This window comes from Pseudomonas sp. UBA5568 (genome assembly GCF_002425525.1).
In the GTDB taxonomy this organism is placed as follows: Bacteria; Pseudomonadota; Gammaproteobacteria; order Pseudomonadales; family Pseudomonadaceae; genus Aquipseudomonas; species Aquipseudomonas fulva.
Map to the genome: position 1 here is coordinate 4,120 of NZ_DIMK01000045.1, position 54,716 is coordinate 58,835.

57 protein-coding genes, 1 pseudogene and 1 riboswitch (1 of these 59 running past the window's edge) are annotated in these 54,716 nt (G+C 63.2%); of the genes and pseudogenes, 19 read left to right on the top strand and 39 right to left on the bottom strand.

What is annotated here, in order from left to right; genetic code table 11:
* Positions 1-18 precede the first annotated feature (18 nt).
* The 8 genes from cobT to cobO are packed head-to-tail and all read right to left on the bottom strand — an operon-like array spanning position 19 to position 7,485.
* The gene (gene cobT, locus B2S33_RS13890) at positions 19-1,074 is read right to left on the bottom strand and encodes a nicotinate-nucleotide--dimethylbenzimidazole phosphoribosyltransferase (protein WP_181074142.1); all 1,056 of its coding nucleotides are present in this window, start codon (positions 1,072-1,074) and stop codon (positions 19-21) included.
* On the bottom strand, positions 1,071-1,592 hold the full coding sequence (gene cobU, locus B2S33_RS13895) for a bifunctional adenosylcobinamide kinase/adenosylcobinamide-phosphate guanylyltransferase (protein ID WP_125922436.1): 522 nt from the start codon (positions 1,590-1,592) through the stop codon (positions 1,071-1,073). The genes cobT and cobU overlap by 4 nt, the downstream gene beginning before the upstream one ends.
* Position 1,593: 1 nt before the next feature.
* Positions 1,594-3,048: a cobyric acid synthase gene (locus B2S33_RS13900; protein WP_027913930.1), complete on the bottom strand. Its 1,455-nt coding sequence runs from the start codon at positions 3,046-3,048 to the stop codon at positions 1,594-1,596.
* A complete protein-coding gene (gene cobD / locus B2S33_RS13905; protein ID WP_027913929.1) occupies positions 3,045-4,037 on the bottom strand; it encodes a threonine-phosphate decarboxylase CobD in 993 nt (330 codons plus the stop codon). The genes B2S33_RS13900 and cobD overlap by 4 nt, the downstream gene beginning before the upstream one ends.
* Positions 4,030-4,938, bottom strand: coding sequence for an adenosylcobinamide-phosphate synthase CbiB (cbiB, locus tag B2S33_RS13910; RefSeq protein ID WP_027913928.1), 909 nt, complete (start codon positions 4,936-4,938; stop codon positions 4,030-4,032). Before cbiB ends, cobD begins: the two co-directional genes overlap by 8 nt.
* On the bottom strand, positions 4,935-5,585 hold the full coding sequence (gene bluB / locus B2S33_RS13915; protein ID WP_404698033.1) for a 5,6-dimethylbenzimidazole synthase: 651 nt from the start codon (positions 5,583-5,585) through the stop codon (positions 4,935-4,937). Before bluB ends, cbiB begins: the two co-directional genes overlap by 4 nt.
* Positions 5,582-6,877, bottom strand: coding sequence for a cobyrinate a,c-diamide synthase (locus B2S33_RS13920; protein WP_059183703.1), 1,296 nt, complete (start codon positions 6,875-6,877; stop codon positions 5,582-5,584). The genes bluB and B2S33_RS13920 overlap by 4 nt, the downstream gene beginning before the upstream one ends.
* Positions 6,874-7,485: a cob(I)yrinic acid a,c-diamide adenosyltransferase gene (gene cobO / locus B2S33_RS13925; protein WP_027913925.1), complete on the bottom strand. Its 612-nt coding sequence runs from the start codon at positions 7,483-7,485 to the stop codon at positions 6,874-6,876. The genes B2S33_RS13920 and cobO overlap by 4 nt, the downstream gene beginning before the upstream one ends.
* 120 nt (positions 7,486-7,605) lie before the next feature.
* Positions 7,606-7,826: riboswitch (cobalamin riboswitch) on the bottom strand.
* A gap of 153 nt (positions 7,827-7,979) precedes the next feature.
* Between cobO and B2S33_RS13930 the strand changes: the two genes are divergently transcribed.
* The gene (locus B2S33_RS13930; protein ID WP_088523265.1) at positions 7,980-9,296 is read left to right on the top strand and encodes a PQQ-dependent sugar dehydrogenase; all 1,317 of its coding nucleotides are present in this window, start codon (positions 7,980-7,982) and stop codon (positions 9,294-9,296) included.
* 6 nt (positions 9,297-9,302) lie between these two features.
* Here B2S33_RS13930 and B2S33_RS13935 read toward each other — a convergent pair whose 3' ends face one another.
* The 5 genes and pseudogenes from B2S33_RS13935 to B2S33_RS13955 form a co-directional block, all read right to left on the bottom strand.
* Positions 9,303-9,842: a C40 family peptidase gene (locus B2S33_RS13935; protein WP_027913923.1), complete on the bottom strand. Its 540-nt coding sequence runs from the start codon at positions 9,840-9,842 to the stop codon at positions 9,303-9,305.
* A gap of 141 nt (positions 9,843-9,983) precedes the next feature.
* Positions 9,984-10,622, bottom strand: a complete 639-nt coding sequence (locus B2S33_RS13940; protein ID WP_028686867.1) for a C40 family peptidase — start codon at positions 10,620-10,622, stop codon at positions 9,984-9,986.
* Positions 10,623-10,749: 127 nt separating this feature from the next.
* Entirely contained in the window at positions 10,750-11,457 is a 708-nt protein-coding gene (gene hda, locus B2S33_RS13945; protein ID WP_027913921.1) for a DnaA regulatory inactivator Hda, read from the bottom strand.
* Positions 11,458-11,616: 159 nt separating this feature from the next.
* Positions 11,617-12,720, bottom strand: a complete 1,104-nt coding sequence (locus B2S33_RS13950; RefSeq protein ID WP_288650522.1) for an AI-2E family transporter — start codon at positions 12,718-12,720, stop codon at positions 11,617-11,619.
* A gap of 11 nt (positions 12,721-12,731) precedes the next feature.
* Positions 12,732-13,806 (bottom strand): annotated as a pseudogene (locus B2S33_RS13955) (DUF2066 domain-containing protein).
* A gap of 286 nt (positions 13,807-14,092) precedes the next feature.
* On the opposite strand from B2S33_RS13955, the gene purM reads away from it, so the two are divergent.
* From purM to B2S33_RS13975, 4 genes are all read left to right on the top strand, one after another.
* Positions 14,093-15,151 (top strand): phosphoribosylformylglycinamidine cyclo-ligase, encoded by a 1,059-nt coding sequence (purM, locus tag B2S33_RS13960; RefSeq protein WP_027913919.1) that lies wholly within the window; start codon positions 14,093-14,095, stop codon positions 15,149-15,151.
* Entirely contained in the window at positions 15,151-15,804 is a 654-nt protein-coding gene (purN, locus tag B2S33_RS13965; protein WP_027913918.1) for a phosphoribosylglycinamide formyltransferase, read from the top strand. Before purM ends, purN begins: the two co-directional genes overlap by 1 nt.
* 8 nt (positions 15,805-15,812) lie before the next feature.
* Positions 15,813-16,523, top strand: a complete 711-nt coding sequence (locus B2S33_RS13970; RefSeq protein WP_028686870.1) for a DUF3108 domain-containing protein — start codon at positions 15,813-15,815, stop codon at positions 16,521-16,523.
* 215 nt (positions 16,524-16,738) lie between these two features.
* Complete coding sequence (locus B2S33_RS13975) at positions 16,739-16,921, top strand: hypothetical protein (protein WP_023534042.1); 183 nt, start codon at positions 16,739-16,741, stop codon at positions 16,919-16,921.
* A gap of 122 nt (positions 16,922-17,043) precedes the next feature.
* Here B2S33_RS13975 and B2S33_RS13980 read toward each other — a convergent pair whose 3' ends face one another.
* The 5 genes from B2S33_RS13980 to cysM all read right to left on the bottom strand — a co-directional run bounded on the left by B2S33_RS13980 (position 17,044) and on the right by cysM (position 23,124).
* On the bottom strand, positions 17,044-17,583 hold the full coding sequence (locus tag B2S33_RS13980) for a DUF2058 domain-containing protein (RefSeq protein ID WP_023534063.1): 540 nt from the start codon (positions 17,581-17,583) through the stop codon (positions 17,044-17,046).
* Positions 17,584-17,609: 26 nt separating this feature from the next.
* Positions 17,610-18,443, bottom strand: a complete 834-nt coding sequence (gene mazG / locus B2S33_RS13985) for a nucleoside triphosphate pyrophosphohydrolase (RefSeq protein WP_027913916.1) — start codon at positions 18,441-18,443, stop codon at positions 17,610-17,612.
* Between the two features lie 85 nt (positions 18,444-18,528).
* Complete coding sequence (gene relA, locus B2S33_RS13990) at positions 18,529-20,769, bottom strand: GTP diphosphokinase (protein WP_027913915.1); 2,241 nt, start codon at positions 20,767-20,769, stop codon at positions 18,529-18,531.
* Positions 20,770-20,865: 96 nt separating this feature from the next.
* Complete coding sequence (rlmD, locus tag B2S33_RS13995; RefSeq protein ID WP_145280667.1) at positions 20,866-22,224, bottom strand: 23S rRNA (uracil(1939)-C(5))-methyltransferase RlmD; 1,359 nt, start codon at positions 22,222-22,224, stop codon at positions 20,866-20,868.
* A complete protein-coding gene (gene cysM, locus B2S33_RS14000; protein ID WP_280076607.1) occupies positions 22,225-23,124 on the bottom strand; it encodes a cysteine synthase CysM in 900 nt (299 codons plus the stop codon).
* Between the two features lie 270 nt (positions 23,125-23,394).
* Here cysM and B2S33_RS14005 point away from each other — a divergent pair, with 270 nt between their 5' ends.
* The 4 genes from B2S33_RS14005 to B2S33_RS14020 are packed head-to-tail and all read left to right on the top strand — an operon-like array spanning position 23,395 to position 28,059.
* Entirely contained in the window at positions 23,395-26,151 is a 2,757-nt protein-coding gene (locus tag B2S33_RS14005) for a response regulator (RefSeq protein WP_027913912.1), read from the top strand.
* Between the two features lie 48 nt (positions 26,152-26,199).
* The gene (locus B2S33_RS14010; protein ID WP_288650523.1) at positions 26,200-27,189 is read left to right on the top strand and encodes a 2-hydroxyacid dehydrogenase; all 990 of its coding nucleotides are present in this window, start codon (positions 26,200-26,202) and stop codon (positions 27,187-27,189) included.
* 31 nt (positions 27,190-27,220) lie between these two features.
* Positions 27,221-27,658 (top strand): hypothetical protein, encoded by a 438-nt coding sequence (locus B2S33_RS14015; protein ID WP_027913910.1) that lies wholly within the window; start codon positions 27,221-27,223, stop codon positions 27,656-27,658.
* Positions 27,655-28,059, top strand: a complete 405-nt coding sequence (locus B2S33_RS14020; RefSeq protein WP_027913909.1) for an META domain-containing protein — start codon at positions 27,655-27,657, stop codon at positions 28,057-28,059. The genes B2S33_RS14015 and B2S33_RS14020 overlap by 4 nt, the downstream gene beginning before the upstream one ends.
* A gap of 75 nt (positions 28,060-28,134) precedes the next feature.
* Here the strand turns inward: B2S33_RS14020 and B2S33_RS14025 are convergent, their stop codons facing one another.
* The gene (locus tag B2S33_RS14025) at positions 28,135-28,599 is read right to left on the bottom strand and encodes a TlpA disulfide reductase family protein (RefSeq protein ID WP_027913908.1); all 465 of its coding nucleotides are present in this window, start codon (positions 28,597-28,599) and stop codon (positions 28,135-28,137) included.
* 85 nt (positions 28,600-28,684) lie between these two features.
* Between B2S33_RS14025 and arsC the strand changes: the two genes are divergently transcribed.
* The 3 genes from arsC to B2S33_RS14040 are packed head-to-tail and all read left to right on the top strand — an operon-like array spanning position 28,685 to position 30,046.
* A complete protein-coding gene (gene arsC / locus B2S33_RS14030; protein WP_027913907.1) occupies positions 28,685-29,038 on the top strand; it encodes an arsenate reductase (glutaredoxin) in 354 nt (117 codons plus the stop codon).
* Positions 29,035-29,640 (top strand): NAD(P)H:quinone oxidoreductase, encoded by a 606-nt coding sequence (gene wrbA / locus B2S33_RS14035; RefSeq protein ID WP_059183696.1) that lies wholly within the window; start codon positions 29,035-29,037, stop codon positions 29,638-29,640. The genes arsC and wrbA overlap by 4 nt, the downstream gene beginning before the upstream one ends.
* On the top strand, positions 29,633-30,046 hold the full coding sequence (locus B2S33_RS14040) for a DUF2069 domain-containing protein (protein ID WP_027913905.1): 414 nt from the start codon (positions 29,633-29,635) through the stop codon (positions 30,044-30,046). The genes wrbA and B2S33_RS14040 overlap by 8 nt, the downstream gene beginning before the upstream one ends.
* Before the next feature lie 24 nt (positions 30,047-30,070).
* Here the strand turns inward: B2S33_RS14040 and B2S33_RS14045 are convergent, their stop codons facing one another.
* Together B2S33_RS14045 and ttcA are read right to left on the bottom strand one after the other, a co-directional pair.
* Positions 30,071-30,742 carry a DNA-3-methyladenine glycosylase I gene (locus tag B2S33_RS14045; RefSeq protein WP_288650525.1) on the bottom strand — a complete coding sequence of 224 codons (672 nt, stop codon included), beginning with the start codon at positions 30,740-30,742 and terminating at the stop codon, positions 30,071-30,073.
* A gap of 3 nt (positions 30,743-30,745) precedes the next feature.
* Positions 30,746-31,570 carry a tRNA 2-thiocytidine(32) synthetase TtcA gene (gene ttcA, locus B2S33_RS14050; protein WP_023534071.1) on the bottom strand — a complete coding sequence of 275 codons (825 nt, stop codon included), beginning with the start codon at positions 31,568-31,570 and terminating at the stop codon, positions 30,746-30,748.
* A 168-nt stretch (positions 31,571-31,738) separates the two neighbouring features.
* Between ttcA and B2S33_RS14055 the strand changes: the two genes are divergently transcribed.
* Positions 31,739-32,245: a SprT family zinc-dependent metalloprotease gene (locus B2S33_RS14055; RefSeq protein WP_288650536.1), complete on the top strand. Its 507-nt coding sequence runs from the start codon at positions 31,739-31,741 to the stop codon at positions 32,243-32,245.
* A 79-nt stretch (positions 32,246-32,324) separates the two neighbouring features.
* Here B2S33_RS14055 and fpr read toward each other — a convergent pair whose 3' ends face one another.
* The gene (gene fpr / locus B2S33_RS14060; RefSeq protein WP_023534074.1) at positions 32,325-33,104 is read right to left on the bottom strand and encodes a ferredoxin-NADP reductase; all 780 of its coding nucleotides are present in this window, start codon (positions 33,102-33,104) and stop codon (positions 32,325-32,327) included.
* A 121-nt stretch (positions 33,105-33,225) separates the two neighbouring features.
* Between fpr and B2S33_RS14065 the strand changes: the two genes are divergently transcribed.
* Entirely contained in the window at positions 33,226-34,152 is a 927-nt protein-coding gene (locus B2S33_RS14065; RefSeq protein WP_049695540.1) for a LysR family transcriptional regulator, read from the top strand.
* Between the two features lie 32 nt (positions 34,153-34,184).
* Here the strand turns inward: B2S33_RS14065 and B2S33_RS14070 are convergent, their stop codons facing one another.
* From B2S33_RS14070 to B2S33_RS14080, 3 genes are all read right to left on the bottom strand, one after another.
* On the bottom strand, positions 34,185-34,553 hold the full coding sequence (locus B2S33_RS14070; RefSeq protein WP_027913901.1) for a diacylglycerol kinase: 369 nt from the start codon (positions 34,551-34,553) through the stop codon (positions 34,185-34,187).
* 73 nt (positions 34,554-34,626) lie between these two features.
* The gene (gene erdR / locus B2S33_RS14075) at positions 34,627-35,277 is read right to left on the bottom strand and encodes a response regulator transcription factor ErdR (RefSeq protein ID WP_288650526.1); all 651 of its coding nucleotides are present in this window, start codon (positions 35,275-35,277) and stop codon (positions 34,627-34,629) included.
* A 175-nt stretch (positions 35,278-35,452) separates the two neighbouring features.
* Positions 35,453-36,163, bottom strand: coding sequence for a tRNA-uridine aminocarboxypropyltransferase (locus B2S33_RS14080; RefSeq protein ID WP_059183695.1), 711 nt, complete (start codon positions 36,161-36,163; stop codon positions 35,453-35,455).
* Between the two features lie 210 nt (positions 36,164-36,373).
* Between B2S33_RS14080 and B2S33_RS14085 the strand changes: the two genes are divergently transcribed.
* Together B2S33_RS14085 and B2S33_RS14090 are read left to right on the top strand one after the other, a co-directional pair.
* Positions 36,374-36,793 carry a quorum-sensing-regulated virulence factor family protein gene (locus tag B2S33_RS14085; RefSeq protein ID WP_027913898.1) on the top strand — a complete coding sequence of 140 codons (420 nt, stop codon included), beginning with the start codon at positions 36,374-36,376 and terminating at the stop codon, positions 36,791-36,793.
* 118 nt (positions 36,794-36,911) lie between these two features.
* Positions 36,912-38,021 (top strand): TIGR00730 family Rossman fold protein, encoded by a 1,110-nt coding sequence (locus B2S33_RS14090; protein ID WP_049695539.1) that lies wholly within the window; start codon positions 36,912-36,914, stop codon positions 38,019-38,021.
* A 15-nt stretch (positions 38,022-38,036) separates the two neighbouring features.
* Here the strand turns inward: B2S33_RS14090 and recX are convergent, their stop codons facing one another.
* From recX to B2S33_RS14105, 3 genes are all read right to left on the bottom strand, one after another.
* Positions 38,037-38,504 carry a recombination regulator RecX gene (gene recX, locus B2S33_RS14095; RefSeq protein WP_027913897.1) on the bottom strand — a complete coding sequence of 156 codons (468 nt, stop codon included), beginning with the start codon at positions 38,502-38,504 and terminating at the stop codon, positions 38,037-38,039.
* Between the two features lie 20 nt (positions 38,505-38,524).
* Positions 38,525-39,592 (bottom strand): recombinase RecA, encoded by a 1,068-nt coding sequence (gene recA / locus B2S33_RS14100; RefSeq protein WP_023534161.1) that lies wholly within the window; start codon positions 39,590-39,592, stop codon positions 38,525-38,527.
* A gap of 102 nt (positions 39,593-39,694) precedes the next feature.
* A complete protein-coding gene (locus B2S33_RS14105; RefSeq protein ID WP_027913896.1) occupies positions 39,695-40,177 on the bottom strand; it encodes a CinA family protein in 483 nt (160 codons plus the stop codon).
* Between the two features lie 199 nt (positions 40,178-40,376).
* Here B2S33_RS14105 and mutS point away from each other — a divergent pair, with 199 nt between their 5' ends.
* Together mutS and fdxA are read left to right on the top strand one after the other, a co-directional pair.
* Complete coding sequence (gene mutS / locus B2S33_RS14110; protein ID WP_023534160.1) at positions 40,377-42,950, top strand: DNA mismatch repair protein MutS; 2,574 nt, start codon at positions 40,377-40,379, stop codon at positions 42,948-42,950.
* Positions 42,951-43,089: 139 nt separating this feature from the next.
* The gene (gene fdxA / locus B2S33_RS14115; protein ID WP_023534129.1) at positions 43,090-43,413 is read left to right on the top strand and encodes a ferredoxin FdxA; all 324 of its coding nucleotides are present in this window, start codon (positions 43,090-43,092) and stop codon (positions 43,411-43,413) included.
* 653 nt (positions 43,414-44,066) lie between these two features.
* Here the strand turns inward: fdxA and rpoS are convergent.
* The 8 genes from rpoS to B2S33_RS14155 form a co-directional block, all read right to left on the bottom strand.
* Positions 44,067-45,074 (bottom strand): RNA polymerase sigma factor RpoS, encoded by a 1,008-nt coding sequence (rpoS, locus tag B2S33_RS14120; protein WP_023534146.1) that lies wholly within the window; start codon positions 45,072-45,074, stop codon positions 44,067-44,069.
* Positions 45,075-45,182: 108 nt separating this feature from the next.
* Entirely contained in the window at positions 45,183-46,040 is an 858-nt protein-coding gene (locus B2S33_RS14125; RefSeq protein WP_027913895.1) for a peptidoglycan DD-metalloendopeptidase family protein, read from the bottom strand.
* A 192-nt stretch (positions 46,041-46,232) separates the two neighbouring features.
* A complete protein-coding gene (locus B2S33_RS14130; protein WP_161780410.1) occupies positions 46,233-46,871 on the bottom strand; it encodes a protein-L-isoaspartate(D-aspartate) O-methyltransferase in 639 nt (212 codons plus the stop codon).
* Between the two features lie 35 nt (positions 46,872-46,906).
* A complete protein-coding gene (gene surE, locus B2S33_RS14135; protein ID WP_033694933.1) occupies positions 46,907-47,656 on the bottom strand; it encodes a 5'/3'-nucleotidase SurE in 750 nt (249 codons plus the stop codon).
* Positions 47,644-48,702, bottom strand: coding sequence for a tRNA pseudouridine(13) synthase TruD (gene truD, locus B2S33_RS14140; protein ID WP_028686878.1), 1,059 nt, complete (start codon positions 48,700-48,702; stop codon positions 47,644-47,646). Before truD ends, surE begins: the two co-directional genes overlap by 13 nt.
* Positions 48,699-49,172: a 2-C-methyl-D-erythritol 2,4-cyclodiphosphate synthase gene (ispF, locus tag B2S33_RS14145; protein WP_027913891.1), complete on the bottom strand. Its 474-nt coding sequence runs from the start codon at positions 49,170-49,172 to the stop codon at positions 48,699-48,701. The genes truD and ispF overlap by 4 nt, the downstream gene beginning before the upstream one ends.
* Before the next feature lie 96 nt (positions 49,173-49,268).
* Positions 49,269-50,123, bottom strand: coding sequence for an S-formylglutathione hydrolase (gene fghA, locus B2S33_RS14150; RefSeq protein ID WP_028686879.1), 855 nt, complete (start codon positions 50,121-50,123; stop codon positions 49,269-49,271).
* An 8-nt stretch (positions 50,124-50,131) separates the two neighbouring features.
* Positions 50,132-51,244, bottom strand: a complete 1,113-nt coding sequence (locus B2S33_RS14155; protein ID WP_023534027.1) for an S-(hydroxymethyl)glutathione dehydrogenase/class III alcohol dehydrogenase — start codon at positions 51,242-51,244, stop codon at positions 50,132-50,134.
* A 107-nt stretch (positions 51,245-51,351) separates the two neighbouring features.
* Here B2S33_RS14155 and B2S33_RS14160 point away from each other — a divergent pair, with 107 nt between their 5' ends.
* Positions 51,352-52,245, top strand: coding sequence for a LysR substrate-binding domain-containing protein (locus B2S33_RS14160; protein WP_288650529.1), 894 nt, complete (start codon positions 51,352-51,354; stop codon positions 52,243-52,245).
* A gap of 69 nt (positions 52,246-52,314) precedes the next feature.
* Here B2S33_RS14160 and ispD read toward each other — a convergent pair whose 3' ends face one another.
* From ispD to eno, 3 genes are all read right to left on the bottom strand, one after another.
* Positions 52,315-53,022, bottom strand: coding sequence for a 2-C-methyl-D-erythritol 4-phosphate cytidylyltransferase (gene ispD, locus B2S33_RS14165; protein WP_104926478.1), 708 nt, complete (start codon positions 53,020-53,022; stop codon positions 52,315-52,317).
* Positions 53,019-53,300 carry a cell division protein FtsB gene (gene ftsB / locus B2S33_RS14170; RefSeq protein ID WP_023534037.1) on the bottom strand — a complete coding sequence of 94 codons (282 nt, stop codon included), beginning with the start codon at positions 53,298-53,300 and terminating at the stop codon, positions 53,019-53,021. The genes ispD and ftsB overlap by 4 nt, the downstream gene beginning before the upstream one ends.
* A 158-nt stretch (positions 53,301-53,458) precedes the next feature.
* Positions 53,459-54,716, bottom strand: the 3' portion of a protein-coding gene (gene eno, locus B2S33_RS14175; protein ID WP_023534096.1) for a phosphopyruvate hydratase. Its footprint extends 32 nt past the window's final position; only the last 1,258 of its 1,290 coding nucleotides appear in the window; its start codon lies beyond the right edge, outside the window — the gene reads right to left on this strand; the stop codon is at positions 53,459-53,461.

Genomic DNA, 54,716 nt, shown 5'->3' on the forward strand with positions numbered 1-54,716 from the left:
GGCGCAGCAGGTCGAGCCTCATGCCGGGCGGTCCTCCACGGCAGCCTCGGCAAAGGTCGCCATCTGCGCGTGTAGCGCGCAGGCCAGCCGCAGCAAGGGCACGGCCAGCGCGGCACCGCTGCCCTCACCCAGGCGCAGCCCCAGGGCCAACAGAGGCTCGGCCTGCAAGGCGCTCAGCACCGCCTGGTGACCAGGCTCCGCACCTTGGTGGGCGAACAACAGCCAAGCGCGGCACTGCGGGTTGAGGCGCACGGCCACCAAGGCCGCCACGGTGCAGATGAACCCGTCCACCAGCACCGCCACACCCGCCTGGGCGCATGCGAGATAAGCGCCGACCAGCGCCGCCAGCTCGAAGCCCCCCACACAGCCCAGCGCACGCAGCGGCTCATCGGCCGCCAGGCGGTGCAAGGCCAGGGCTCGCTCGATGACGTACGCCTTGTGCTGCACGCCGGCGCTGTCCAACCCGGTGCCTGGCCCGCTCAATGTGGCTGGCGGACAGGCGAGCAGTACGCTGGCCAGCGCCGCCGCTGCGGTGGTGTTACCGATGCCCATTTCGCCGCCTATGAACAGCTGTGCACCGTGGGCCGCCGCCCGCAGCGCGCTGTCACGGCCTGCCTGCAGGGCGGCGTGCAGTTGTGCCTCGCTCAGGGCGGGCTGTTGGGCAAAATTGGCCGTACCGGGGCCAAGGTGCAGGTGGCGAACGCCCGGCAATGCGAGCGTCGGGTCGACAGTGCCGAGGTCGACCACCTCCAGGGTGGCGTGCAGTTGGCGCGCCAGTACGCTGATGGCTGCACCCCCGCCGACGAAATTGCGCAACATCTGGCCCGTCACGGCCTGAGGGTACGCCGAAACGCCCTCCTCGACCACGCCATGGTCGCCCGCGAACAGGCTGATGGCGACGTGCTCCAGCGACGGCCGTTCGCAGCCCTGCAGGCCTGCCAACTGAATGGCGAGCGCTTCGAGCTGGCCGAGCGAACCGGCAGGCTTGGTCAATTGTTGCTGCCGCTCGCGTGCTGCGGCCATGGCCGCCTCGTCAAGGGGCTGGCAGGGCATCTGCCACCAGACAGGGTTCATGATGCAGGTCCTTTGAGCGTGAGTGGGAGGCCGGCGACCGTGAGGATCACCTGCTGGCAGCGTTCGGCCACCGCCTGATGCACGACACCGGCCAAGTCGACGTAACGTCGCGTCAGCTCGCCCATGGGCACCACGCCCAGGCCGGTCTCGTTACTGACCAGGATGATGTGGCCGGGCAGGTGCTCAAGGCAGTCCAACAAGGCATCACGCTCCTCGGCCAGCCGGCGCGGGTCGTCCAGCATGAGCAGGTTGGTCAGCCATAGCGTCAGGCAGTCCACCAGCAGGCAGCGGTCAACGGCCGCTTCGGCCTTCAGTACGGCGGCCAGGGCCAAGGGTTCTTCGATCAACCCCCACTCCACTGGCCGGCGCTGGCGGTGCAGCTGCACCCGCTCATCGAGTTCGCCATCCAGCGGTTGACTGGTGGCGATATAGGTCACGGGCAGGCCGCAGGCGGCTGCCCGCTGCTCGGCCAGGCGGCTCTTGCCAGACCGGGCTCCGCCGATCACGAACGTACGCACGTCAAGGTACTCCACACAATTGGCGCAGGCGCTGGGTGTCCAGGTGCTTGTCCACCAGGTCAGCCAGGCGTTCGATGTCGCGCTCGCGCAACGCCTCGTAGTCGATCAGTTGCACGTCTTCAAGCCCAGCCCAGCGCAGCAGGGCCGCGCAGGAGGCGCTGCCCTCGAACAACCCGTGCAGGTAAGTGGCCAACACCTGGCCGTCCGTGCTGATGGCACCCTCGCAGCGACCGTCGGCCAGGCGTATCGCTGGTTGCGCCAGCGCAGGGCCAGTGGTGACACCGGCATGGATCTCGTAACCGGTCACAGGCGATGCATCCAGGTGCAAGGTCCCGGCGACGTTGCGCAACTGCTTGTCGGCTTCCAGCACCGTGGCGTAGTCCAGCAGGCCGAGCCCGGGGCTGGAGCCTGCAGCGCCTTCCAGGCCCAGCGGATCGTGCACCTCGCGCCCAAGCATCTGCAGGCCGCCGCAGATACCGATCACCTTGCCGCCATAACGCAGATGGCGTTCGATGGCCTTGTCCCAGCCGCGCGCACGCAGTTGCGCCAGGTCGCCACGGACACTCTTGGAGCCTGGCAGGATGATCAGGTCCGCTGGCGGCACCGGTTGACCGGGGCCGATGAACTGCAGGTCGACCTGCGGGTGCAGGCGCAGCGGGTCGAAGTCGGTGTGGTTGCTGATACGTGGCAGCACAGGCACGATCACCTTGAGCACACGCTGCTGCTTTTCGCCCTGGCGCCGGTCGATGCCGTCCTCGGCTTCAAGGTGCAGGTCGGTGACGTACGGCAGCACGCCGAGCACGGGTTTGCCGGTGCGCTGCTCCAGCCAGTCGAGCCCGGGTTGCAACAGGGCGATGTCGCCCCTGAAGCGGTTGATGACGAACCCTTTGACGCGCGCCTGCTCGCTGGGCGACAGCAGTTCGAGGGTACCGACCAGGTGGGCGAACACACCCCCGCGGTTGATGTCGGCGACCAGAATCACCGGGCAGTCCACAGCCTCGGCAAACCCCATGTTGGCAATGTCGCCAGCCCGCAGGTTGATCTCGGCCGGCGACCCTGCGCCCTCCACCATGACCACCGGCCAGCCCTGGCTCAGGCGCTGGTGCGAGGCCAGCACGGCCTGCATGGCGATGGCCTTGTAATCATGGTAGGCAACCGCGTTCATGCTGGTCACCGCACGGCCATGGATGATCACCTGGGCGCCGGTGTCGCTGTTGGGTTTGAGCAGCACCGGGTTCATGTCGGTGTGCGGCGCCAGGCGACAGGCTTGGGCCTGCACCGCCTGGGCCCGGCCGATCTCGCCGCCGTCGGCGGTCACGGCGCTGTTGAGGGCCATGTTCTGCGGCTTGAACGGCACCACGCCGATGCCCTGGCGCAGCAGCCAGCGGCACAGGGCAGTCACCAGGGTGCTCTTGCCGGCGTCGGAGGTGGTGCCTTGCACCATCAGGGTCGTCATGTAAGGTCCTTGCGGTAGGCACTGAGGGCTTGGGCCAATCGTCGTTCGTCCGCCTGGCTGGGCGGTAACCCGAAACGCAGGGCCGCCGGCTGCTCGAACAGGCGCACCAGCACCCCGTGTCGTGCGAGGTGATCGTGCAACCGGGCGGCATGCTCGCACCGCACGTACTGGAAAAGGTCACAGCCGCCGGCGGGCGCCAGCCCTGCATGGGACAGCAAAGCCGCCAGGCGTTCGCTGGCGCCTGCACAGCGCTGGCGCTGCAGCTGCTGCGTGGCCAGGTCGGTCAGGCTGGCCTGGGCCAGCACCCGGCTGGGGCCGTTGATGGTCCACGGGCCGAGCAATTCGGCCAGGCGCTGCAGCACGCTGTGCTCTGCGGCCACGAAGCCCAGGCGCACACCGGCCAGGCCGAAGAACTTGCCGAACGAGCGCAGCACTATCAAACCCGGGCATTCGGCACGTTTGATCACAGTGTTTGCGGGGCTGTTGTCCATGAAGGCTTCATCGACCACCAGCCAGCCGCCGCGTGCTGCCAGGCGCTGATGCCACCCCAGCAGTGTGGGCGCAGGCACGACGCGGCCGGTGGGGTTGTTCGGATTGACCAAGACCAGCACGTCGAGGTTGTCGATCGCGTCGTCGACCTGGTGCTCATCCAGCTCAAGCAACGTGTGCCCAGTCCGCTGCCAGGCATAGGGGTGCTCGGCATAACAGGGTGTCAGCACTCCGACTCGGCTCGGGCTGCGTAACAGGGGCAGGGCCTGGATGGCAGCCTGTGAGCCCGCCACGGGCAGCAGTCGCGTGGCGCCGTAGTAGCTGCACGCCGCCTGCTCAAGGCCATCGTCTGTTTCCGGCAGGCGTGCCCAGGCTTCGATAGGGATCGGCGGTATCGGGAAGGACCAGGGCGCAATGCCACTGGACAGGTCCAGCCACTGCTCGCGGGCGATGCCATATTGCCGAACCGCACGCAGCAGCCGGCCTCCATGTTCAAGCATTCAGGTAAGCTCCCAGACACAACACCAACAGCCACAGCCATACCCCACGCTGCACCAGTGTCCAGCCGCCCTCGATGGCATCGGGGCTGGCCGCAGGGCCGTCGCCCAGGCGCGGGCGGTCGTGCAGTTGGCCGTGGTACACCGCCGGCCCGCCCAACTCGACACCCAGCGCCCCTGCCCCGGCCGCCATGACCGGGCCAGCATTGGGGCTGTCCCATAGCGGCCCCTGGCGGCGCCAGCAGGCCAGCGCCAGGCGGGTTTTGCCCAGCACTGCGTAGGTGAGTGCGACCAGGCGCGCCGGCACATAGTTAAGTACGTCATCGATGCGCGCCGCGCACCAGCCGAAGCGCTCGAAGCGTTCGTTTCGATAGCCCCACATGGCATCGAGGGTGTTGCTCAGTCGATAAAGCACCACCCCTGGCGCCCCGGCCACGGCAAACCAGAACAAGGCGGCGAACACGGCATCGCTGCCGTTTTCCAGCACCGACTCGGTGGCCGCCCGCGCCACCGCCGTCTCGTCCAGCTCACGGGTTTCACGGCTGACCAGATACCCCACTCGCCGCCGTGCTTCTTCCAGATCGCCCTGGCGCAAGGCCGTGGCCACCGGCAGCACATGTTCGCCCAGGCTACGCAGCCCCAGGGCGCAGTACAGCGCCAGCACATCGACCAGCCAGCCGATCACCGGCAGCCAAGAGAGCATGAGGGCCAGCAAGGTCAGCGGCACCACGGCCAGGAACCAGGCGCTCACGCCATGACTGCGCCAACCGCGCCCGCCGGCATTGAAGCGCCGCTCCAGGCTGCTGGCCATGTTGCCGAAAGCGACCAGCGGGTGGCGCCGCCGCGGCTCACCGAGCAACGCATCCAGGGCCACACCGGCCACGCTCAGCAACGCCACGCTCATGCGCCTTCTCCCCACCGGTTTTCAAACAGCATCTCGTGCAACGGTCGTTCTTCGGTCCAGCTCTGCATGACCAGCATGGGCGCAGGATAGAATGCCGCCACCGGCCCCAGGCACAGCACGGCCACGGGTTTGGCGCCGCTGGGCATGCCAAGCAACGCTGCCAGCGCCTGGGGATCGAACAGCGATACCCAGCCCATGCCCAGCCCTTCGGCACGGGCGGCCAGCCACAGGTTCTGGATCGCGCAGGCGAGCGAGGCCAGGTCCATTTCAGGCAGGGTGCGGCGCCCGAAAATGTGAGGCTCACGGTTGTCCATCAAGGCGGCGACCCATAGTTCGGCGCAATCGTTGATGCCCTCTACCTTGAGCTTCATGAATTCGTCCGAGCGCTCGCCCAGCGCTTGTGCAGTCAACGCCCGTTCGGCCTCCACCAGGGCCTGGATGCGCCCACGCAGGGCCCGCTCGGTGATGCGGATGAACCGCCATGGCTGCATCAAGCCCACGCTCGGTGCCTGGTGGGCTGCGCTGAGTAACCGTGTCATGACCTGCGGCGCCACCTCCCCTTGAGCGAAATGGCGCATGTCGCGCCGCTCGCCGATGGCGCGGTAGACCGCGGCACGCTCCTGGTCGCTGAACGCATGCTCGTTCATGGGCAGAGCAGCGCTGCGGCTGCCTCCGGGTTGGAGGGGAAGTAGAAGTGCACGTAGGACGCGGTCAGGCGGCCCAGGCGATAGACCGCTTCGTTGCCGCGCCCACCGTTGGGGCTCAACCCACGTGCCAGCGGCTCGAGCGCGGTGCTGGTCAAGGAGTGGTGGTAGGTATGGCCGCGCAGTATGCCCTCGGGCAGTTCGACCGCCTGCAGAGCCAGGGCCGCCAGGCGCTTTTGCATGGTCGCCTCCCCCGGCAGCAACCCAAGCAACTCGACCCTGTCCCCGGCCACGTCGGTCAGTGCGTCGAGCAGATACAGCATGCCGCCGCATTCGGCGAGCAACGGCTTGCCCTGGGCATGATGGGCGCGGATGGCCTGGCACATCGAGGTGTTGCGCGCCAAGGCATGATGGTGCAGCTCGGGGTAACCGCCGGGCAGGTACAGGCTGTCCACTGGGGGCAATTCGACGTCATGCAGGGGGGAGAAGAACTGCACCTGTGCGCCTAGACGGCGCAACAGGTCCAGGTTAGCGCCATAGAGGAAGGCAAAGGCTTCGTCGCGGGCCACACCGATACGTACGCCCGCCAAGGTGGCCTGGGCGGGTAACGGATCGGCCGGTTCGAAGGTGACCGCCGGTGGCAAGGCGGCATCGCAACTGGCGCCCAATGCCTGGGCGGCAGCGTCCAGGCGTGCGTCCAGGTCGTTCAACTCGCTGGCCTGCACCAACCCCAGGTGACGGCTGGGCAGTTCGATGCCGCGCTCGCGGGACAAGCCGCCATACCAACGCAGGCCCTCGGTGAGGCTGCCTTCGAGCAGTTGCGCATGACGCAGGCTGCCCACCCGGTTGGCCAGCACCCCGGCGAACGGCAGATCCGGCTGATAACGCGCCAGGCCCAGGGCCAGCGCGCCAAAGGTCTGGGCCATGGCCGTACCGTCGATAACCGCCAGCACCGGCACGCCGAAGTGACGTGCCAGGTCGGCGCTCGAAGGGGTGCCGTCGAACAGCCCCATCACCCCTTCGATGAGGATCAGGTCGGCTTCACCTGCCGCCTCCCAGAGCAGCCGGCGGCTTTCCTCGGCACCGATCATCCACAGGTCCAACTGGCAGACGGGGGCACCGCTGGCGCGTTCGAGAATCATGGGGTCGAGAAAGTCAGGCCCGCATTTGAACACCCGCACCTTGCGGCCCAGATTGCGGTGCAGGCGCGCCAGCGCGGCAGTGACCGTGGTCTTGCCTTGGCCAGAAGCCGGCGCGGCAATCAGGACGGCGGGGCAATGGCGGGCCTGGCTCACAGCTCGACGCCCTTCTGGGCACGGATACCGGCCTGGAAGGCGTGCTTGAGCATGCCCATTTCGGTCACGGTGTCGGCCAGCTCGACCATTTCCGGCTTGGCCGCGCGACCGGTGACGATGACGTGCTGCATGGGGGGGCGAGCCTGGATGTCCGATAGCACCTGGTCCAGATCAAGGTAGCCGTGCTTGAGCGCAATGTTGAGCTCGTCGAGCACCACGAACTGCACCGCAGGATCCTGCAGCAGTTGCCTGGAGACGGCCCATGCCGCTTCTGCCGCCGCAATGTCACGCTGGCGGTCCTGAGTTTCCCAGGTGAAACCCTCGCCCATCACGTGATAGCGCACCTGTTCGGGAAAGCGCCTGAAGAACAGCTCTTCGCCGGTACTGTTGCGGCCCTTGATGAACTGCACCACCCCGCACTGCATGCCGTGGCCCAGGGCCCGGGCAAGCATGCCGAAGGCCGAGCTGCTCTTGCCTTTGCCATTGCCGGTGAGCACCAGCAGCAGGCCGCATTCGTTGGGGGAATTGGCAATGCGTTCGTCGATGACCGCTTTCTTGCGCTGCATCCGTGCCAGATGGCGTTCGTCGCGCTCGGTGGCGTCGCTCATGGGAGGTTCTCCGCTAGCTGACACCACGATCGAGCGCCGTGTCAGGGAATGGGCAGGCAAACGGAGCGCGCGCAGGGGCATTGGCCAAGGCCAGTGGTCACCGCGCATCACCCTCCGTGATGCCGTTGGCAGTATCAGGCCGGTCTCCGGGCTCGTGAGCGGGCCGCTGGCCCTGACCTGCGCGCCTTCCCGGGTATGGTCACCCAGTGGCCCTGCGCGGCCGTCACTCACTTACCGTTGCGGGGGCAGCGCCGGAATCGCACCCTGTGGGCACTCACCGACTTCCCAGTTTCACCCTGGCCAGACGTTGCTGGCGGGGCACCTGAAACACGCGCGAAGGTTAGAGGGTTGCACCCGGAGCGTCAATCGACGCGGCGCGCCTGGCGGCGCAGGAGGGATGGCCGAGCCACCCGCGTCAGCTCCGCCGCCTGTGCGACTGAACCCGCCGCGTTCCACAGCCTCTGAATCAATAGAACCTGCCGAGGACGTCGACCATGAACCGCGTGGCACTGCCTGTTGCACTTCTTGTAAGCCTGGGCTTGGGTGGCTGCGGCGAAACGGCGCGCCTGACAGTGGCCGACGGCACCGGCCCTGCGCCGCAGTTGCCCTCCCCCGCCAAGACCCTGCTCCCCACCGTGAACATCGCGCCAGCCGTCGGCTGGCCCGCCGGGCGCATGCCTCAGGCTGCACCCGGGTTACAGGTGTCGCGCTTTGCCGGTGACCTCGACCATCCGCGCTGGCTGTACGTGCTACCCAATGGCGACGTGCTGGTGGCAGAAACCAACGCACCTGCCAAGCCCGAAGACGCCAAGGGTATCCGCGGATGGGCCATGAAGCGGGTCATGGCACGCGCGGGGGCTGCCGTGCCCAGCCCTGATCGCATTACCCTGTTGCGCGACGCCGACCAGGATGGCGTTGCGGAAATCCGCCATACCTTTGCCGACGGGCTGAACTCGCCCTTTGGGATGGCGCTGGTGGGCAATGATTTTTACATAGCCGATACGGACAAGCTGCTGCGTTTTCACTACCAGCCCGGGGCACGCCAGGTAACCGGCCCGGCAGAAGTAGTTACCCTGCTGCCAGCCGGCCCGTTGAATCACCACTGGACCAAGAATGTCATCGCAAGCCCTGATGGGCAGCGCCTCTACGTCACCGTGGGCTCAAACAGCAACGTGGGTGAAAACGGACTCGACCAGGAGCAGGGTCGCGCCGCAATCTGGGAGATCGACCCCAGCACCGGCAAGCACCGCCTGTTCGCCACCGGCCTGCGCAACCCTAACGGGCTCGCCTGGGAGCCTAACAGTGGCGCACTGTGGACGGCGGTCAACGAGCGTGACGAAATCGGCAGCGATCTGGTACCGGACTACATCACCTCGGTACACGCGGGTGGATTCTATGGGTGGCCCTACAGCTACTATGGCCAGCACGTGGATGAGCGCGTGCAGCCCCAGGACCCCGCCAAGGTCGCCCGAGCACGGGTACCCGACTATGCCGTTGGACCGCATACTGCTTCACTGGGATTGGCCTTCGCCGGGCCGGATGTGCTACCTGCTCGTTTTGGAGCAGGCGCATTGATTGGCCAGCATGGGTCCTGGAACCGCAAGCCCCACAGCGGCTACAAGGTGATATTCGTACCCTTCGACGCCTCAGGCAAACCGTCGGGCCGGCCCATGGACGTGCTCGACGGTTTTCTGGATGAAGGCGGCCAAGCCATGGGCCGCCCGGTGGGGGTTGCCCTGGAGGGTCGCGGGGCCGTACTGGTCGCGGACGATGTGGGCAATGCCATCTGGCGCGTCAGCAAAGCTCGGTAACCCGTCTCAGGGGTTCTGTGCCAGGTGCCCCTGAGGGATGACCCGCTTGGCCTGCAGGTAGGCCTTGGCCCAGTAGCTGTTGGACAAATAGTCCAAACGCACCGTACCGCCAGTGCGAGGCGCATGCACGAAGCGCCCGTCCCCTACATAAATGCCGGCATGGCTCACCTGCGAGCCGCCACTGGTCGCGAAAAACACCAGATCACCCGACTGCAAGGATTTCACATCCACGGTAGGCGCACGCATGCCGATCATCTCGCGCGTGGAGCGCGGCAGGCTGATGCCGGCGGCATCGCGGTAGACGTACTTGATCAGACCACTGCAGTCGAAACCTGAATCGGGCGTATTGCCGCCCCAGCGGTAGGGCGTGCCAACCAGACCAATGGCACGAATCAGTACGTCATCGGCAGTGGGCGAGAAGCTGGGTTGGCTGTAGGTAACCTGGGGCTGCACAACCCGCACAGGGGCAGGCGCCTGAGGTTGGCTGGAGCAGGCCGCCAATAAGGCTGCCAGGGAAATGAAAGCGAAGCGCGCCATCGTTGTCATGGCCAAAACATCCTGTATGGGAACGCTGGGCCGCAGCGGGATAGAGTTGAGAAATTAGATTAGACGCTTTCTGTAAATACGCACGGCGTCGAGCTTTTTTGCAAAGCAGCGACGCCGTGGTTAGGACACATCAGATTGCCATTAGTTGCGCGCGATATGCGTCGGCGCCATGGCCAAGGCACGTTTGGCCTCGAGGAAGGTCTTGCTCCAGTAACGGTCACCGAGGCTATCGATGCGTACGCCCCCGCTACGGCGGCTGCTGGAGTGAATGAACTGGTTGTCGCCCAGGTAGATGCCAGCATGACTGACACGACCACGGCCGTTGGTGCTGAAGAACAGCAGATCGCCAGGCTTGAGTTTGTTGCGTGCCACCTTCGGCGCATCGACGTTGATCATCTCGCGGGTAGAGCGCGGCAAGGTCATGCCTGCCTCTTCGCGGAACAGGTAGCCGATGAAGCCGCTGCAATCGAAGCCGGACTGCTCCGAGGTACCACCGAAGCGATAGCGGGTGCCGATCAACGACATGCCGCGCTCCAGAATGCTGTCGGCCAGCACTGGCAGCTGATAGGGCTTGCTGCTGGAGAAGACCTCCAGTTCATCGTCAGTAGCCACTTCCTGGGGTTCGCCAAACACTGGCGAAGACGAGGCCTTGGCCTTGATCGCCGGCTGTACGGCGACCGGGGTGTGATCCTGGGGCTGGGATACCGGGCCTTGGGCCGCGCAGCCAAAAAGCAGGGTCACGAGTGCGAGTGGCACGAGGGGTGCGAAGCGCTTGAGCATGGGCACAACCGTGTCTGTAATCCTTTAGTGGGGTGGAACTATGCCCACTATAAGTTCCATTTGCAAATTTTATCGAAAAAGATGTGACTTTTCCGTGGGATGGCTCTGGCCCCGTGTTTTCAGGGGGTCACCAGCCCAGGGTTTCCTTGAGGAAAGGAATGGTGAGTTTGCGCTGGGCTTGCAGAGATGCCTGATCGAGCCGTTCCAGCAGATCGAACAGCGCACTCATGCTGCGCGCGCCGCGGGTAAGGATGAAGTGACCCACTTCGTCGGTCAGGTGCAGGCCGCGCCTGGATGCCCGCAATTGCAAGGCACGTAGCTTGTCTTCGTCGGACAGCCCGCGCATCTGGAACACCAGGGCAAGGGTGAGGCGGGATTTCAGGTCAGGCAGCTTCACCGGCAATTCCCGCGGGGAAGCGGATGCTGCCAGCAGCAGCCGACGGCCACTGTCGCGCAAGCGATTGAACAGGTGGAACATGGCCTCCTCCCAGTCCGGCTTGCCGGCGATGACGTGCAGGTCATCGATGCACACCAGTTCGTACTGGGCCAGGTAGTCCAGAAGACCGGTACCGCGTTCGAGCAGCTGCGCCAAGGGCAGGTAGACGGCAGGCTCGCCCCGTTGCTGGAAACGATGGGTGGCTGCTTGCAGCAGATGCGTGCGGCCCACGCCTTGTTTGCCCCACAGGTAGATGAGGCTCTCGGTCCAGCCGGCGTCGGCTTCGCAAAGCCGCTCGACATACCCCAACGCAGCGGCATTGGCGCCCGGATAGTAGTTGATGAAGGTGGCGTCGTCGCGCAGGCGCACACCCAGGGGCAACTGGATCGGTGGTTTCATGCTCGCGGGCGGTCGACAGGACCGCAGGGGGCCTTTTGTGGACAATCTGCAAAGTCTATACCTGCCAAGCGGGGTGCACAATGACGCCGCTGCAGAGTCCAAGCAAAATCAATGGGTTGCACTCTCCCAGCGCTAACCCGAGACTCACCTGCCGCCCTGTCACGGCTGATCGGGTGCGGGGGGATCGAGGGGGACTGGGACTTGAGCATCCCCTGCATACATGTCCGACTCCTTGTACAAGCCGTGCACGTGGCGCAGCAGCACCATGATGACCGCCGCCACCGGCAACGCGAGCAGCACGCCCGTGAAACCGAACAGCTCACCGCCGGCCAGGATGGCGAAGATCACCGCCACAGGGTGCAAACCGATCCGGTCGCCTACCAGTAGCGGTGTCAGCACCATGCCCTCGAGTGCCTGACCGACCATGAAGACCGCAACGATGCCGAGCATGGGATACAGATCGCCACCGAACTGAAACAGTCCTGCCACCAGCGCCGCGCCGATGCCAATGATGAAGCCCATGTAGGGGACGATGGCCGCCAGACCGGCCAGCATGCCGATCAACAACCCCAGTTCAAGCCCGACCAGCATCAAGCCTGCCGAGTAGATGATGCCCAACGCGACCATCACCAGCAGTTGCCCACGCACGAACGCACCCAGCACCTCGTGGCACTCGCTGGCCAGCTCGACGACTTTCGGCTCGCTCTGCCGCGGCAACAAGCTGCGCAACTTGGCCATCATCAAGTCCCAGTCACGCAACAGGTAGAACCCCACCACGGGAATCAGCACCATGTTGGCCACCCAGGCCATCAACGCCAGGCTGGAGGCCGTTGCCTGGGACAAGAGCATGCTGACGATATCGGTGGTCTGCCCCATGTGAGCGCCGATGGCCGCCTTGATCTTGTCGAATTTCCAGAACCCGTCGGCAAGGCCCAGGCGCCCCTGCACCCAAGGCAAGGCGACGTGCTCGAGCCAGTCAAGCACTTGCGGCGCCAGCGCATACAGGCGCACCAACTGCTTGGCCAGCATGGGGATGAGCACGAGCAACAGTGCAAGCATCAGCAACGTGAACAGCCCGAACACCATCACTACGCCCCAGGTCCGTGACAACCCCAGGCGCTCCAGGCGATCGACCAGCGGGTCGGCCAGATACGCCAGCAGAATGCCGACCAGAAAAGGTGTGAGAATGTTGTGCAGGCTATAAAGCAGGGCGATGACGATCAATGCCACGCCCAGCCAGATCCAACGACGCATGTCAGTCATGAACGACCCTCTTACCAACCAAAGCGCAAGCCATCGAACGTTTCGGCACCAGCCGCAGGCGACACTGGTGGCTCGTCTGGGGACGTACCCACTGGCCCAGGGGTCACCTGCGGCGCAGGTATCTGCTCGGCCGGGACTTCCCTGAGCTTGGCCAATGCCAGCTGAGCCCGTAGTTGTTCGCGGCTGGCGGTGACCGAATAGGTCAGCACGTCGCCGTCGACCCGCTTCAACTGCGCGCCGTAGGACTCCAGAACCCGGGCCAGCTCAGCGTAGCGCGGCAGGTTCATGCCCTGGACCTGCATCTGCACTTGGCCACCGGCCCCGGGTCGCGTCACGTAACGCGGTGCCAGCCGCGTACTCACCGCAAGCATCACGGCGTCGGCAAGCGCTGCCGGGTCCGCTCCTTCGGCGCTGCCCTGCTCGCGCTCACCGCCCAGCCACAATTGCCATTTACCTTGCCATTTGCCGTCGACCTGCTGGGCGTGCACAGCCAGCAGAGCATCGGCGCCGTAGCGCTGGGAGACTTCACGCAGCGGCCCCGGGTCCTTGGCGTCGATATGCTTGGCATCGGCCACCAATTGCTCTTGCAGATCGGCCAGAGGCAGGCGCAGCGGCAAGCCCCGGTGNNCGGTGACGGGCCGCGCGCCGCAACGGCTGGGCGCTGGGCTGGCCGTCCCCTACCAAGCTGGTGCCGTCAACGCTCTCGACGAGCCACCAACCCAGAATCGACGGGCGATTGCTGCCCCACAGACTAAGGCCCGCCTTGCGCAGGGCACGTTCGGTGCTACCGGGGTCGAACTCGACCCGCACGGTTTCGGGCGGGCCAGCGTCGCTGCCCACCTGGTTGACGATCGGTTGCGGGTCCTTGCGCAGTGCGGCCAGCGCCGGGCTCTGCACGGCCTTGGAGTCGCCGGTCAGGCGCAGCACCAAGGTGTCGAAGGCCTGGCTGGTCGCCGCCGCACGCGCCTCGGCGCCCTGCCCGGCCACTGGCTCGCGTACCTGATAGAGGCCGGAGACGTTTTCGGCCTGGGCCGCGCCTGCGATCAACGCCAGACATCCCATGACCCAAGTAGTGAAGAAGCGCATCGTTGTGTCCTTGTGATCTGGAACGGCGAGTTTCAAGCTTCAGCGCTCACACCTCAAGCGGCACGGTTAAAGGTAGCACCGGCAAGGCCAGGCTTCTGGCGATCTTGCAGGGGCAAGGGCCCTAAATTCACCTGCCCGTCGGCCGGAGGATGGCCGCTGCCCGGCAACCCTGATAAAATCGCGCGCCTTCACAGACCACTGATGTCACGGTTAGCCGCTGCATGGCTGCCGGCCCTTGCCGTCAGGGTCGTTTTTACGAATCCCTCCCTCCTAAAGGCCTGGATCAATGAGCAAGCAACCCTCCCTGAGCTACAAGGACGCCGGTGTAGACATCGACGCCGGCGAAGCACTGGTCGAACGCATCAAGGGCGTGGCAAAACGCACCGCACGCCCTGAAGTCATGGGTGGCCTGGGCGGCTTTGGCGCCCTTTGCGAGATCCCGGCCGGCTACAAGCAGCCGGTGCTGGTCTCCGGCACCGACGGCGTGGGCACCAAGCTGCGCCTGGCGCTGAACCTGAACAAGCACGACAGCATCGGCCAGGACCTGGTCGCCATGTGCGTGAACGACCTGGTAGTTTGCGGCGCCGAACCGCTGTTCTTCCTGGATTACTACGCCACTGGCAAGCTGAACGTGGACGTGGCGGCTACCGTGGTCACCGGTATCGGCGCAGGTTGCGAACTGGCGGGCTGCTCGCTGGTCGGCGGCGAAACCGCCGAGATGCCGGGCATGTACGAAGGTGAGGACTACGACCTGGCGGGCTTCTGCGTAGGTGTAGTGGAAAAGGCCGAGATCATCGACGGCTCGCGCGTGGCCACCGGTGATGCGCTCATCGCTCTGCCATCCTCGGGCCCGCACTCCAACGGTTACTCGTTGATCCGCAAGATCCTCGAAGTCTCGGGCACCGACGTCGAAAGCACCCAGCTCGACGGCCAGCCACTGACCGACCTGCTGATGGCGCCAACGCGCATCTACGTCAAGCCGCTGCTGCAACTGATCAAGAACACTGGCGCAGTCAAGGCCATGGCCCACATCACCGGTGGCGGCCTGCTGGACAACATCCCGCGCGTATTGCCGGCCAATGCCCAGGCGGTCATCGACGTGGCCAGCTGGCAGCGCCCAGCCGTCTTCGATTTCCTGCAGGAAAAGGGCAACGTCGACGAGCATGAAATGCACCGCGTACTCAACTGCGGCGTGGGCATGGTGATCTGCGTAGGCCAGGACCAGGTCGAAACTGCCCTGAGCGAACTGCGCAACGCCGGCGAACAGCCTTGGGTCATCGGCCATATCACCGAGGCCGCAGAGGGCGCTGCTCAGGTCGAGTTGCAGAACCTCAAGGCACACTGATGCCGAGCAAGCCCTGCAATGTCGTGGTACTGCTGTCGGGTTCCGGCAGCAACCTGCAAGCGCTGATCGACAGCAGCGCCATCCCGGACAGCGCCGTGCGCATCGGCGCGGTCATCTCCAACCGCGCCGATGCCTACGGCCTGCAGCGCGCAGCCGCTGCCGGTATCGAAACCGCAGTACTCGACCATACCGAATTCGAAGGCCGCGAAGCCTTCGATGCGGCCCTGGTGGCGTGTATCGATGGGTTCGCCCCGGACCTGGTGGTGCTGGCGGGTTTCATGCGTATCCTCAGTGGCGGCTTCGTGCGCCACTACCAGGGTCGCCTGCTCAACATCCATCCTTCGCTGCTGCCTCGCTACAAAGGGTTGCACACCCATCGACGCGCCCTGGAAGCAGGGGATGCCGAGCATGGGTGCAGTGTCCATTTCGTCACCGAGGAACTCGATGGGGGCCCGTTGGTCGTACAGGCTGTCGTGCCGGTGGCACCCGATGACACGGTCCAAAGCCTGGCTCAGCGGGTTCACGCACAGGAACACGTCATCTACCCAATGGCTGTTCACTGGTTCGCCAACGGCCGCTTGCGTCTTGGCGAACAAGGTGCATTACTGGATGGCCAGCCCCTGTCGGCCAGCGGTCATTTGATTCGATCCTAGGAGATACTATGCGTCGCGCCCTGCTCTTGGCTCTTGCCGTGCTTGCCCTGCCCCTCCAGGCAGCAGACCTGAAGCCGTTCTCGGCCAGCTACACCGCCGACTGGAAGCAACTGCCCATGAGCGGCACCGCCGAACGTAGCCTGGTCAAGAATGCCGATGGTACTTGGGACCTGAACTTCAAGGCGTCAATGATGATCGCCAGCCTGACCGAGCAAAGCTCGTTGCGCTTGGAAAACGATACCTTGCTGCCGCAGCGTTACCACTTCGAGCGCGGCGGTCTTGGCAAGGCCAAGAAGGTCGACTTGAACTTCGATTGGGCTGCCAAGAAAGTGACCGGCAGCGACCGTGGCGATGCCATCACCCTGCCGCTCAACCGTGGGGTGCTCGACAAGTCGTCCTATCAACTGGCGCTGCAGCACGATGTCGCCGCAGGCAAGAAGAGCATGACTTATCAGGTGGTCGATGGTGACGAGATCGATACCTATGACTTCCGCGTGCTGGGCACCGAAAAAGTCACCACCAAGACCGGCCAGGTGGATGCCGTCAAGGTCGAACGTGTGCGTGATCCAAGCCAGAGCAAGCGCATCACCGAGCTATGGTTTGCCAAGAACTGGGACTACCTGCTGGTGCAATTGCGCCAAGTGGAAACCGATGGCAAGGAATACGTGATCGTCCTGCAGGACGGCACGGTCGATGGCAAGTCGGTCAAAGGTAACTAACGTTCGAGGTTGTCGGCGTTTAGCCGTAATCAACGCAAAGCCCCGCCCTGTGCGGGGCTTTTCTTTGGCCGGGCATAAGGCAGTCGCGCCAGGGCATGCCATGGCTACATGAAACTTGTTTCATGACCGTTTTATTTACTTAGGCTGCTAACAAACTCTATAAATAAGGCGTGCGACAGACTGTCGCACCCAACCCGAAAAAGTGGAGTTTAACGATGACAGTTCAAGTGACCGAACGCGACGAATCGAAAATGTCCCACGAAGGCCTGGCCGCAGGCGTGCGGATCTGGGATGTGCACCAGCAGGGCCAGTTGGTCGGGATGTTCCACAACGAGCACGAGGCGCAACAGTACCGTGTCGAACTGGAAGACCTGGAAAAGCAGCGCACGACGCAGTGACAGCGATCTTCAGAAAAACCATGACGTGAATAGTCGTCGTGGTGCCAGGGGCCGCCTCGCGGCCCAGCGCACACAATGCGGCCCTGCCTAACCGATTCACGATCAGACAGGGCCTTGCAGCGTTACCACATCAGATCGTCAGGGATCTTGTACGCCGCATACGGATCGTCGTCATCGGCTTCCTCGACATGGGTATTGAGCAGTAATACCCGGCCCGGGTCGCGTTCCTGAATCTTGACGGCAGCCTCGCGGGGAATGACCTCATAGCCGCCCCCGTAGGACACCACCGCCAGCGCACCATTGCTCAACTTGCTGCGCATCAGGGCGTTGACCGCGATACGTTTGACCTTTTTGTCGTCGACGAAGTTGTAGTAATCCTCGGTCGTGAGCTTGGGCAGGCGGGTCGCTTCGATCAGTTGCTTGATCTGCGCGGCGCGTGCCTTCTTTTCGGCTTTTTCCTGCTGTTCACGGTTGAGCGCCTGATCACGCTTGGCCTTTTCAGCCATGGCTTCCTTGGCCAGCCGCTGCTGGGTATCGTCCACGTCGACCTGGCCTTTGTGCTCCAGGCGCTTCTGTTTCTTTTCAGCCTTGTTGGCCTGAGAAACCTGTTTCTGGTTGACCAGCCCGGCTTTGAGCAATTGGTCGCGAAGGGAAAGGCTCATGAATGTTCACTCACTTATGCAACAGCTCAGCCGCAGCTGGGCAGGTTCTTTTCCTGACGCTTGGCTTCACCCCAAAGGGTGTCCAGCGCATCAAGGTTACAATCTTCAATGGCAGTGCCGCTGTCACGCAACGCCTGCTCGATAAAGCGAAAACGTCGCTCGAACTTGCGATTGGCTCGGCGCAAGGCGTTTTCAGGGTCATGTTTCAAGTGACGCGCCAGGTTGACCACCGCGAACAGCAAATCGCCTACTTCGTCTTCCAGCGCATCGTTGTCCCCGTCGGCCATGGCCTGCAACACTTCGCCGAGTTCCTCACGCACCTTGTCCACAACCGGCAAGGCCTCGGGCCAGTCGAAACCGACGGTGGCCGCACGTTTTTGCAGTTTGGCCGCCCGGGACAAGGCAGGCAATGCCGTCGGCACATCGTCGAGCAACGACAGCTGCTCTGGTCGGCTTTTTTGCGCCCGCTCCTGCGCCTTGATTTCTTCCCAGCGTGACTTGACCTGCGCATCGCTCAGGCTGGGCGTCTCCAGCGGCGCATACAGGTCCCCGGTCGGAAAGACATGCGGGTGGCGACGAATAAGCTTGCGGGTGATGCCATCCACCACGCCGTCGAACGCGAAACGGCCCTCCTCCCGAGCAAGCTGGCTGTAGTAGACCACCTGGAACAGCAGATCACCCAACTCGCCTTGCAAGTCCTCGAAATCGCCGCGTTCGATGGTGTCCGCCACCTCGTAAGCTTCTTCGAGGGTGTGCGGGACGATGCTGGCATAGTCCTGCTTCAGGTCCCAGGGGCAGCCGTAGTGCGGGTCGCGCAAGCGAGCCATGAGGTGAAGCAGGTCCTGGAGGGTGTAGGTCATTCAGGCAAGTCCTTGACGGTCGGGCTTGGCGGGCAAACCGGCCCCACAGGTGAGGCGGTCTACCCGCAAATCGTGCACACGTGGTTCAGGGCGTACGATTACGCCGTGTCTCGATGATGTTCGGCAACTGCGAGATACGCCCCAGCAAGCGCCCAAGGGCGTCCAAACCGGGAATCTCGATGGTCAGCGACATCAGCGCCGTGTTGTCTTCCTTGTTCGAGCGGGTGTTGACCGCCAGCACGTTGATCTTCTCGTTGAGCAGCACCTGGGAGACATCGCGCAGCAAACCGGGGCGGTCATAGGCACGGATGACGATATCGACCGGATAGGTCTGTACCGGTATCGGCCCCCAGCTGACCTGGATCATGCGCTCTGGCTCTTTGCCGGCCAGCTGCAACACCGAGGCGCAATCCTGGCGGTGGATGCTCACCCCGCGCCCCTGAGTGATGTAGCCGACGATGGCATCGCCAGGCAAGGGCTGGCAGCAACCGGCCATCTGCGTCAGCAGGTTGCCCACGCCCTGGATCTGGATGTCGCCACGCTTACCCCCACGCGGCCCACTGGGCTTGCGCGGCACCAGTTCGATCTGCTCGATGCGCTCAGGCTCCAGCAGCTGTTGCGCCGCGTTGACCAGGTGCGCCAGGCGCAGGTCCCCAGCCCCCAGGGACGCAAACATGTCCTCGGCCGTCTTGACGTTGGTCTTCTCGGCCAGGCGCTCGAAGTCGACCTGCGGCAGGCCCAACCGGCTGAGCTCGCGTTCGAGCAGCGTCTTGCCGGCGGCAACGTTCTGGTCGCGCGCCTGCAGCTTGAACCAGTGCACGATCTTGGCCCGCGCGCGCGAGGTGGTGACATAGCCCAGGTTCGAGTTCAGCCAGTCACGGCTCGGGTTGCCATGCTTGCTGGTGATGATTTCGACCTGCTCGCCAGTCTGCAGGCTGTAGTTGAGCGGCACGATGCGCCCGTTGATCTTGGCACCCCGGCAGTTGTGGCCGATCTCGGTGTGTACCCGGTAGGCGAAGTCCAGGGGCGTCGCCCCTTTTGGCAGGTCGATGGCGTGACCGTCCGGGGTGAATACGTACACCCGGTCGGGCTCGATGTCGACCCGCAGTTGCTCGGCCAGCCCCCCGATGTCGCCCAGTTCTTCATGCCACTCCAGTACCTGGCGCAGCCAGGAAATCTTTTCTTCGTAGTGGTTTGAGCTGGGCTTGACGTCGGTGCCCTTGTATCGCCAGTGGGCACAGACGCCAAGCTCCGCTTCCTCGTGCATGCCGTGGGTGCGGATCTGCACTTCCAGCACCTTGCCTTCCGGGCCGATCACAGCCGTGTGCAGGGAGCGGTAGCCGTTTTCCTTGGGGTTGGCGATGTAGTCGTCGAATTCCTTGGGGATGTGACGCCACAAGGTGTGCACGATACCCAGGGCGGTGTAGCAGTCGCGTATCTCGGGGACCAGAACCCGCACGGCGCGCACGTCGTAGATCTGGCTGAATTCCAGGCCCTTGCGCTGCATCTTGCGCCAGATCGAGTAGATGTGCTTGGCGCGGCCACTGATGTCCGCCTTCACCCCGGTGGCCAGCAGTTCGTTCTGCAACTGGTTCATGACATCGCTGATGAAGCGTTCACGGTCCAGGCGGCGCTCGTGCAACAGCTTGGCGATCTGCTTGTACTGCTCGGGCTCGAGGTAGCGGAACGACAGGTCTTCCAGTTCCCACTTGATATGCCCGATACCCAGACGGTGGGCCAGGGGGGCGTAGATGTCGAACACTTCCCGCGCCACCCGCAGGCGCTTCTCGTCGTCAGCGGACTTGACCGCCCGAATGGCACAGGTGCGTTCGGCCAGCTTGATCAACGCCACGCGAACGTCGTCGACCATCGCCACCAGCATCTTGCGCAGGTTCTCGACCTGCGCCTGGGAGCCGAGCACCAGCGACTGGCGGGGGCTGAGGCTGGCACTGATCGCAGCCATGCGCAGCACGCCATCGATCAGCTTGGACACGACCGGCCCGAAGCGCTGGCTGACTTCGGCCAGGGTGACCTTGCCTTCTCGCACAGCGCGGTAGATGACCGCCGCTACCAGGGAGTCCTGGTCAAGCTTGAGGTCCGCGAGGATCTCGGCGATCTCAAGACCTGCCTGATAGCTCGACGTACCATCGGCCCAGGAATGCTTGGCCGGGTTGCCCTTCTTCTCGACTTCCTGGGCAAACTCGCAGGCCTCTTTGAGCGCTGCGCGGTCGAGCGCCGAATCGACGCTGACCACATGGTCCAACCACGCTTCGAGATTGATACTGCCGTCGGTATTGACCGGCTGGTGCACTCTCACCTGTACCATCTTTGTTTTACCTTTCCATACAGCGCACCCTGCGGGTGCACTGGCAATCACCGCACGGCTGCCATTCCCTGGAAGCCGCACCAAGGGGCCAGCTGGCTAGCCCACTTCGAATAACGCCATGGCTTCGACATGCGCCGTTTGAGGAAACATGTCGAGAATCCCGGCCCTTGTTAACCGGTACCCCTGCCCGACCAGCACTTGGGCGTCTCGCGCCAGCGTGGCCGGGTTGCACGATACATAGACCAGCCGCTTGGCCCCAAGACGGGCGATGCCCTGCACCACCTCCCATGCACCGTCGCGCGGTGGGTCCAAGAGTACCGCAGAAAAGCCCTCGGCGGCCCATTCCATGCCCGTCAACGGCTGCGATAAATCGGCCTGAAAAAACTGCGCGTTATGCACATCGTTGCCGCGGGCGTTGGCCGCCGCGCGATCGACCATGGCCTGCACGCCCTCTACCGCCACCACCTCACGAGCGTGCCGTGCCAGCGGCAAGGCAAAATTGCCCAGGCCGCAGAACAAGTCCAGTACCCGCTCTTCGGGCTGCGGAGCGAGCCAGGCCAGGGCCTGCTCGATCATGGCGGTATTGACCTGGGCATTGACCTGCACGAAGTCGCCGGGGCGCCAGTCCAGCTGCAGCTGCCAAGGCGCCAGGACGAAACCCAACGGCCCAGTGGCATCCACCGGCTGCGGCTCGCCTTCACCCTGCAACCACAGCTGCGCGTTGGCCTCGGCGCAGAACGCCTGCAAGCGCGCTACATCGTCGGGCGGCAACGGCGCGACATGACGCACCAGCACCGCCTCGGCCGTGCCGCTGAACAGTTCCACATGGCCCAGGGCCTGGGGCTTGACCAACGAGCGCAGCACCGTAGGCAAGTGACGCAGGATCGACTGCAAGGGCTGTACCAGCACCAGGCAATCATCGATGGCAACGATGTCCTGACTGGCCTGCGCCCTGAAGCCGACGGCCAACTGGCGGGTCTTGGGGTCCCAGCGCACGGCCACACGGGCGCGACGACGGTAGCCGAAAGCGGCCCCGGTCAAGGGCGCGGCCCACTGCTCGGGCTGCACACCGGCCACCCGTTGCAGTTGCTCGGCCAGGGTGCGCTGTTTGAGCGCTAGCTGGGCCTCGTGGGGCAGGTGCTGAAGGTTGCACCCCCCGCACTGGCCGTAGTACTTGCACGGGGCTTCGCGGCGCTCGGGACTGGCCTGGAGCACCCGCTCCAGCCGCGCCTCGACCACTTTGCCACGGGCATTGAGCACCCTCGACTCGACCTCCTCGCCTGCCAGGGCGCCGGTGACGAACCAGGTGCGCCCTTCATGGAAGGCAATACCGCGACCGTCCCCTGACAGGCGCTCGATGACCAGGCGTTGCTTCTTGCCCACGGGAACCTGGGGACTACGATTGCCACCGGCTGGCTGAAAGCGCAGACCGCTGTTGGTTTTCTTCTTGGACATTTAGCTCGGATCGAACAGGCCAGTGGACAGGTAACGGTCGCCGCGGTCGCAGATGATGGCCACCAACGTGGCATTTTCCACTTCCCGGGACAGGCGCAGCATGGCGGCGACTGCACCACCGGAAGACACGCCGCAGAAAATGCCCTCTTCACGAGCAAGCCTGCGCATGGTCTGCTCGGCCTCGTCCTGGGACATGTCGACGATGCGATCGACCCGGGCTGCGTCGAAGATTTTTGGCAGGTATTCCTGGGGCCAGCGGCGAATACCCGGAATGGCCGCGCCTTCCATCGGCTGCAAGCCGACGATCTGCACCGCAGGGTTCTGCTCCTTGAGGTACTGCGAGCACCCCATGATGGTCCCGGTAGTGCCCATCGAACTGATGAAGTGGGTAACGCGCCCCTGGGTCTGCTGCCAGATTTCCGGGCCGGTACTGGTGTAGTGCGCAATCGGGTTGTCACCGTTGGCGAACTGGTCGAGCACCACGCCACGGCCATCGGCTTCCAGCTGCTGGGCCAGGTCGCGGGCCCCTTCCATGCCCTCTTCCTTGGTCACCAGGATCAGCTCGGCGCCGTAGGCTGCCATCGCCGCCTTGCGTTCGGCCGTGGAGTTGTCGGGCATGATCAGGATCATCTTGTAACCCTGGATTGCCGCCGCCATGGCCAAGGCGATGCCGGTGTTGCCGGAAGTGGCTTCGATCAGCGTATCGCCGGGTTTGATCTGACCGCGCGATTCTGCACGGGCGATCATCGACAGCGCGGGGCGATCCTTGACCGAGCCGGCAGGATTGTTGCCCTCGAGCTTGAGCAGCAAGGTATTGCTGGTCTGGCCAGCCAGGCGCTGCAGGCGAACCAGGGGCGTATTGCCGACGCAATCGGCGATGGTTGGATACTGCAAGGTCATGGTGTCTTTCACAATCCGGACGGCAGGGGCGACCATCATACCGGCAAACCCTGCTTCGCCATATCACGCAATCTGAGGTGCATATAGCTGCAAGCTATAAAGCCTGTGCAATGCCTTGCCCACGCACTGCGCAGGCCCTGTAGACCCATGCCAATGCGCAGGCTGCCCATGCGCACGGAGTTAACTCGTGCAATGGCTGGCGAGGCGGAGTAACGTCCCCGCTTGGCCGCCTTGCAAGGCGGCATCCAGGCACATTGACAGGAGGCGAGTGTGCTCGACCGTTTGGGAATTCGCAGCCGTGTGCTGTTGCTGGCGCTGCTGCCAGCCGGATTGATGGCCTTGGTACTGGGCAGCTATTTCACCTGGCTGCAACAGAGCGACCTGCGCACGCAATTGCTGCAACGGGGCAAGATGCTGGCCGAGCAGCTGGCGCCGCTGGCAGCCCCGGCCATGGCCCGCAAGGCGCCTGCACAACTGGAGCGCATTGCCGCGCAGACCCTCGAACAGGCCGACGTACGCGCCGTCGCCTTCCTGACGCCGGACCGTAGTCGGCTGGCCCATGCCGGCCCGAGCATGCTCAACCAACCACCCAGTGGCGGCAGCGGCACCCAGTTGCTACAACGCAGTGGCAACGATGCCACTCGCTACCTGATGCCGGTGTTCGGCCACCACCGCGACCTAGCCACCGACGCCGTGCCTGCCGAAGCCGAACGCTTGCTGGGCTGGGTGGAAATCGAACTGTCCCATGACGGCACCTTGCTGCGCGGCTACCGCAACCTCTTCACCACGCTGCTCCTGATCCTGGCCTGTTTGGTGGTCAGCGGGCTGCTGGCCCTGCGCATGAGCCGTGCCATCAACACCCCGATCGAGCGCATCAAGCATGCCGTCAACCAGCTCAAGGACGGCCACCTGGAGGAGCGCCTGCCGGCCATGGGCAGTCACGAGCTGGACGAACTGGCCCACGGCATCAACCGCATGGCCGAGACCCTGCACAGTGCCCACGAAGAGCTGCAGCACAGCATCGACCAGGCCACCGAAGACGTCCGGCAAAACCTTGAAACCATCGAGATCCAGAACATCGAGCTGGACATGGCCCGCAAGGAGGCCCTGGAAGCCAGTCGGATCAAGTCGGAATTTCTGGCCAACATGAGCCATGAAATCCGCACGCCGCTCAACGGCATTCTGGGCTTTACCCACCTGCTGCAGAAAAGCGAGCTGATGCCACGCCAGGTGGACTACCTGAACACCATCGAGAAGTCAGCTGACAACTTGCTCGGGATCATCAACGAGATTCTCGATTTCTCTAAGATCGAGGCGGGCAAGCTAGTGCTCGACAGTATCCCCTTCAACCTGCGCGACCTGATCCAGGACACCTTGACCATCCTGGCGCCGGCGGCCCATGCCAAGCAGCTTGAGCTGCTGTGCCTGATCTACCGCGATACGCCCTCCTCGCTGATCGGTGACCCGCTGCGGCTCAAGCAGATCCTCACCAACCTGGTCAGCAACGCGATCAAGTTCACCCGCGAAGGCACCATCGTCGTGCGTGCCATGCTCGAGGACGAGCACGAGGACAGCGCCCAGTTGCGCATCAGTGTCCAGGACACCGGTATCGGCCTGTCGCCTCAAGACGTACGTACGCTGTTCCAGGCCTTCAGCCAGGCTGATAACTCCCTGGCCCGCCAGCCAGGTGGTACTGGCCTGGGGCTGGTGATCTCCAAGCGCCTGATCGAGCAGATGGGTGGCGAGATCGGCGTCGACAGTACCCCTGGCGAGGGCTCGCAATTCTGGATCAGCTTGAACCTGCCCAAGGCGCACGACGATGCCGAGGAGCTCCCTCTGCAGCCCTTGCTCGGGCGTCGCGCCGCCATCGTCGATGGCCACGAACTGGCGCGACAGGCTCTGGAGCACCAATTGCAGGACTGCGGCCTGAGCGTCTGTGTCTTTACCTCCTACGAGCAACTGGTGCAGGCGGTGCAAGCTGCCAGCCAGGCGGGGCAGCCGTTCGACTTCGCCGTGCTGGGCGCCAACGTGGGCTCCCTGGCGCCCGAACAACTGGGCCAGTACTACCAGCACCTGGAGCGGCATCATTGCCAGTGCGTGGTGCTGTGCCCCACCACCGAACAGGCGCTCTATCACCCTTACCTGTCCAATGGCCACGGTCAGCTGTTGTCCAAGCCATCCTGCACACGCAAGCTGCGCCGCCTGCTGCTGGAAATGGTCCAGCCCCGCCGGTTGCAGGGCGAGGTCAGCGCCATGGCGGGCCAGCAGCGCCAGCCAAAGGTGCTGTGCGTGGATGACAATGCGGCCAATCTCTTGCTGGTGCAGACCTTGCTGGAAGACCTGGGCGCCCGGGTGACGGCTGTCGACAATGGTTACGCGGCGGTACAGGCCGTGCAGAGCGAACCGTTCGACCTGGTACTGATGGACGTGCAGATGCCTGGCATGGACGGACGCGCCTGTACCGAACAGATTCGCCTCTGGGAAAACACCCAGAGCGGCAACCCGTTGCCGATCGTTGCGCTGACCGCCCACGCAATGGCCAATGAAAAACGCGCCTTGCTCCATGGCGGCATGGACGACTACCTGACCAAGCCGATCAGCGAGCGGCAGCTGGCACAGGTGGTGATGAAGTGGACCGGCCTGAGCCTTGGCCCGTCGCCGCAGATGCCGTCGGGCCTGCCCACCGGGCCTGACGAGTTGAAGGTGCTTGACCATGACGAAGGCCTGCGCCTGGCGGCAGGCAAAGCCGATCTGGCCGCCGACATGCTGAGCATGCTGCTGGCCTCGCTGGAAGATGACCGCGCCGCCATTCTGGGTGCGCGTGAAGCGCATGACCGTCATACGCTCATCGAGCAGGTGCACCGGCTCAACGGCGCTTCTCGCTACTGCGGTGTACCTCAACTACGTGCCGCCTGCCAACGCAGCGAAACCCTGCTCAAACAGGACAGCCCCTTGGCTGGGGAGGCGCTCGATGAACTGGACAACGCGATCAGCCGGCTGGCAGCCGAGGCCAGGCTGAGTATTTGAAGGCACCCGCCCTTTCCACCGACCAGTGCCCATGCACAAGGAGCCACCATGCGCGCCCTGCTCTTCAGCAGTCAGCACTATGACCAGGAGAGTTTCACCCAGGCCGCCCTAGGCGGCGGCGTGGCACTGCACTTTCAGTCCGCCCGACTTACGGCCGATACCGCGCCGCTGGCCCAGGGCTTTGATGTGGTCTGCCCCTTCATCAACGACGAGCTCGACGCGACGGTGCTGCAATGCCTGGCGCGCGGTGGTACGCGCCTGGTGGCGTTGCGTTCGGCGGGGTACAACCATGTCGACCTGGCTGCGGCCAAGCGACTGGGGATAGACGTGGTGCGCGTGCCGGCCTACTCGCCCCAAGCCGTGGCCGAGCACGCCGTGGCGCTGATACTGGCGCTCAATCGGCGCTTGCATCGGGCCTACAACCGCACACGGGAAGGCGACTTCACCTTGCACGGCCTGACCGGTTTCAACTTGCATGGCAAGACCGTCGGGGTGGTCGGCACCGGCCAGATCGGCGCGGCCTTCGCGCGCATCATGGCTGGCTTCGGCTGCCAACTGCTGGCTTACGACCCCTGCCCCGACCCGCAGCTTGAGGCCTTGGGCGTGCGCTACATGAGTTTGCCAGCGTTGCTGGGCCAGGCACGCATCATCAGCCTGCACTGCCCGTTGACGCCAGGCACCCGGCACCTGATCGATGCGCAGAGCCTGGCGCACCTGCAACCTGGCGCCATGCTCATCAATACCGGGCGCGGGGCGCTGGTCGATACGCCGGCATTGCTCGATGCGCTCAAGAGCGGCCAGCTGGGCTACCTGGGCCTGGACGTCTACGAAGAAGAAGCCAAAGTGTTCTTCGAAGACCGTTCGGACCTGCCCCTGCAGGACGATGTGCTGGCGCGCCTGCTGACATTCCCCAATGTGATCGTGACTGCCCATCAAGCCTTCCTCACCCACGAGGCCTTGCAGGCCATTGCCCAGACGACCCTCGAGAACATTGCCAGCTGGGCGGCAGGCAGGGCGCAGAACCTGGTGACCGGTTAATGCTAGGATACGCGGCATTTAGGGAGGACCCATGGTCGAACACGATTTTCGTTACACCCTCTTCAACCCGCAGCACACGCTGATCGAATGCCGCGCCCTGGTGCCTGGTCGCTACCAGGTCACAGGCAACGGCGGCTCGATGCACAAGGGCGATACCCTGCTGGTCACCCTCAAGGGCAGCAAGGACTTGACCATGCGCCTGACCGTGGACAGCGTCCGGCACCTGATCAACCCGCGTGGACAGTGGGTTGCCGTGGCCAACGGGCCGGTCTTCCACGAACTGGAGATTCTGGCCTGGCAAGTGGCGTGCGACAGCTGCGATGCGGTACTGGATTTCGAATTTGCGGTCGATGCCAAGCTGGGCAAAGCAGCGCGTCAGCCTGCAGCCAACGCCCGCATCGCCGAACTGGGCTGGGCAAGCCAGGACGCCCGGCACCTCTGCCCCCGTTGCCAGGAGCCTGCACAATGAAACACCTGCTCACCAGCGCACTGATCGTCACCGGCCTGATTGGCTGCGCGACAGCCCCTTCGGACCTGCAGCAAGACCGCAGCTACGTACTGGAGTGGATCGGGGAGCGCCCCCTGCTCGACGACAGCCACTTGAGCATGACCCTGGGCAGCGACGGGCGCGCCTACGGCAATGCAGGCTGCAATCACTGGTTCGCGGCCTACACCCTCGACGGCGGGCGCTTGAGTTTTGGCAGCGTCGGCAGCACCCGCAAGCTGTGTGCACCGGCCTTGATGGAACAGGAAAAACGCTTCCTGCAGGCCCTTGGCAAGGTGACGCGCTGGGACTTGGCGCCCGATCAGCAACTGCGCTTGTGGCCAACCGACGGCAAGCCGCTGCGCCTGTGGCCTGAAGAGGGCTGATCAGGCGGCCCGTTACCCACGGGGCCTGGCCTGGCGTGACAGGTCAGCGCCCCGTTAGCACCGCCCGTGCCAGCGTTAGCCCTGTTTCAGGGCCTTGATTTTGGCCTTCAAGCCTTCGAGCGTCTGCTCACCGAGCAACTGCTCACGCACCTTGCCCTTGTCATCGATGATGTAGGTCACCGGCAGCGCTTCGCTGCGGGGCAGGTCGTAGCGCTCGGCGGGGTCCTGGGCCAGCACGGTGAAACCGATGCCCAGCGTGTCGGCCGCCTGCTTGAGGTCCGCGCCTTGCAGGCCATCGAAATTCACCCCCACCACCTTGATGCCGTCAGCGGCCCATTGCTTGGCAGCGGCATTGAGCTCGGGAATTTCGGTGCGGCAGGGCCCGCACCACTCCGCCCAGTAGTTGAGCACCAGCCAGTGCCCATCCAGGTGTTCGGCCTTTACCGTGTTGCCATGCTGGTCCACGCCATAATCGGCACCGCAGCCACCAAGCAACAGGCTCGCGGTGATGGCCATTACTGCTGCCAGACGCCTTGCCATGGGTCAATCCTTCTCGAGTTTTAGAGCAAATGGGACAGTCGCTGCGGTTAGAATACCGGTCACACCTTGCCGGATGCGACCCCACATGACTGACCTGACGCTCTATCATAACCCGCGCTGCTCCAAATCCCGCGGCGCGCTGGATCTGCTCGAGGCCCGCGGCCTGGCGCCTACCGTGGTGCGCTACCTGGAAACACCCCCCGATGTGGCCACGCTCAAGGCGCTGTTGGACAAGCTGGGCATGCCGCCCCGTCAACTGTTGCGTACGGGCGAGGACGACTACGCTCAACTGAACCTGGCCGACCCGACACTCAGCGACGCCCAGCTGATCGACGCCATGGCGACCCATCCCAAGCTGATCGAGCGGCCAATTCTGGTAGCCGGCGACAAGGCCGTGATCGGCCGCCCACCCGAAAAAATCCTGGAGATCCTGCCGTGAGCGAACCTTACATCCTGGTGCTTTACTACAGCCGCCATGGCTCGACCAGCGAGATGGCCCGGCACATCGCCCGTGGCATCGAGCTGGGCGGCATGGAAGCACGCCTGCGCACCGTACCGGCAGTGTCCAGCGAATGCGAGGCGGTCGCGCCCGACGTGCCGACCAGTGGCGCACCCTACGCCACCCTCGACGACCTGCGCCACTGCTCGGGGCTGGCCCTGGGCAGCCCTACCCGCTTCGGCAACATGGCCGCTGCGCTCAAATACTTTCTGGACGGTACCAGCCCCTTGTGGCTGGGCGGCGAGCTGGTGGGCAAGCCCGCCGGTGTGTTCACCTCCACCGCGAGCTTGCACGGTGGCCAGGAGAGCACCCTGCTGTCGATGATGCTGCCCTTGCTGCACCACGGCATGTTGGTACTGGGCCTGCCCTACAGCGAGTCAGCCCTGATCGAGACCCGTGGCGGCGGCACACCTTACGGGGCAAGCCACCACGCCGGCGCCGACGGCAAGCGTGACCTCGATGAGCACGAAATCGCCTTGTGCCGCGCCTTGGGGCAACGCCTGGCGACCACGGCCAAAGCTTTGGAGACCACGCGTGGCTAAGGCGCGAAAACCGCTGCCTGCGCAAGCATGGCTGGCACCCCGGGTGCGGGTGACGCGGGCGCTGAGCTTGGCCTTCGTGCTGGGGTTGATCGCGCTGCTGGTGGTCAACAACCTGTGGTTCGCCAACCTGCATGGCGCGCGGGTGAGCGTGATCCTGGCCATCGAACTGCTGCCACTGCTGCTGGTATTGCCAGGCATGTTAAGCGCCAGCGCCCGGGCTCATGCCTGGGCCTGTTTCGTGGTCAACATCTACTTCATCAAGGGGGTGGTGGCAGCGTTCGATCCTGCCCGGGCGCTGTCTGGCTGGCTTGAGCTGTTGCTCAGCCTGGGGCTGTTCACGGCTGCGCTGCTGTATGTGCGCTGGAAGTTCCAGTACCAAAGGCGCCTGGCCGGCGAAGGCAACTGATGGGGGCGGGCCCGCCCCGTCGGCTCAGTGATTGACGGTGTGGGCCAGCATCACCGACAGCTGGCACAATGGCCGGCCGCTTTGTTCGTGCCACTGGTTGAAGGCGTCCTGCACCAGGGCCAGGTCGCGCTGGCTGGTGGGCTTCTTATCGATGACCTTCTGAGCGATCAGCGCTGCCGACATATCGTCGGTAGGCACGAAGGTGTCCTTGCCGACCATGCGCAGGAAACGTGGCGCGGACAAACCGCCCAACTGGTTGCCGTGCTTGGTCAGGTATTTCCACAAACCCACGATATCGGTGACTGGCCAATCGGCGATGAAGTCGCCGAAGCTGCCCCACTGTTTTTCGATGTCCAGCACCATCTGGGCGTTGCGCGGCAAGCTCTTGAGCTTGCCCAGGTGCCGGATGATGCGGGTGTCCTGCATCAGCCGCTCAAGGTGCTCGGCACTCATCAGCACGACCTTTTCCGGGTCGAAGCCGAAGAACACCTGCTCGAAGGCCGGCCACTTGGCGTCCACCAGGCTGTGCTTGAGCCCGGCGCGAAACACACGCAGGGCAAGGGTCGACAAGTAGCGATCAGCGCTGGTCGCCCTTAGCTGCTCCGGGCTACGGGGGTGCGGCAAGGCCGCCTCCAAGGCGCGGGCAGAGCCGAAGCGGTTCAGGCAGAACTCGTGCAACCACTGATAATCACGCATGAGTCAGATGTTCACCACGTCAAGAAAACGCGGGGTGGCGTTTTCATCGATCGTCAGGCTGGTGAAATCGAAGAGATTGCGGTCGGCCAACTGCGACGGCGCGACATTCTGCAGGGCGCGGAAGATGCTTTCGGTACGGCCCGGGTGCTTGCGCTCCCATTCGACCAGCATGTCCTTGACCACCTGACGCTGCAGGTTCTCCTGCGAGCCGCAGAGGTTGCAGGGGATGATCGGGAACGCCTTCATGTCCGAGTACGCCTGGATGTCCTTCTCGCTGCAATAGGCCAGCGGACGGATCACCACGTTACGGCCGTCGTCGGCACGCAGTTTTGGCGGCATGCCTTTGAGGGCACCGTTGAAGAACATGTTGAGGAAGAATGTTTCGACGATGTCGTCACGATGATGGCCTAGCGCCATCTTAGTGGCACCGATTTCATCGGCGAAGGTGTACAAGGTACCGCGGCGCAGGCGTGAGCAGAGCGAGCAGGTGGTCTTGCCTTCCGGGACCAGCTCCTTGACCACCGAGTAAGTGTCCTTCTCGACGATGTGGTACTCGACGCCCAGTTCCTTGAGGTAGGCCGGCAGCACGTGCTCGGGGAAGCCCGGCTGCTTCTGGTCCATGTTCACCGCCACGATCTGGAACGAGATCGGCGCCACCTTCTGCAGGTGCAACAGAACATCGAGCATGGTGTAGCTGTCCTTGCCGCCGGACAGGCAGACCATGACCTTGTCGCCATCCTCGATCATGTTGTAGTCGGTGATGGCTTCGCCGGCGAGACGACGCAGGCGTTTTTGCAATTTGTTCTGGTTGACCGAAAGGGTGCCCATAGCGCTTGAATCCGCGAGGTGTGACAAAAGCCGGCTATTTTACGCACAATTCCAGCTGGGCTGTAGGCATTCCGACAAAGACTTCAGGGCGATCACGCTCGAATAACCCGCCGTGTGACCAATGGCTGGGTGAGCGCACTGCCGCTGCGGCATAATGGTCGCCAGAGGATTCATTGCCCCATGCCCGAACTGCTCATCCAACGCGTTGAAACCTGCTATCAGCAAGCTGAACGGTTTTTCGATCGCGCCTTCCCCCGCCCGAAGATCAGTTTCAAGCTGCGCGGGCAAAAAGCCGGGGTCGCTCACCTGCACGAAAACAAGCTGCGTTTCAACCTGCAGCTCTACCGCGAGAACCACGAAGACTTCCTGCGCCAGACCGTGGCGCACGAGGTCGCCCACTTGGTCGCACACCAGGTCTTCGGCGAAGGTATCCAGGCCCACGGGCAGGAGTGGCAGTTGATCATGCGCGGCGTCTACGAACTACCGCCCGCGCGCTGTCACAACTACGCCGTCAAGCGCCGCGTGGTGACCCGCTACCTCTACCGCTGCCCCTGCCCGCAAAGCGAGTTTGCGTTCACGGCGCAGCGGCACGCGCTGGTAGGGCAAGGCCGTCGGTACCTGTGCAAACGTTGCAGGCAGCTGCTGTTCTACAGCGGCCAGACGCGGGTCGAATAGCGGCCTGAGTGATGAAGCAGGCAAAAAAACGGTCCGTTGACGCGGGGTCAACGGACCGTCTGGTCATGCTGAGCGCGCCTTACTTCTCGACGAACGCTCGCTCGATCAGGTAATCGCCCGGCTCGCGCATGCGTGGGGAGATTTTCAGGCCGAAGCTGTCCAGCACTTCGCTGGTCTCATCGAGCATGCTCGGGCTGCCGCAAATCATCGCGCGGTCATCCTGCGGGTTGATCGGCGGCAGGCCGATGTCGCTGAACAACTTGCCGCTGCGCATCAGGTCGGTCAGACGGCCCTGATTCTCGAAAGGCTCGCGGGTAACGGTCGGGTAATAGATCAGCTTTTCGCGTACGGCATCGCCGAAGAATTCGTTCTGCGGCAAGTGCTCGGTGATGAACTCACGGTAGGCCACTTCGTTCACGTAGCGCACGCCGTGGACCAGGATCACCTTCTCGAAACGCTCGTAGGTTTCAGGGTCCTGGATCACGCTCATGAACGGCGCCAGGCCAGTGCCGGTGCTGAGCAGGTACAAGTGCTTGCCAGGGTTGAGGTCGTCGAGCACCAGCGTACCGGTAGGCTTCTTGCTGATGATGATCTCATCGCCTTCCTTCAGGTGCTGCAGCTGCGAGGTCAGCGGGCCGTCGGGCACCTTGATGCTGAAGAACTCCAGGTGCTCCTCCCAGTTCGGCGAGGCGATGGAGTAGGCGCGCATGAGCGGACGGCCGGAGTCCTGCTGCAGGCCGATCATCACGAACTGACCGTTCTCGAAGCGCAGCCCCGGATCACGGGTGCACTTGAAGCTGAACAGCGTGTCGTTCCAGTGGTGCACACTGAGGACACGTTCGTGGTTCATGTTGCTCATCTAATGGGGCTCCTGAAAAAAGTCGCAGCGCGCATGAGGCGCAGAGTTGCGCGATAGTTTAGGGGCAGCGACAATATCTGTTAACTGGATTATCAAGATATGTGTTATCGGTTATATCGATATGCGATTCACACTACGTCAACTGCAGGTCTTCGTGGCCGTCGCCCAGCACCAGAGCGTTTCACGCGCTGCCAGCGTGCTCGCGCTGTCGCAGTCGGCTGCCAGCACCTCCATCACCGAGCTTGAGCGCCAGAGCAGTTGCCAGCTGTTCGACCGCGCGGGCAAGCGCCTGAGCCTCAATGCCTTGGGTCACCAGTTGCTGCCACAAGCTGTGGCGTTACTGGACCAGGCCAAGGAGATCGAGGACCTGCTCAACGGCAAGTCAGGCTTCGGCTCCCTCGCCGTGGGCGCTACGCTCACCATTGGCAACTACTTGGCAACCCTGCTGATCGGCAGCTTCATGCAGCGACACCCCGAAAGCCAGGTGAAGCTGCACGTACAAAATACCGTGCATATCGTGCAGCAAGTTGCCCACCACGAAATTGACCTGGGTCTGATCGAAGGTGATTGCAATCATCCGGACCTTGAGGTGCAGCCTTGGGTGGCGGATGAACTGGTGGTGTTCTGCGCCCCTCAACATCCATTGGCCAGGCAGGGCCGCGCCGACATCGCCACGCTGGCCCGTGAGGCCTGGATCCTGCGCGAGCAAGGCTCGGGCACGCGCCTGACGTTCGACCAGGCCATGCGGCACCACCGCGCACAGCTGGACATCCGCCTGGAACTGGAGCACACCGAGGCCATCAAGCGCGCCGTGGAATCGGGCCTGGGCATCGGATGCATTTCACGCCTCGCCCTGCGCGATGCCTTTCGCCGAGGCAGCCTGGTGGCAGTGGAAACACCCGAGCTGGACTTGATGCGCCAGTTCTACTTCATCTGGCACAAGCAGAAATACCAGACCTCGGCGATGCGCGAGTTTCTGGAACTCTGTCGCCACTTCACAGCTGGCGTCACGCGCAGCGACGAGATCGTGCTGCCGCCGATAGCCTGAGCCGTCCAGGCGCTGCGCCCCACGGTGCAGCCCTACAGCAGGATCACGCCCCACACGATCGCCACCATGCACAACGACACCAGCTGGGCAGCGCTGCCCATGTCCTTGGCGTTCTTCGACAACGGGTGGCGTTCGAGAGAAATGCGATCGATCGCCGCCTCCACCGCCGAATTGAACAGCTCGACGATCAGTCCAAGCAGGCACACCGCGATCATGATCGCCCGCTCCGCACGGCTTACCGGCAACCAGAATGCAACAGGCACCAGCACGACGTTGAGCAGCACCAACTGGCGGAACGCAGCCTCGCCCTTGAAGGCGGCGCGCAGCCCGTCCAGGGAATAGCCTGCGGCGTTGAGGATTCGTTTCAGGCCAGTCTGGCCCTTGAAAGGTGATGGCGTCATGAGGTTCGCTTAGCTACAAAAAGGCCGGCAGACTAGGCTGGCAAGGGTCAAAAAAGCGTGAAGCCACGTACAGTCAGGTGCTGGCAACCGTTTCAAGTTGTTGCAGCAACAAAGCGGCCTGGGTGCGCGTGCGCACGCCCAGTTTGCGGAAAATGGCCGTCACATGGGCCTTGATGGTAGCTTCGGACACACTCAGCTCGTAGGCGATCTGCTTGTTCAGCAAGCCCTCGCAGACCATGGTCAGCACCCGAAACTGCTGCGGCGTGAGGCTAGCGAGGCCTTCGCTGGCAGCCTTCGCTTCGGCAGGCACATCGACCTTCTCGAACGCCTGCGGTGGCCACCACACGTCGCCATCGAGCACTTTGCGCACCGCATCCTGAATCACTTCAAGGGTGCTCGATTTGGGAATGAACCCGCTGGCGCCGAACTCGCGGGACTTGACCACGACCGCAGCCTCCTCCTGCGCCGAAACCATCACCACCGGTATCTGCGGGTACTGCCCGCGCAGCAGGACCAATCCGGAAAAACCATAGGCACCCGGCATGTTCAGGTCCAGCAGCACCAGGTCCCAGTCTGCCTTCTCGCTCAGGCGGTTTTCCAGCTCGGCGATACTTGCCACTTCCACCAGGCGCACGTCCGGGCCCATGCCCAGGGTTACGGCCTGGCGCAGTGCACCGCGAAACAGCGGGTGGTCATCGGCAATCAGGATTTCATATGTGGCCATCGATCTAAGGATCCTGTTCTGTACCAAGGGCCCGTCGACACGGGCACGTTGGCGGGAATCGGCGCCAAGGATGCCGAGCGGCAACGGCAAAGGTCAAGCCAGCCTGCCAGTCGTTCAACCCGCCTCGGCGGCATGCCGGCCATTATGAACCAAAGCCGGTAGGCTGCCCCTTGGACTATAGAAAGGTATGCAGGCGCTGGTGAACAGCATCCTGCTCATCCAGAGGCAGGCGACGCTTGCCACTGAGGTAGTGCAAGCTGAAGACGTCCAGATAGGCATCCAGTGCCTGTGAGGCGAGGTGGTCCCCAGCCAGGTCCAGGCACATGGCGGCTACTTCCGCCGTGCAGAAGTGGTCATCGCGCCGCGAGCGGCGCAGGCGGTAGCGCGACATCTGCTCGGGCTGCAGGCTCAGCACCGGAAAACGCTCCAGGTACGGACTTTTGCGGAACATCTTGCGCGCCTCGGTCCAGGTGGCGTCGAGCAGGATGAACAATGGCCGCTTCTCAGGCGAGCGCACCACGTCCGTCACGACGCGCTCCGGCGCCACGAATTCACCCGGGAACACGATGTACGGTTGCCATTGCGGGTCATCGAGCAACGCCAGCAAGCCTTCGTCCACCGAGGTGCGCAGCCAGCCGAAGGCTGATGTGTCTTCGATCAGGTCAGCGATGAGCCAGCCGGTGTTGGTTGGCTTGAGCGGCTCGGTATCGTGCATCAACAGGCAGATGCCCGACTCGGCACTGACACTGGGCTTCCAGTCACACAGGCAATGCGTGGCGATGACCCGGCAGCCCGGGCAACGCTCGGCACGTGAGCCGCGTGCGACGAAGGGTTTGTTGCTGCGTGCCAGGCGTTCGGCGCGCAGCCGTGCGACGGCATGACTCATGCCGGCACGCGGTGCAGAAGAGAGGTGGCAGTCACAGCAATTGCTCGATTGAAAACGGCCGGCAGTTTACCAGAATGCTGGCCAGTTGCTGTGCAGACGACCAGTGCGCCCCTATACTCGCGATTTCAAGCGCCATACGGGCGGCAGCGATTACGGAACGCCGCCTGTCCTTGCCTGTCCAAGCGCCAGTCACCGAACCAGGAGAGATCCATGCTGCGCCTTATCGCCCCCGCCCTGAGCTTGCTGCTCGCATTGCCACTTGCAGCCCAGGCGGCTTCCAAGCAGGACTATGACCTGAACACGATGCTGCAGAAGGTTGCCAAGGAAAGCAGCGTCGGCACACCCCGCGCCATCAACGAAGACATTCTCGACCAAGGCTATACCGTCGAAGGCAAGGCCCTGATCAATCACCTCAGCGTACGCGCCGACCATGCTGCGCGCATGCAGGCCAACCCTGAGCAGGTGCGTAGCCAGTTGGGCGACAGCGTTTGCCGCAACAGTGGGTTCCGCAACCTGATGTCCAAGGGCGCAGTGATGGTGTACCGCTTCACGGTCTACAAGACCAATCAGCCGTTGATGGATCAGGCCTTCGACAGCGCCAGCTGCGTTGCCGGTAACAAGAAGAAGTAAATCTTCGACTACCGCTCAAGCCCCGTCCGGGCGCCCTCATGCGCCCGACGCCCTGATATGGGCTGGGCGTGACCGGTGCTAAAGGGCTAGATTGATAAGGTGCAGAAGGAGAAGTTGCATGCCCTATCAATCGAATGACCTGCTTTCCAGCCACTTCCGCGATCATGACATCGACCTGAGCTACATCGACGCGCAACTCGAACGCGTGGCCCCCGATAGCCCCAACCTGCCCCTCTATCGCGACATGATGCTGACGGTCCTGCGCATGGCCCATGACGATGCCGACCGCTGGAGCACCAAGATCACCCTGCAAGCACTGCGCGAACTCGACCAGTCCTTTCGCGCACTGCGTCGCCACAAGCATCGCCGCAAGGTCACCGTCTTCGGCTCGGCGCGTACGCCGCTGGAGCACCCCATGTATGCCCTGGCCCGTGAGCTGGGTGCTGCGCTGGCCCGCTCGGACCTGATGGTCATCACCGGGGGTGGTGGCGGTATCATGGCCGCCGCCCATGAAGGTTCAGGCGCCGACAACAGCCTTGGCTTCAACATCACCCTGCCCTTCGAGCAACATGCCAACCCAACGATAGACGGCACCGACAAGCTGCTGTCGTTTCACTTCTTTTTCATTCGCAAGTTGTTTTTCGTCAAGGAAGCGGACGCGCTGGTGTTGTGCCCCGGAGGGTTCGGTACGCTCGATGAGGCACTGGAAGTGCTGACGCTTATCCAGACAGGCAAGAGCCCGCTGGTACCGGTGGTGCTGTTGGACTCGCCGCAGGGTACTTTCTGGCAGGACTGCCTGACGTTCATTCGCCATCAGTTGCAGGACAACCGCTACATCCTCCCAGGCGACCTCAAACTGCTGCGCCTGGTGCACAGTGCTGACGAAGCTGTCGAGGAAATCAATCAGTTTTACCGAAACTACCACTCCAGCCGCTGGCTGAAACGCCAGTTCGTCCTGCGCATGCACCGGCCACTCACGCCCGAAGCGTTGCACGCAATTGGCGAGCGGTTTAGTGATCTCTGCCTGAGCGGCAGCTTCGAGCAAACGCCTGACAGCAATGTCGAAAACGAGACCGGGGATTTTGGGCACCTGACACGCCTGAGCTTCGCTTTTACCGGCCGTGATCAAGGCCGACTGCGAGAGCTGGTGGACTTCATCAATCTGCCGCAACATTGGGCTGTTGCGCCACCGACCTGCCTTGAACAGCGTTTGCCGGACCTATCCTAGGCGCAGGCTGTGCGCTCAGTCGTCCCAGCCTCGACCACTAAGCAGCCTGCCAATCATGTCCATGGGGAAACCGCGATAGGCGAGGAAACGCATTTGCTGCGCACGCGCCTTGGGGTCTTCAGGGCGTTGCCCGGCATATTTGCGCTGCCATACTTCAAACAGCCGCTCGCCCCAGTCAATTTGACTCTCGCGAAGCGCCGCGTCGATATCACCACGCGCCAAGCCGCGCTGCCCGAGCTCCTCACGGATTCGGGCAGGGCCATAACCTGAACTGGATCGATAGCGAATGAAGCTTTCCAGATAACGAGCTTCACTCAGCAAGCCTTCGTCGCTCAGCCGATCGAGCTCAGGCTCGATCAGCGTCTGCAACGCCCCGCGCTGAAGTAACTTGCGGGTCAATTCCACGCGACCATGCTCACGTCGCGCAAGCAGGTCCATGGCTGCCCGCCGAATGGCGACGGGAGTGTCGAGTACGGCAGGCATGTTCGGCTACGGTCGCGTGATCAATAGCCAGCTTCGGCTTCGGCCACGTCACCCGCATCGGCCTGTGCGGCTGCAGCCTTGGCAGCAGCGGCTACAGCACCGGCATTGAGCAGCTTGTCGCGGATCTGCTTCTCGATTTCGCTACCGATAGCGGGATTCTCATGCAGGTACTTGGCAGCATTCGCCTTGCCCTGACCGATCTTGTTGCCTTGGTAGCTGTACCAGGCACCCGATTTCTCGACCAGGCCCTGAGACACGCCCAGGTCGATGATTTCACCGTTACGGTAGATACCCTTTCCGTACAGAATCTGGAATTCCGCTTGACGGAATGGTGGCGCCACCTTGTTCTTGACGATCTTGACGCGGGTTTCACTACCCACCACCTCGTCGCCTTCCTTGACTGCACCGGTGCGGCGGATGTCCAGGCGAACCGAGGCATAGAACTTCAGTGCGTTGCCGCCGGTGGTGGTTTCCGGGCTACCGAACATCACGCCGATCTTCATACGGATCTGGTTGATGAAGATAACCAGGCAGTTGGCGTTCTTGATGTTACCGGTGATCTTGCGCAGCGCCTGGGACATCAGACGAGCCTGCAAGCCCACGTGCATGTCACCCATTTCGCCTTCGATTTCAGCCTTGGGTACCAGCGCCGCCACGGAGTCGACGATGATGACGTCGACCGCATTGGACCGTACCAACATGTCGGTAATTTCCAGCGCCTGCTCACCCGTGTCAGGCTGCGAAACCAGCAGGTCGTCTACGTTGACGCCCAGTTTGCCAGCGTACTCCGGATCAAGAGCATGCTCGGCATCGACGAACGCACAGGTGGCGCCACTTTTCTGGGCTTCGGCGATGACCGAGAGCGTGAGCGTGGTTTTACCTGACGATTCCGGGCCGTAGATTTCGACGATACGGCCTTTTGGCAGACCGCCGATACCCAGCGCGATGTCCAGCCCCAGAGAGCCAGTGGAAATGGAAGGGATGGCTTGGCGCTCATGGTCGCCCATGCGCATGACCGCGCCCTTACCGAATTGACGTTCGATTTGACCCAGGGCCGCAGCCAAGGCGCGCTTCTTGTTGTCGTCCATTGAAATCCTCACGTGTTCGACTTGGCCCTGATGGCCGGATAACTGTATAAGTAGCCAGTATTATTCCACAGGCGAGCGTTCGAGCAAACCCCCGATTTCGATTTAACCGATGCCAAGCTGTAACAAGCCTTCTAAGGCGGCGATGACGGTCTGGCGCCGCACGGCCTCGCGGTCGCCGTCGAACTGACGACGCTCGCTGACGACCTGCTGGCCATCGCTCCAGGCCAACCATACAGTCCCCACGGGCTTGTCGGCCGAACCGCCGCCGGGGCCGGCCACTCCGCTGACCGCCACGGCAAAGCGGGCGCCGCTGGCCAGCTGCGCGCCCTTGACCATGGCCTCGACCACCTCCTGACTTACGGCGCCCACCTGCCCGAACAACGCTTCGGGCACCCCGAGCTGACGCGTTTTTTGCCGGTTGGAATAGGTCACGTAGCCGGCTTCGAACCAGGCCGAGCTGCCGGCAATCCGGGTAATGGCCTCGGCAATGCCGCCGCCGGTACAGGATTCGGCGGTGCTCACATGCGCCCCCAGGCGTTGAAGGTGGTCACCCAGGCGAGTGGCGAGTGTGGTAATCGGGTCCATGCGAGGGCTCCTTGTAGACTGACTACTACCCTATCACCCCAATAGAGAAGCTTGCCCGGCAAACGTTCAGGTTTTCCAAGCCCCTGGCGCGGCACCCATGGTGGGCAGGCACGGCGTTCGGCGCCTGCATCGCACCGAAAAAGCCTGTACCATTGCCGGTTTACCCTTGCCAACCAGACCACCCGCTGTAAGGCCGACCATGTCCGATCTCTCCGCACATACCCCAATGATGCAGCAGTACTGGAAGCTGAAAAACCAGCATCCGGACCAGCTGATGTTCTATCGCATGGGCGACTTCTACGAGATCTTCTATGAAGATGCGAAAAAGGCCGCCAGCCTGCTGGACATCACCCTGACCGCGCGCGGTCAGTCCGCCGGCCAGTCCATTCCCATGTGCGGGGTGCCGTTTCATTCCCTCGAGGGTTACCTGGCCAAGCTGGTCAAGCTGGGCGAATCGGTGGTCATCTGCGAGCAGATCGGCGACCCGGCCACCAGCAAGGGGCCGGTCGAGCGCCAGGTCGTGCGCATCATCACGCCAGGTACCGTCAGCGACGAAGCGCTGCTCGATGAGCGCCGTGACAACCTGATCGCAGCACTGCTGGGCGACGAGCGCCTGTTTGGCCTGGCCGTGCTCGACATCACCAGCGGTCACTTCGGCGTCCAGGAGATCAAAGGCTGGGAAACCCTGCTGGCTGAACTGGACCGCCTCAACCCGGTCGAGCTGCTCATCCCGGATGACTGGCCACGCGACCTGCCTGCCGAGAAACGCCCCGGTGCGCGTCGCCGAGCGCCCTGGGACTTTGACCGCGACTCGGCGCGCAAAGCGCTCTGCCAACAATTTGCCACCAAGGACCTCAAGGGCTTTGGCTGTGACAAGCTGACCCTGGCCATCGGCGCCGCCGGCTGCCTGCTGGCCTATGCCAAGGAAACCCAGCGCACGGCCCTGCCGCACTTGCGCAGCCTGCGTCACGAGCGCCTGGACGACACCGTCATCCTCGACGGGGCCAGCCGTCGCAACCTGGAGCTGGACGTCAACCTGGCAGGTGGGCGTGACAATACCCTGCAATCGGTCGTCGATCGCTGCCAGACGGCCATGGCCAGCCGCCTGCTGAGCCGCTGGCTGAACCGTCCGCTGCGCGACCTCAAGGTCATACAGGCCCGCCAGGATTCGATCCGCTGCCTGCTCGACAGCTACCGGTTCGAAAAGCTGCAACCCCAGCTCAAGGAAATCGGCGATATCGAGCGCATCCTGGCCCGTATCGGCTTGCGCAACGCCCGCCCACGCGACCTGGCGCGGTTGCGGGACGCACTGGGCGCCCTGCCCGAGCTGCAGAATGCAATGACCGAACTCGAGGCGCCGCACCTGGCACGCCTGGCCGCGATCACCGGCACCTACCCGGAGCTGGCCAGCCTGCTGGAGCGTGCGGTGGTCGACAACCCGCCTGCCGTGATCCGTGATGGAGGCGTGCTCAAGACCGGCTACGACAGCGAGCTCGACGAGCTACTGGCCATCAGCGAGAACGCCGGGCAGTTCCTGATCGACCTCGAGGCGCGTGAGAAGGCGCGCACCGGCCTTGCCAACCTCAAGGTCGGCTACAACCGTGTGCATGGCTATTTCATCGAGCTGCCTTCCAAGCAGGCCGAGCAGGCGCCGGTCGACTACATCCGCCGGCAGACCCTCAAGGGCGCCGAGCGTTTCATCACGCCGGAACTCAAGGCATTCGAGGACAAGGCGCTGTCGGCCAAGAGCCGCGCCCTGGCCCGGGAAAAGATGCTCTACGACGCGCTGCTCGAGACCCTGATCAGCCACTTGGCGCCACTGCAGGACAGTGCCGCCGCCCTGGCCGAACTGGACGTGCTCAGCAACCTGGCAGAGCGTGCCCTGAACCTGGACCTGAACTGCCCACGCTTCGTCGACGAGCCGTGCCTGCGCATCGAGCAGGGGCGTCACCCGGTGGTCGAGCAGGTGCTCACCACGCCGTTCGTGGCCAACGACCTGGGCCTGGACGACAGTACCCGGATGCTGATCATCACCGGGCCGAACATGGGTGGTAAGTCCACGTACATGCGCCAGACCGCACTGATCGTGCTGATGGCGCACATCGGCAGCTTCGTTCCAGCAGCGCGCTGCGAGCTGTCGGTGGTCGACCGCATCTTCACCCGCATTGGCTCGAGCGACGACCTGGCAGGCGGGCGCTCCACCTTCATGGTGGAAATGAGCGAAACCGCCAATATCCTGCACAACGCAACCGACCGCAGCCTGGTGCTGATGGACGAAGTAGGCCGCGGCACCAGTACCTTCGATGGCCTGTCGCTGGCCTGGGCAGCAGCCGAACGCCTGGCGCGCCTGCGGGCCTACACCTTGTTCGCTACCCACTATTTCGAACTGACCGTGTTGCCCGACAGTGAGCCGCTGGTGGCTAACGTGCACCTCAATGCAACGGAGCACAACGACCGTATCGTGTTCCTGCACCACGTGCTGCCAGGGCCTGCGAGCCAGAGCTATGGCCTGGCGGTTGCGCAACTGGCAGGTGTACCGGCGGTGGTCATCCAGCGCGCCCGTGAGCACCTGTCACGCCTGGAAACCACCAGCCTGCCGCACGACTCGACTCAGGTCACGAAAGCGCAGGATGCACCACAAGTGCCGCACCAGAGCGACCTGTTCGCCAGCCTGCCTCACCCAGCCATCGAGAAACTGGGCAAGCTGCAGCTTGATGACATGACACCGCGCCAAGCTATCGAAATGCTATATCAACTAAAGAACCTGTTATAACGGCAGCCATGACAAGCTGGTAGAATCCGCCGCGGTTTGCTGGTACTGCACGGTTATTAGCCTGGCCTGCAGCCAAAACCCGCAAACCGCGCGGCCCGAGAGGAAGGGCCGCCGCCGTCGCCTGAGGAGAGAACTAGAAATGACCTTCGTCGTCACCGACAACTGCATCAAATGCAAATACACCGACTGCGTGGAAGTCTGTCCGGTGGACTGCTTCTACGAAGGCCCGAACTTCCTGGTCATCCACCCGGATGAGTGCATCGACTGTGCACTGTGCGAACCAGAGTGCCCGGCACAAGCCATTTTCTCGGAAGACGAAGTGCCATCGGGCATGGAGAACTTCATCGAGTTGAACGCCGAACTGGCTGAAATCTGGCCCAACATCACCGAGCGCAAGGATGCCCTTCCTGATGCTGAGGAGTGGGACGGCAAGCCAGGCAAGATTGCCGACTTACAGCGTTAACGTCGCATGAAAAAACGAAAAGGCCCGCAAGGGCCTTTTTGTTTAGCGCGAAAAACCTGCATGCAGACGTGGCCGCCGCCACGCGGGTTCTGGCAGAGCTGTTCACAAGCGTCATGCAGTCTGGCGCTGGAATCGAAAAGCTCAGATCCTGAAAAAAAGGCAAAAAAAGGGGCGGTTTGACCCGCCCACATTTTTTTCCGTAGTCCCTGCTTGTCCTGTACATCGTCCTGATGAAATCGCTTCTTGCGATGTCCTTGGCGCTCTTCCTGAGTGCCTGTGCGTGTCCGTGTGCACAGTTCGAATACTAGCGATCTGAGCAGGATGTGCAACGCGTCCTCCTCACAGAATGTTGCGACCTACAAACTTTCACACATCTAAATACTTCAGCTTTTTCAATGACTTAAGAAAAGGTTGCTTTTGAAAACGACAATGATTTACCGCCACACCCTTCAAAGGCTTACGCAACGAGTAAGCAAAGGCTTACAGGCCGAACTGTCAGGGTGAGCACATCGCTGAGTACGCCTGTGAATCTGCAAACCGGGCCGAGCACCGCTCACCGCAGAGAACGGATCGACAGCACGGCTCCCCAAACCCCAAACGCAAAAACGCCCCTTTTTATCGGGGCGTTTCTGTACGCAGCGTAAGACCAGGGACTAACGAAAAAGCGATTCGCTGGATAAGCCGTTCTTTTCCAGAATCTCACGCAGGCGCTTGAGCCCCTCGACCTGTATCTGCCGCACCCGCTCGCGGGTCAGGCCGATTTCCAGACCGACGTCCTCCAACGTACTGCTTTCGTGTCCACGCAAGCCGAACCGACGCACCACCACTTCACGTTGCTTGTCGGTCAGCTCACCGAGCCACTGATCGATGCTCTGCGACAGGTCATCGTCCTGCAGCAACTCGAACGGGTCAGTGGGGCGATCATCCGTCAGGGTGTCGAGCAGCGTCTTGTCCGAGTCAGGGCCCAGAGACACGTCCACGGAGGACACCCGCTCGTTGAGACCCAGCATGCGCTTGACCTCGGCAACCGGCTTCTCCAGCAAGGCGGCGATCTCTTCGGGCGAAGGCTCGTGATCCAGCTTCTGGGTCAGTTCGCGCGCCGCGCGCAAGTAAACGTTGAGTTCCTTGACCACATGAATGGGGAGGCGAATGGTGCGGGTCTGGTTCATGATCGCCCGCTCGATGGTCTGCCGAATCCACCAGGTGGCATAGGTCGAGAAACGGAAGCCCCGCTCAGGATCGAACTTCTCCACTGCGCGAATCAGCCCAAGGTTGCCCTCCTCGATCAGATCGAGCAATGACAACCCCCGGTTCACGTAGCGGCGAGCGATTTTCACCACCAGGCGCAGATTGCTTTCGATCATGCGCTTGCGGCCGGCAGGGTCGCCCTTTTGCGACAAGCGCGCAAAATGCACTTCTTCTTCCGGCGAAAGCAGAGGCGAAAAGCCAATCTCGTTGAGGTACAACTGAGTCGCATCGAGGGCGCGGCTGTAATCGATGTACTTGTGTTGTTTAAGTGAAGAGCCTGATTTGGCCCTGGTCCGAACCGAAGGTACAGCAGGTTCGTCTGACACCACATCCGTTTCCAAAACGATGCCCGTCTCCATGAGGAGGACGTCATCGTCGATGTCAAACTCCGGCGCTTCTTTGCTGAGAGCCATTGTTATAGTCCTTTGCTGAGTTCGAACTCAGACTCAAGCGGCGCCTTTCTCCTTGGCAGCGCTGGAGCCTGTCCCCTCCATGTCAGCGGAACAGACCGGAAACAACAATCAACGGCGTGGCAGGAACTGGAGCGGATCGACGGGTTTGCCCTGACGGCGAATTTCGAAATGCAACTTCACCCGATCTGTGCCTGTAGACCCCATTTCAGCAATCGACTGCCCTGCCTTGACCTGCTGCCCCTCCCGTACCAAGAGCCTGCGGTTGTGGCCGTAGGCACTGACATAGGTATCGCTGTGCTTGATGATGATCAGCTCGCCGTAGCCCCTCAAACCACTCCCGGCGTACACCACTGATCCACTGGCCGCAGCAAAAACAGGCTGTCCCAAATCACCGGCGATATCAATGCCTTTATTCAAACTACCGTTTGAAGCAAATTTGCCGATCAAAACCCCATTCGCCGGCCAGGTCCAGCCACCGGCCGCACGTTCGGCGGCAGGCACGGTAGCGACTACCGGCGTGCTCGCCGAGCTGGATGTGGTGACGGTCTTGGTGGTCGTGGCAGGAGTAGAGGCCGTGGCACCTACAGGACGGCGGGTGACCGTGGTTCGGCTGGACGAGGACGGGCTGGCCACTACGGTGGTGCTGCCCGAGGCCCCGCTACTGAAGCGAATCGGCTGGCCAGGGCGAATGGTATACGGCGGGGCGATACCGTTGCGGGCCGCCAACTCCTTGTAGTCCCAGCCATAGCGAAACGCGATGGAGAACAGCGTATCGCCTGGCTTGACCACATACTGACCGGAGGTCACGGTAGGCCGTTTGGGCGCGCTGCTGTTGCGGTCGACGACACGCGCACTGTTGCTGCCGGAGCTCGAGCACCCCACCAACAGTGTGCCCATGGCCAGTACCAGCACCAGGAGCCTGAGACCCGAGCTGTCCTTGCGCTGCCGAAAGACTGTGTGACCCACCCGCGCTCCCCTCATGGTGCCGAAAACGTTTCAAGACATGAATGCAATATTGTTGCAATTATAACGAAGCTCGCCAGTCTTGGCAGGCGGCTGCAACACACTTGCGCAACGTGCGTGCACCGCCAGATAGACAGGTCGATCCTGCAAGAATTCGACGCAGGTGCAAAAATAGCCCGTCGATGCCCAGATGAATCAGGTTACCGGCCCATTGAGCAGAGGCACGAAGCGTACCGCCCCAAGCACACGGCGTGAAAACCCATGCTCTTCTCGGACGATGAGCATCAGCTGCTGCACTTCACCGGGTGAACCCACTGGAATCACCATCCGCCCGCCCGGCGCCAGTTGGTCGAGCAGCGCCTGGGGCACTTCCGAAGCAACGGCGGTCACGATGATGCCATTGTAGGGGGCCAGTGCCGGCCACCCCTCACACCCATCGCCCCAACGAAACACCACGTTGCGCAGGTTCAGCTCCACCAGGCGTTCCTTGGCGCGGTCCTGCAAGACCTTGATGCGCTCGACCGAGAACACCCGCTCGACCAGTTGCGCCAGCACGGCGGTCTGGTAGCCAGAACCGGTGCCGATCTCCAGGACTTTATCCAGCGGACCCGCCTCGAGCAGCAATTCGCTCATGTGCGCCACCATGAACGGTTGCGAGATGGTCTGGTTGTGGCCGATGGGCAGCGCGGTATCTTCATAGGCGCGATGGGCCAGTGCCTCGTCCACGAACAGATGGCGTGGCGTGCGGCGAATCACATCGAGCACCTGGGGGCTGGACACGCCCTCCTCGCACAGCCGCTGGATCAGACGCTCGCGGGTGCGCTGGGACGTCATGCCGATGCCCCGACGCAACATATCGTCCTCACGCATCAAAGCAAGCCCTCCAGCCAGCCATCGAGCTGCTCGAAAGCGTCGTTGAAGGTGCGGTCGAGCTGCAACGGGGTGATGGAAACGTAGCCTTGCATCACGGCATGGAAGTCAGTGCCCGGTCCGCCGTCCTCTGCATCGCCGGCGACTGCGATCCAGTAACCTTCCTTACCACGCGGGTTGACCACTTTGGTGGGTGCCGCGGCCCGCGCCCGATGGCCGAGTCGCGTCAGCTGGATGCCACGAATGCGCTCAAGCGGCAGGTTGGGTATGTTGACATTGAGCACGGTGCGCGGCGGCAGCGTCAGGCGCGACTGTGCCTCGACCAGGCGACGGGCGATATGAGCCGCGGCGGGAAGGTTGTCCGGTTGGCGCGAAAGCAGTGAGAACGCCAGCGACGTACCGCCCAGGAAACGACCCTCCAGCGCAGCGGCCACGGTGCCCGAGTACAGCACGTCATCGCCCAGGTTGGCCCCCAGGTTGATGCCCGACACGACCATGTCTGGCGTATACGGCAACAGCCCGTTGAGCCCCAGGTGCACGCAGTCGGTCGGCGTGCCATTGAGGCTGATGAAGCCGTTGGCCAGCGTCTGCGGATGCAGCGGCCGGTCCAACGTCAGCGAGCTGCCGGCGCCGCTCTTGTCTTGGTCAGGTGCAATGACCGCGCACTGCGCGTAATCGGCAAGCGCAGCGTGCAGCGCGGCGATGCCTGGTGCAGTCACACCGTCGTCGTTCGAAATCAGAATACGCATGGGCTGTCCGTCTGCCCTGCCGACACCAGATCCACCACCTCGCGCACCACGACGGTGGCGAAGCATCCGGCCGGAAGGACGAATTCCAGTTGCAGGATATCAGGCTCGGGATAATGCCACGTAAGGCCAGCAATAGGGAGCCGCAGAATACGCCGTTCGTGATCCATGCCCGCCTTTGCCAACCACTGGCACAGCGCGGGCTGGGCAGCACCGACCGAATTTTCCAATGCCCGGGTTCGACCGCTGGCTGGCGAATCGCCCTCGCCCCACAGGGGGCCTGTAGGGTGCAGGTCGAGAACGGCCAGGCGAGGATCAGCGCATTCAGCTTCAGCAGCCGGAAAAAAGCTGCGGCTGTCGGTGAATGCCAGCAGATCGCCCACTTGCGCACTGGCCCAGCTGCCATCGGCTACCCGTGCGGCCAGGACCTGGTTGAACAGGTAGCTGCGACCGGCTGAAAGCAGGCGCGAGCGAACGTTACGTTGCTCAGGCAAGGCCTGGCGCTCGGCCCAGGCCAGGGCGTCATGCACATTGCCGCCGGCATGCCCGAAGCGCTGGGTACCGAAGTAATTGGGCACGCCGTTCGCTTTGAGCTGGGCCAGGCGCGCGTCGACTGCCTGATGATCGGCTGCCAGCTGGGTCAGGCGCAGCGTGAAGCCATTGGACGAATGCGCGCCGCGCTGCAACTTGCGCTGGTGGCGCATCTGCTTGAGGACGCGCAGATTGGCATCCTCGGCCCGCGACAGGTCGGGGTCGGCCTTGCCCGGCAAATGCAGGCTGAACCACTGGCGGGTCAAGGCCTGGCGGTCCTTGAGCCCGGCGTAGCTGATCGCGCGCGCAGGCACCCCCGCGGCCCTTGCAAGCCGGCGGGCCGCTTCCTCGGTATTGAGCTCACGCTTTTCCACCCATAGCCACAGGTGCTCGCCCTGGCCAGACAGCGGGATATCAAGCACTTCGTCGACCTGAAAATCTTCGGCAACGGCCTTGAGCACAGCCGTACCGAGCGCTTGCCCCGATGCCTGTGGGCCCAACAGATCCAATTCGGTCATGCTGGCAGCAACAGGGCAACCGCATGCACGGCGATCCCCTCCTCGCGCCCGGCGAAGCCGAGCTTTTCGGTGGTGGTGGCCTTGACGTTGACCTGGTCCAGGCCCACTTTGAGGTCGTCGGCGATGCGCTGGCGCATGACCTCGATGTGGGGTGCCATCTTCGGCGCCTGGGCAATGATGGTGGCGTCGACGTTGCCGACTTGCCAGCCCTTGGCCCGAACGACATCCAGCACATGACGCAGCAGCACGCGGCTGTCGGCGCCCTTGAACTGCGGGTCGGTGTCGGGGAAGTGCTTGCCGATATCACCCAGCGCGGCGGCGCCGAGCAATGCGTCGCTCAGGGCATGCAGCAGCACGTCACCATCGGAATGGGCCAGCAGGCCGTACTTGTGGGGGATACGCACCCCGCCCAGGGTAATGAAATCACCGTCGCAAAACCGGTGCACATCGTAGCCGTGGCCAATACGCATAAGAAAACGCCCTGAATGAGTCAGGGCGTGATTCTACCTGCATTTGCAACGCCAAGGTGCAGAGCCGGCCAACGTCGCCGGCTGGCTGCCCTGCGGCTACACCCGGCCCAAAGCCACCGCGTGATGGCGCAGGTGTTCCTCGATGAAGCTGGCGATGAAGTAGTAGCTGTGATCGTAGCCCGGTTGCAGGCGCAGGGTCAGCTCATGACCGCCTTTGCGCGCAGCCTGCTCCAGGGCTTCGGGCTTGAGCTGCTTTTCGAGGAAGTCGTCGCGATCGCCCTGGTCCACCAGCAACGCAGGGCACTGCCCCGACGGGGTTTCGGCCAGCAACACGCTGGCATCCCACTCACGCCAGCGCGTGCGCTCTTCACCCAGGTAGCGGCTGAAGGCCTTTTCGCCCCAAGGGCAATCCATCGGGTTGCAGATCGGCGAAAACGCCGACACCGAGCGATAGCGGCCTGGGTTGCGCAATGCGCAGACCAGGGCGCCGTGCCCGCCCATGGAATGCCCACTGATGCTGCGCTCGCCGGAGGCCGGGAAATGCGCCTCGATCAGGGCTGGCAGCTCCTGCACCACGTAATCGTGCATGCGGTAGTGCTGAGCCCAGGGTTGCTGCGTGGCATTTAGGTAGAAGCCAGCACCCAGGCCAAAGTCCCAGGCACCGTCGGGATCACCGGGTACCTGCTCGCCGCGAGGGCTGGTATCGGGCGCCACGATGATCAGCCCCAGCTCTGCGGCCAGGCGCTGGGCGCCGGCTTTCTGCATGAAGTTCTCGTCGTTGCAGGTCAACCCGCTGAGCCAGTACAGGACCGGCAGCTTTTCGCCCTGCTCGGCCTGGGGTGGCAGGTAGACGGCGAAGACCATGTCGCAACCCAGCACCTTGGAGGTGTGGCGGTAACGCTTGTGCCAGCCGCCGAAGCTCTTCTGGCAGGAAATATTGTCCAGGGTCATGGCAAGCCTCAGAAGTGGATGACGCTGCGAATGCTCTTGCCTTCGTGCATCAGGTCGAAGGCCTTGTTGATGTCCTCCAGGCCCATGGTGTGGGTGATGAAGGTATCCAGCGGAATCTCGCCCTTCTCGGACATTTCCACGTAGCTAGGCAGTTCGCTGCGGCCACGCACGCCGCCGAACGCCGAACCGCGCCAGACGCGTCCGGTGACCAGTTGGAATGGCCGGGTGGCGATTTCCTGACCGGCGCCAGCGACACCGATGATGACCGACTCGCCCCAGCCCTTGTGGCAGCACTCCAGGGCCGCACGCATCAGTTGCACGTTGCCGATGCACTCGAAGGAGAAGTCCACGCCGCCGTCGGTAAGGTCGACGATCACTTCCTGGATGGGGCGATCGTACTCCTTGGGGTTGATGCAATCGGTAGCGCCCAGCTGGCGAGCGATTTCGAACTTGGCCGGGTTGATGTCGATGGCGATGATGCGCGAAGCCTTGGCCTTGACTGCACCAATGATGGCCGACAGGCCGATGCCGCCCAGGCCGAAGACGGCGACGGTATCACCCGGCTGCACCTTGGCGGTGTTCAGCACGGCGCCAATACCCGTGGTCACGCCGCAACCCAGCAGGCAGACCTTCTCCAGCGGCGCTTCTTTCTGGATCTTGGCCACCGAGATTTCCGGCAATACGGTGTATTCGGAGAACGTCGAGGTGCCCATGTAGTGGAACAGCTGCTGACCCTTGTAGGAGAAGCGCGTGGTGCCGTCGGGCATCAGACCCTTGCCCTGGGTGGCACGGATGGCCTGGCACAGGTTGGTCTTGCCAGACAGGCAGAATTTGCACTTGCCACACTCGGGCGTGTACAGCGGAATCACATGATCACCCACCGCCACCGAGGTCACGCCCTCGCCCACGGCTTCGACGATGGCACCGCCTTCGTGGCCCAGGATGGACGGGAAGATGCCTTCGGGGTCAGCACCGGACAAGGTATAGGCATCGGTGTGGCACACGCCGCTGGCGACCACGCGCAGCAATACCTCGCCAGCCTTGGGCATGGCCACATCGACTTCAACGATTTCCAAGGGTTTCTTGGCTTCGAATGCTACGGCAGCGCGGGACTTGATCATCGCAGGGGCTCCAGACAGGTCAATGAAATCGGCAGACAGTGTAATTCACCCGCAATTGCTGAATAATCGGGTGAAAGACAAAACATTATTGCTGTGCAGGGATAATCATGAGCAACCGCTGGGAGGGCATCGATGAGTTCGTGGCGGTGGCCGAATTGGGGCAGTTTACGGCGGCGGCTGAACGGCTGGGCGTATCCTCGTCCCATGTGAGCCGGCAGATAGCGCGCCTGGAAGAACGCGTGCAGACACGTTTGCTGTACCGCAGCACGCGAAGGGTTACGCTCAGCGAGGCCGGTCAGACGTTCCTGCAGCACTGCCAGCGCCTGCAGGATGGGCGTGAGGAAGCGCTGCGGGCAATGGGCGACCTGGCCAGCGAGCCCAAGGGGCTGCTGCGCATGACGTGCGCCGTGGCCTACGGCGAGCGCTTCATCGTGCCGCTGGTGACCCGTTTCATGGCGTTGTACCCGCAGTTGAGGGTGGACGTCGAACTGAGCAACCAGACCCTGGACCTGCTGCACGAAGGCATGGACCTGGCCATCCGCCTCGGTCGCCTGGCCGACTCGCGCCTGATCGCGACGCGCCTTGCGCCCCGGCGCATGTACGTGTGCGCCTCGCCGGGCTACCTGGCGCGCTATGGCAGGCCCCACAGCCTGTCGGAACTGGCCAGGCACAACTGCCTGATAGGCAGCTCGGATGTATGGGCATTGCAAATGGAGGGGCGTGAAATCAGCCAGCGTGTTCAGGGCAACTGGCGGTGCAACAGCGGCCAGGCGGTGCTGGATGCGGCGCTCCAGGGCATCGGTTTATGCCAACTGCCGGATTACTACGTGCTCGAACACCTGCACAGCGGCGCATTGGTCCCGCTGCTGCAAGTCCACCAACCGCCCAATACGGCGGTATGGGCCTTGTACCCGCAACAGCGGCATTTGTCGCCCAAAGTGCGGCGCCTGGTGGACTATCTGAAAGAGGGCTTGGCAGGTCTGCCTGAGTACCGGGCATGACCGGCGCTCATTCAGAATGGCGGGTGCTGGGAGCCTGACTCAATCACCGGGGAGTTGAACGGGGCCCTGTCAACGCCGCCCATTCCAGCGTTGGCGCAGCCACTCCAGGTCTTCGGGGCGCGTAACCTTGAGGTTGTCACTGCGGCCTTCGATCAGCCGTGGCGACTGACCGGACCATTCGATGGCCGACGCCTCATCGGTCACCACCACATCCGAGACCAGACACTCGGCCAGCGCCCGATGCAGCGCCCCTAAACGGAACATCTGCGGCGTATAGGCTTGCCAGATGGTGCTGCGGTCAACCGTGGCGCTGACGCGCCCATGGCCGTCGGATTTTTTGAGCGTATCGCGAGCAGGTACCGCCAACAGGCCGCCCACCGGATCATCTGCCAATTCGGCCAGCAGCTTGTCCAGGTCACTGCGTGCCAGGTTGGGCCGCGCCGCATCGTGCACCAACACCCAGTCATCATCTTGCGCGCCCTGAGCGTGCAACAGCAGCAAGGCATTGAGTACCGAGTCAGCACGCTCGCGCCCCCCGGCAGCCCGGCGGATGCGCGGGTCGCTGGCGCACCCAAGGCCGGGCCAGTAAGGGTCATGTTCAGCGATGCTGACCACGACCCCCTTGAGGGCGGGGTGATCGAGAAAACACGCCAGGCTGTGCTCGATGATGGTCTGCCCCGCCAACGCCAGGTATTGCTTGGGGCGATCGGCAGCCATGCGGGCGCCCACTCCCGCCGCAGGGATCACGGCCCAGAAGGCCGGCAAGCGCTCACTCATTTCTGTGGCAACTGAAAGAGGGTTTCGCCTTCCTTGACCATGCCAAGCTCGTGGCGGGCACGTTCTTCGACGGTTTCCATGCCTTTTTTCAACTCCAGTACTTCGGCGTCGAGCACACGGTTACGCTCCAGCAGCCGCTCGTTCTCGGCATGCTGCTCGTCAATCTGCTGCTTGAGCTCGGCCACCTGCGCCAGGCTGCCATTGCCTACCCACAAACGGTATTGCAGGCCGCCCAGCAGCAGAAGCAGGACCAGGAACAACCAATAAGGACTGCGCATCAAGATATCCAGGTTGAAAGACCCTGTTGGTTCAGGATCTCAGATAGCACGAAGCCTGGCCGAGGCCAGGCTTCTCAAACAGAAACCCGATGGAACGTAGGAAGTTACGGTACGAACGTTCCTACAGCTCCGGCTGCTGTCTTTTTACCATCTCTTGCTTAGCCGCGAAACTCGGTACGGCCACGGTAAACCGCCTTGGCACCCAGTTGCTCTTCGATGCGCAGCAATTGGTTGTACTTCGACACGCGGTCGGAGCGGCACAGCGAACCCGTCTTGATCTGACCGGCCGCAGTACCCACAGCCAGGTCGGCGATGGTGGAGTCTTCGGTTTCACCCGAGCGGTGGGAGATCACGGCGGTGTAACCGGCAGCCTTGGCCATCTGGATGGCTTCCAGGGTCTCGGTCAGCGAGCCGATCTGGTTGAACTTGATCAGAATCGAGTTACCGATGCCCTTCTCGATGCCTTCCTTGAGGATCTTGGTATTGGTCACGAACAGGTCGTCACCGACCAGTTGCACCTTCTCGCCGATCTTGTCAGTGAGGATCTTCCAGCCAGCCCAATCGGACTCGTCCAGGCCATCTTCGATCGAAATGATCGGGAAGCGCTCGGTCAGGCCTTTGAGATAGTCGGCAAAGCCTTCGGCGTCGAACGACTTGCCTTCGCCGGACAGGTTGTACTTGCCGTTCTCATAAAACTCAGAGGCGGCGCAGTCCAGGGCCAGGGTCACGTCGGTGCCCAGTTTGTAGCCGGCTTTCTCGACGGCTTCGGCGATGGCGCCAAGGGCGTCTTCGTTGGAGGCCAGGTTAGGGGCGAAACCGCCTTCGTCACCGACGGCGGTGTTCAGGCCACGGGCCTTGAGCACGGCCTTGAGGTGATGGAAGATCTCGGTCCCCATGCGCAGGCCGTCGGAGAAGGTCTTGGCGCCCACTGGCTGAACCATGAACTCCTGGATATCGACGTTGTTGTCGGCATGCTCGCCACCGTTGATGATGTTCATCATCGGTACCGGCATCGAGTACTGGCCTGGAGTGCCGTTGAGGTTGGCAATGTGGGCGTACAGGGGCAGGTCCTGATCCTGGGCTGCCGCTTTGGCAGCCGCCAGGGACACGGCCAGGATGGCGTTGGCGCCCAGCTTGGCCTTGTTCTCGGTACCGTCCAGCTCGATCATGGCGTGGTCCAGGGCCTTCTGGTCGGAAGGGTCCTTGCCCAGCAGCAGGTCGCGGATTGGGCCATTGATGTTGGCGACAGCCTTCAGCACACCCTTGCCCAAGTAACGGCTCTTGTCGCCATCACGCAGCTCCAGCGCTTCGCGCGAGCCGGTGGAAGCACCGGACGGCGCGCAGGCGCTGCCGATGATGCCGTTGTCGAGCAGTACATCGGCTTCCACGGTGGGGTTGCCACGTGAATCGAGAACT

What these genes read in the sequence shown, in the direction of transcription:
- cobT (WP_181074142.1), bottom strand. Translation starts at nt 1,074, where the DNA reads ATGAACCCTGTCTGGTGGCAGATGCCCTGCCAGCCCCTTGACGAGGCG.
- B2S33_RS13900 (WP_027913930.1), bottom strand. Translation starts at nt 3,048, where the DNA reads ATGACGACCCTGATGGTGCAAGGCACCACCTCCGACGCCGGCAAGAGC.
- cobD (WP_027913929.1), bottom strand. Translation starts at nt 4,037, where the DNA reads ATGCTTGAACATGGAGGCCGGCTGCTGCGTGCGGTTCGGCAATATGGC.
- cbiB (WP_027913928.1), bottom strand. Translation starts at nt 4,938, where the DNA reads ATGAGCGTGGCGTTGCTGAGCGTGGCCGGTGTGGCCCTGGATGCGTTG.
- bluB (WP_404698033.1), bottom strand. Translation starts at nt 5,585, where the DNA reads ATGAACGAGCATGCGTTCAGCGACCAGGAGCGTGCCGCGGTCTACCGC.
- cobO (WP_027913925.1), bottom strand. Translation starts at nt 7,485, where the DNA reads ATGAGCGACGCCACCGAGCGCGACGAACGCCATCTGGCACGGATGCAG.
- B2S33_RS13930 (WP_088523265.1), top strand. Translation starts at nt 7,980, where the DNA reads ATGAACCGCGTGGCACTGCCTGTTGCACTTCTTGTAAGCCTGGGCTTG.
- B2S33_RS13935 (WP_027913923.1), bottom strand. Translation starts at nt 9,842, where the DNA reads ATGACAACGATGGCGCGCTTCGCTTTCATTTCCCTGGCAGCCTTATTG.
- B2S33_RS13940 (WP_028686867.1), bottom strand. Translation starts at nt 10,622, where the DNA reads ATGCTCAAGCGCTTCGCACCCCTCGTGCCACTCGCACTCGTGACCCTG.
- hda (WP_027913921.1), bottom strand. Translation starts at nt 11,457, where the DNA reads ATGAAACCACCGATCCAGTTGCCCCTGGGTGTGCGCCTGCGCGACGAC.
- B2S33_RS13950 (WP_288650522.1), bottom strand. Translation starts at nt 12,720, where the DNA reads ATGACTGACATGCGTCGTTGGATCTGGCTGGGCGTGGCATTGATCGTC.
- purM (WP_027913919.1), top strand. Translation starts at nt 14,093, where the DNA reads ATGAGCAAGCAACCCTCCCTGAGCTACAAGGACGCCGGTGTAGACATC.
- purN (WP_027913918.1), top strand. Translation starts at nt 15,151, where the DNA reads ATGCCGAGCAAGCCCTGCAATGTCGTGGTACTGCTGTCGGGTTCCGGC.
- B2S33_RS13970 (WP_028686870.1), top strand. Translation starts at nt 15,813, where the DNA reads ATGCGTCGCGCCCTGCTCTTGGCTCTTGCCGTGCTTGCCCTGCCCCTC.
- B2S33_RS13975 (WP_023534042.1), top strand. Translation starts at nt 16,739, where the DNA reads ATGACAGTTCAAGTGACCGAACGCGACGAATCGAAAATGTCCCACGAA.
- B2S33_RS13980 (WP_023534063.1), bottom strand. Translation starts at nt 17,583, where the DNA reads ATGAGCCTTTCCCTTCGCGACCAATTGCTCAAAGCCGGGCTGGTCAAC.
- mazG (WP_027913916.1), bottom strand. Translation starts at nt 18,443, where the DNA reads ATGACCTACACCCTCCAGGACCTGCTTCACCTCATGGCTCGCTTGCGC.
- relA (WP_027913915.1), bottom strand. Translation starts at nt 20,769, where the DNA reads ATGGTACAGGTGAGAGTGCACCAGCCGGTCAATACCGACGGCAGTATC.
- rlmD (WP_145280667.1), bottom strand. Translation starts at nt 22,224, where the DNA reads ATGTCCAAGAAGAAAACCAACAGCGGTCTGCGCTTTCAGCCAGCCGGT.
- cysM (WP_280076607.1), bottom strand. Translation starts at nt 23,124, where the DNA reads ATGACCTTGCAGTATCCAACCATCGCCGATTGCGTCGGCAATACGCCC.
- B2S33_RS14010 (WP_288650523.1), top strand. Translation starts at nt 26,200, where the DNA reads ATGCGCGCCCTGCTCTTCAGCAGTCAGCACTATGACCAGGAGAGTTTC.
- B2S33_RS14015 (WP_027913910.1), top strand. Translation starts at nt 27,221, where the DNA reads ATGGTCGAACACGATTTTCGTTACACCCTCTTCAACCCGCAGCACACG.
- B2S33_RS14020 (WP_027913909.1), top strand. Translation starts at nt 27,655, where the DNA reads ATGAAACACCTGCTCACCAGCGCACTGATCGTCACCGGCCTGATTGGC.
- B2S33_RS14025 (WP_027913908.1), bottom strand. Translation starts at nt 28,599, where the DNA reads ATGGCAAGGCGTCTGGCAGCAGTAATGGCCATCACCGCGAGCCTGTTG.
- arsC (WP_027913907.1), top strand. Translation starts at nt 28,685, where the DNA reads ATGACTGACCTGACGCTCTATCATAACCCGCGCTGCTCCAAATCCCGC.
- B2S33_RS14045 (WP_288650525.1), bottom strand. Translation starts at nt 30,742, where the DNA reads ATGCGTGATTATCAGTGGTTGCACGAGTTCTGCCTGAACCGCTTCGGC.
- ttcA (WP_023534071.1), bottom strand. Translation starts at nt 31,570, where the DNA reads ATGGGCACCCTTTCGGTCAACCAGAACAAATTGCAAAAACGCCTGCGT.
- fpr (WP_023534074.1), bottom strand. Translation starts at nt 33,104, where the DNA reads ATGAGCAACATGAACCACGAACGTGTCCTCAGTGTGCACCACTGGAAC.
- B2S33_RS14065 (WP_049695540.1), top strand. Translation starts at nt 33,226, where the DNA reads ATGCGATTCACACTACGTCAACTGCAGGTCTTCGTGGCCGTCGCCCAG.
- B2S33_RS14070 (WP_027913901.1), bottom strand. Translation starts at nt 34,553, where the DNA reads ATGACGCCATCACCTTTCAAGGGCCAGACTGGCCTGAAACGAATCCTC.
- erdR (WP_288650526.1), bottom strand. Translation starts at nt 35,277, where the DNA reads ATGGCCACATATGAAATCCTGATTGCCGATGACCACCCGCTGTTTCGC.
- B2S33_RS14080 (WP_059183695.1), bottom strand. Translation starts at nt 36,163, where the DNA reads ATGAGTCATGCCGTCGCACGGCTGCGCGCCGAACGCCTGGCACGCAGC.
- B2S33_RS14085 (WP_027913898.1), top strand. Translation starts at nt 36,374, where the DNA reads ATGCTGCGCCTTATCGCCCCCGCCCTGAGCTTGCTGCTCGCATTGCCA.
- B2S33_RS14090 (WP_049695539.1), top strand. Translation starts at nt 36,912, where the DNA reads ATGCCCTATCAATCGAATGACCTGCTTTCCAGCCACTTCCGCGATCAT.
- recX (WP_027913897.1), bottom strand. Translation starts at nt 38,504, where the DNA reads ATGCCTGCCGTACTCGACACTCCCGTCGCCATTCGGCGGGCAGCCATG.
- recA (WP_023534161.1), bottom strand. Translation starts at nt 39,592, where the DNA reads ATGGACGACAACAAGAAGCGCGCCTTGGCTGCGGCCCTGGGTCAAATC.
- B2S33_RS14105 (WP_027913896.1), bottom strand. Translation starts at nt 40,177, where the DNA reads ATGGACCCGATTACCACACTCGCCACTCGCCTGGGTGACCACCTTCAA.
- mutS (WP_023534160.1), top strand. Translation starts at nt 40,377, where the DNA reads ATGTCCGATCTCTCCGCACATACCCCAATGATGCAGCAGTACTGGAAG.
- fdxA (WP_023534129.1), top strand. Translation starts at nt 43,090, where the DNA reads ATGACCTTCGTCGTCACCGACAACTGCATCAAATGCAAATACACCGAC.
- rpoS (WP_023534146.1), bottom strand. Translation starts at nt 45,074, where the DNA reads ATGGCTCTCAGCAAAGAAGCGCCGGAGTTTGACATCGACGATGACGTC.
- B2S33_RS14130 (WP_161780410.1), bottom strand. Translation starts at nt 46,871, where the DNA reads ATGACGTCCCAGCGCACCCGCGAGCGTCTGATCCAGCGGCTGTGCGAG.
- surE (WP_033694933.1), bottom strand. Translation starts at nt 47,656, where the DNA reads ATGCGTATTCTGATTTCGAACGACGACGGTGTGACTGCACCAGGCATC.
- truD (WP_028686878.1), bottom strand. Translation starts at nt 48,702, where the DNA reads ATGACCGAATTGGATCTGTTGGGCCCACAGGCATCGGGGCAAGCGCTC.
- ispF (WP_027913891.1), bottom strand. Translation starts at nt 49,172, where the DNA reads ATGCGTATTGGCCACGGCTACGATGTGCACCGGTTTTGCGACGGTGAT.
- fghA (WP_028686879.1), bottom strand. Translation starts at nt 50,123, where the DNA reads ATGACCCTGGACAATATTTCCTGCCAGAAGAGCTTCGGCGGCTGGCAC.
- B2S33_RS14155 (WP_023534027.1), bottom strand. Translation starts at nt 51,244, where the DNA reads ATGATCAAGTCCCGCGCTGCCGTAGCATTCGAAGCCAAGAAACCCTTG.
- B2S33_RS14160 (WP_288650529.1), top strand. Translation starts at nt 51,352, where the DNA reads ATGAGCAACCGCTGGGAGGGCATCGATGAGTTCGTGGCGGTGGCCGAA.
- ispD (WP_104926478.1), bottom strand. Translation starts at nt 53,022, where the DNA reads ATGAGTGAGCGCTTGCCGGCCTTCTGGGCCGTGATCCCTGCGGCGGGA.
- ftsB (WP_023534037.1), bottom strand. Translation starts at nt 53,300, where the DNA reads ATGCGCAGTCCTTATTGGTTGTTCCTGGTCCTGCTTCTGCTGCTGGGC.